55 protein-coding genes (1 of these 55 cut by a window edge) are annotated in these 55,206 nt (G+C 69.3%); 30 read left to right on the top strand and 25 right to left on the bottom strand.

The window, feature by feature from the left end; genetic code table 11:
- A protein-coding gene (locus AC5WJ1_RS23015) for a polyhydroxyalkanoate granule-associated phasin (protein WP_240745844.1) crosses the window boundary here: on the top strand, positions 1 to 388 show its 3' portion. It extends 65 nt beyond the left edge of the window; only the last 388 of its 453 coding nucleotides appear in the window; the start codon falls outside the window, past its left edge; it ends in the stop codon at positions 386 to 388.
- A gap of 192 nt (positions 389 to 580) precedes the next feature.
- On the top strand, positions 581 to 2,194 hold the full coding sequence (locus AC5WJ1_RS23010) for a histidine kinase N-terminal 7TM domain-containing protein (protein WP_135703243.1): 1,614 nt from the start codon (positions 581 to 583) through the stop codon (positions 2,192 to 2,194).
- A 27-nt stretch (positions 2,195 to 2,221) separates the two neighbouring features.
- Here AC5WJ1_RS23010 and ubiT read toward each other — a convergent pair whose 3' ends face one another.
- The 3 genes from ubiT to ubiU all read right to left on the bottom strand — a co-directional run bounded on the left by ubiT (position 2,222) and on the right by ubiU (position 4,760).
- Complete coding sequence (gene ubiT, locus AC5WJ1_RS23005) at positions 2,222 to 2,692, bottom strand: ubiquinone anaerobic biosynthesis accessory factor UbiT (protein WP_135703244.1); 471 nt, start codon at positions 2,690 to 2,692, stop codon at positions 2,222 to 2,224.
- On the bottom strand, positions 2,689 to 3,630 hold the full coding sequence (locus AC5WJ1_RS23000) for a U32 family peptidase (RefSeq protein ID WP_135703245.1): 942 nt from the start codon (positions 3,628 to 3,630) through the stop codon (positions 2,689 to 2,691). Before AC5WJ1_RS23000 ends, ubiT begins: the two co-directional genes overlap by 4 nt.
- 71 nt (positions 3,631 to 3,701) lie before the next feature.
- The gene (gene ubiU / locus AC5WJ1_RS22995) at positions 3,702 to 4,760 is read right to left on the bottom strand and encodes a ubiquinone anaerobic biosynthesis protein UbiU (RefSeq protein ID WP_431189871.1); all 1,059 of its coding nucleotides are present in this window, start codon (positions 4,758 to 4,760) and stop codon (positions 3,702 to 3,704) included.
- 272 nt (positions 4,761 to 5,032) lie between these two features.
- On the opposite strand from ubiU, the gene AC5WJ1_RS22990 reads away from it, so the two are divergent.
- Complete coding sequence (locus tag AC5WJ1_RS22990; RefSeq protein ID WP_133095979.1) at positions 5,033 to 6,208, top strand: NAD(P)H-dependent flavin oxidoreductase; 1,176 nt, start codon at positions 5,033 to 5,035, stop codon at positions 6,206 to 6,208.
- 70 nt (positions 6,209 to 6,278) lie between these two features.
- On the opposite strand, the gene AC5WJ1_RS22985 is transcribed toward AC5WJ1_RS22990, so the two are convergent.
- From AC5WJ1_RS22985 to AC5WJ1_RS22975, 3 genes are read right to left on the bottom strand one after another with little or no spacing between them, the layout of a single operon-like run.
- Complete coding sequence (locus AC5WJ1_RS22985; protein ID WP_255519866.1) at positions 6,279 to 6,992, bottom strand: Crp/Fnr family transcriptional regulator; 714 nt, start codon at positions 6,990 to 6,992, stop codon at positions 6,279 to 6,281.
- Positions 6,964 to 8,307, bottom strand: a complete 1,344-nt coding sequence (locus tag AC5WJ1_RS22980; RefSeq protein WP_494476568.1) for a hypothetical protein — start codon at positions 8,305 to 8,307, stop codon at positions 6,964 to 6,966. Before AC5WJ1_RS22980 ends, AC5WJ1_RS22985 begins: the two co-directional genes overlap by 29 nt.
- A gap of 24 nt (positions 8,308 to 8,331) precedes the next feature.
- Complete coding sequence (locus tag AC5WJ1_RS22975) at positions 8,332 to 8,757, bottom strand: hemerythrin domain-containing protein (protein WP_133095982.1); 426 nt, start codon at positions 8,755 to 8,757, stop codon at positions 8,332 to 8,334.
- A gap of 346 nt (positions 8,758 to 9,103) precedes the next feature.
- On the opposite strand from AC5WJ1_RS22975, the gene AC5WJ1_RS22970 reads away from it, so the two are divergent.
- The 4 genes from AC5WJ1_RS22970 to AC5WJ1_RS22955 all read left to right on the top strand — a co-directional run bounded on the left by AC5WJ1_RS22970 (position 9,104) and on the right by AC5WJ1_RS22955 (position 12,463).
- On the top strand, positions 9,104 to 11,116 hold the full coding sequence (locus AC5WJ1_RS22970) for a type IV pili methyl-accepting chemotaxis transducer N-terminal domain-containing protein (RefSeq protein ID WP_135703247.1): 2,013 nt from the start codon (positions 9,104 to 9,106) through the stop codon (positions 11,114 to 11,116).
- Entirely contained in the window at positions 11,113 to 11,769 is a 657-nt protein-coding gene (locus AC5WJ1_RS22965; protein ID WP_133095984.1) for a response regulator, read from the top strand. The genes AC5WJ1_RS22970 and AC5WJ1_RS22965 overlap by 4 nt, the downstream gene beginning before the upstream one ends.
- Positions 11,770 to 11,995: 226 nt before the next feature.
- Entirely contained in the window at positions 11,996 to 12,154 is a 159-nt protein-coding gene (locus tag AC5WJ1_RS22960; RefSeq protein ID WP_133095985.1) for a DUF3309 family protein, read from the top strand.
- 120 nt (positions 12,155 to 12,274) lie between these two features.
- Positions 12,275 to 12,463 carry a DUF3008 family protein gene (locus AC5WJ1_RS22955; RefSeq protein WP_133095986.1) on the top strand — a complete coding sequence of 63 codons (189 nt, stop codon included), beginning with the start codon at positions 12,275 to 12,277 and terminating at the stop codon, positions 12,461 to 12,463.
- Positions 12,464 to 12,547: 84 nt separating this feature from the next.
- Here AC5WJ1_RS22955 and AC5WJ1_RS22950 read toward each other — a convergent pair whose 3' ends face one another.
- The 3 genes from AC5WJ1_RS22950 to AC5WJ1_RS22940 all read right to left on the bottom strand — a co-directional run bounded on the left by AC5WJ1_RS22950 (position 12,548) and on the right by AC5WJ1_RS22940 (position 14,676).
- Positions 12,548 to 13,225, bottom strand: a complete 678-nt coding sequence (locus tag AC5WJ1_RS22950; protein WP_240745845.1) for a ParB/Srx family N-terminal domain-containing protein — start codon at positions 13,223 to 13,225, stop codon at positions 12,548 to 12,550.
- On the bottom strand, positions 13,209 to 13,670 hold the full coding sequence (locus AC5WJ1_RS22945) for a hypothetical protein (protein WP_135703248.1): 462 nt from the start codon (positions 13,668 to 13,670) through the stop codon (positions 13,209 to 13,211). The genes AC5WJ1_RS22950 and AC5WJ1_RS22945 overlap by 17 nt, the downstream gene beginning before the upstream one ends.
- Before the next feature lie 148 nt (positions 13,671 to 13,818).
- Complete coding sequence (locus tag AC5WJ1_RS22940) at positions 13,819 to 14,676, bottom strand: SDR family oxidoreductase (RefSeq protein WP_135703249.1); 858 nt, start codon at positions 14,674 to 14,676, stop codon at positions 13,819 to 13,821.
- Positions 14,677 to 15,005: 329 nt separating this feature from the next.
- On the opposite strand from AC5WJ1_RS22940, the gene AC5WJ1_RS22935 reads away from it, so the two are divergent.
- Both AC5WJ1_RS22935 and AC5WJ1_RS22930 read left to right on the top strand, forming a co-directional pair.
- A complete protein-coding gene (locus tag AC5WJ1_RS22935; RefSeq protein WP_135703250.1) occupies positions 15,006 to 16,121 on the top strand; it encodes a BON domain-containing protein in 1,116 nt (371 codons plus the stop codon).
- Between the two features lie 55 nt (positions 16,122 to 16,176).
- Complete coding sequence (locus tag AC5WJ1_RS22930) at positions 16,177 to 16,812, top strand: ParB-like protein (RefSeq protein WP_135703251.1); 636 nt, start codon at positions 16,177 to 16,179, stop codon at positions 16,810 to 16,812.
- Positions 16,813 to 16,872: 60 nt separating this feature from the next.
- Here the strand turns inward: AC5WJ1_RS22930 and AC5WJ1_RS22925 are convergent, their stop codons facing one another.
- The 4 genes from AC5WJ1_RS22925 to AC5WJ1_RS22910 all read right to left on the bottom strand — a co-directional run bounded on the left by AC5WJ1_RS22925 (position 16,873) and on the right by AC5WJ1_RS22910 (position 20,678).
- Positions 16,873 to 17,931, bottom strand: coding sequence for a DNA topoisomerase IB (locus AC5WJ1_RS22925; RefSeq protein WP_133095991.1), 1,059 nt, complete (start codon positions 17,929 to 17,931; stop codon positions 16,873 to 16,875).
- Positions 17,932 to 17,988: 57 nt separating this feature from the next.
- The gene (locus AC5WJ1_RS22920) at positions 17,989 to 18,849 is read right to left on the bottom strand and encodes an alpha/beta hydrolase family protein (RefSeq protein WP_135703252.1); all 861 of its coding nucleotides are present in this window, start codon (positions 18,847 to 18,849) and stop codon (positions 17,989 to 17,991) included.
- The gene (locus AC5WJ1_RS22915) at positions 18,836 to 20,017 is read right to left on the bottom strand and encodes a DUF3182 family protein (protein WP_133095993.1); all 1,182 of its coding nucleotides are present in this window, start codon (positions 20,015 to 20,017) and stop codon (positions 18,836 to 18,838) included. The genes AC5WJ1_RS22920 and AC5WJ1_RS22915 overlap by 14 nt, the downstream gene beginning before the upstream one ends.
- A 91-nt stretch (positions 20,018 to 20,108) precedes the next feature.
- A complete protein-coding gene (locus AC5WJ1_RS22910) occupies positions 20,109 to 20,678 on the bottom strand; it encodes a low affinity iron permease family protein (RefSeq protein WP_135703253.1) in 570 nt (189 codons plus the stop codon).
- 245 nt (positions 20,679 to 20,923) lie between these two features.
- Between AC5WJ1_RS22910 and AC5WJ1_RS22905 the strand changes: the two genes are divergently transcribed.
- Positions 20,924 to 21,262, top strand: coding sequence for a BON domain-containing protein (locus AC5WJ1_RS22905; protein WP_133095995.1), 339 nt, complete (start codon positions 20,924 to 20,926; stop codon positions 21,260 to 21,262).
- Between the two features lie 81 nt (positions 21,263 to 21,343).
- On the opposite strand, the gene AC5WJ1_RS22900 is transcribed toward AC5WJ1_RS22905, so the two are convergent.
- From AC5WJ1_RS22900 to AC5WJ1_RS22880, 5 genes are all read right to left on the bottom strand, one after another.
- Positions 21,344 to 21,802, bottom strand: a complete 459-nt coding sequence (locus AC5WJ1_RS22900) for a PRC-barrel domain-containing protein (RefSeq protein WP_133095996.1) — start codon at positions 21,800 to 21,802, stop codon at positions 21,344 to 21,346.
- Between the two features lie 46 nt (positions 21,803 to 21,848).
- A complete protein-coding gene (locus AC5WJ1_RS22895) occupies positions 21,849 to 22,454 on the bottom strand; it encodes a hypothetical protein (RefSeq protein ID WP_135703254.1) in 606 nt (201 codons plus the stop codon).
- A gap of 43 nt (positions 22,455 to 22,497) precedes the next feature.
- The gene (locus AC5WJ1_RS22890; protein WP_494476567.1) at positions 22,498 to 23,070 is read right to left on the bottom strand and encodes a hypothetical protein; all 573 of its coding nucleotides are present in this window, start codon (positions 23,068 to 23,070) and stop codon (positions 22,498 to 22,500) included.
- A 202-nt stretch (positions 23,071 to 23,272) separates the two neighbouring features.
- Entirely contained in the window at positions 23,273 to 24,106 is an 834-nt protein-coding gene (locus AC5WJ1_RS22885; protein ID WP_195430216.1) for a sensor histidine kinase, read from the bottom strand.
- Between the two features lie 104 nt (positions 24,107 to 24,210).
- Positions 24,211 to 25,611, bottom strand: a complete 1,401-nt coding sequence (locus AC5WJ1_RS22880; protein ID WP_133096000.1) for a sigma-54-dependent transcriptional regulator — start codon at positions 25,609 to 25,611, stop codon at positions 24,211 to 24,213.
- A 355-nt stretch (positions 25,612 to 25,966) separates the two neighbouring features.
- Here AC5WJ1_RS22880 and AC5WJ1_RS22875 point away from each other — a divergent pair, with 355 nt between their 5' ends.
- Positions 25,967 to 27,019, top strand: a complete 1,053-nt coding sequence (locus AC5WJ1_RS22875; protein ID WP_133096001.1) for a sigma-54 interaction domain-containing protein — start codon at positions 25,967 to 25,969, stop codon at positions 27,017 to 27,019.
- Here AC5WJ1_RS22875 and AC5WJ1_RS22870 read toward each other — a convergent pair.
- Positions 27,004 to 28,950: a hybrid sensor histidine kinase/response regulator gene (locus AC5WJ1_RS22870; RefSeq protein WP_494476566.1), complete on the bottom strand. Its 1,947-nt coding sequence runs from the start codon at positions 28,948 to 28,950 to the stop codon at positions 27,004 to 27,006. The two genes, AC5WJ1_RS22875 and AC5WJ1_RS22870, sit on opposite strands and share 16 nt — an antisense overlap.
- Before the next feature lie 238 nt (positions 28,951 to 29,188).
- Complete coding sequence (locus AC5WJ1_RS22865) at positions 29,189 to 30,196, bottom strand: SDR family oxidoreductase (RefSeq protein ID WP_133096003.1); 1,008 nt, start codon at positions 30,194 to 30,196, stop codon at positions 29,189 to 29,191.
- 305 nt (positions 30,197 to 30,501) lie between these two features.
- On the opposite strand from AC5WJ1_RS22865, the gene ligD reads away from it, so the two are divergent.
- The 4 genes from ligD (at position 30,502) to ku (ending at position 37,568) form a co-directional block, all read left to right on the top strand.
- Entirely contained in the window at positions 30,502 to 33,348 is a 2,847-nt protein-coding gene (gene ligD / locus AC5WJ1_RS22860) for a DNA ligase D (protein ID WP_494476565.1), read from the top strand.
- 118 nt (positions 33,349 to 33,466) lie between these two features.
- Positions 33,467 to 33,883 carry a hypothetical protein gene (locus AC5WJ1_RS22855; protein WP_240745745.1) on the top strand — a complete coding sequence of 139 codons (417 nt, stop codon included), beginning with the start codon at positions 33,467 to 33,469 and terminating at the stop codon, positions 33,881 to 33,883.
- Between the two features lie 296 nt (positions 33,884 to 34,179).
- On the top strand, positions 34,180 to 36,273 hold the full coding sequence (locus AC5WJ1_RS22850; protein WP_135703259.1) for a hybrid sensor histidine kinase/response regulator: 2,094 nt from the start codon (positions 34,180 to 34,182) through the stop codon (positions 36,271 to 36,273).
- Between the two features lie 209 nt (positions 36,274 to 36,482).
- A complete protein-coding gene (gene ku / locus AC5WJ1_RS22845; RefSeq protein ID WP_135703260.1) occupies positions 36,483 to 37,568 on the top strand; it encodes a non-homologous end joining protein Ku in 1,086 nt (361 codons plus the stop codon).
- A gap of 89 nt (positions 37,569 to 37,657) precedes the next feature.
- On the opposite strand, the gene AC5WJ1_RS22840 is transcribed toward ku, so the two are convergent.
- Together AC5WJ1_RS22840 and AC5WJ1_RS22835 are read right to left on the bottom strand one after the other, a co-directional pair.
- Positions 37,658 to 38,101 carry a BON domain-containing protein gene (locus tag AC5WJ1_RS22840; RefSeq protein ID WP_133096007.1) on the bottom strand — a complete coding sequence of 148 codons (444 nt, stop codon included), beginning with the start codon at positions 38,099 to 38,101 and terminating at the stop codon, positions 37,658 to 37,660.
- 392 nt (positions 38,102 to 38,493) lie between these two features.
- Positions 38,494 to 38,688, bottom strand: coding sequence for a hypothetical protein (locus AC5WJ1_RS22835; protein WP_205751603.1), 195 nt, complete (start codon positions 38,686 to 38,688; stop codon positions 38,494 to 38,496).
- 248 nt (positions 38,689 to 38,936) lie between these two features.
- On the opposite strand from AC5WJ1_RS22835, the gene AC5WJ1_RS22830 reads away from it, so the two are divergent.
- Positions 38,937 to 39,914: an oxygenase MpaB family protein gene (locus AC5WJ1_RS22830; protein ID WP_431189849.1), complete on the top strand. Its 978-nt coding sequence runs from the start codon at positions 38,937 to 38,939 to the stop codon at positions 39,912 to 39,914.
- A 27-nt stretch (positions 39,915 to 39,941) separates the two neighbouring features.
- Here AC5WJ1_RS22830 and AC5WJ1_RS22825 read toward each other — a convergent pair whose 3' ends face one another.
- The gene (locus tag AC5WJ1_RS22825; RefSeq protein WP_135703261.1) at positions 39,942 to 40,217 is read right to left on the bottom strand and encodes a hypothetical protein; all 276 of its coding nucleotides are present in this window, start codon (positions 40,215 to 40,217) and stop codon (positions 39,942 to 39,944) included.
- Positions 40,218 to 41,214: 997 nt separating this feature from the next.
- Between AC5WJ1_RS22825 and AC5WJ1_RS22820 the strand changes: the two genes are divergently transcribed.
- The 8 genes from AC5WJ1_RS22820 to AC5WJ1_RS22785 all read left to right on the top strand — a co-directional run bounded on the left by AC5WJ1_RS22820 (position 41,215) and on the right by AC5WJ1_RS22785 (position 47,423).
- Entirely contained in the window at positions 41,215 to 41,532 is a 318-nt protein-coding gene (locus AC5WJ1_RS22820; RefSeq protein ID WP_434034374.1) for an RNA chaperone Hfq, read from the top strand.
- Positions 41,533 to 41,756: 224 nt separating this feature from the next.
- A complete protein-coding gene (locus AC5WJ1_RS22815; protein WP_434034373.1) occupies positions 41,757 to 42,995 on the top strand; it encodes a FliC/FljB family flagellin in 1,239 nt (412 codons plus the stop codon).
- Positions 42,996 to 43,137: 142 nt separating this feature from the next.
- On the top strand, positions 43,138 to 43,512 hold the full coding sequence (locus AC5WJ1_RS22810) for a flagellar protein FlaG (RefSeq protein WP_135703264.1): 375 nt from the start codon (positions 43,138 to 43,140) through the stop codon (positions 43,510 to 43,512).
- 61 nt (positions 43,513 to 43,573) lie between these two features.
- Positions 43,574 to 44,980 carry a flagellar filament capping protein FliD gene (gene fliD, locus AC5WJ1_RS22805; RefSeq protein ID WP_135703265.1) on the top strand — a complete coding sequence of 469 codons (1,407 nt, stop codon included), beginning with the start codon at positions 43,574 to 43,576 and terminating at the stop codon, positions 44,978 to 44,980.
- Between the two features lie 18 nt (positions 44,981 to 44,998).
- The gene (gene fliS / locus AC5WJ1_RS22800; protein WP_135703266.1) at positions 44,999 to 45,406 is read left to right on the top strand and encodes a flagellar export chaperone FliS; all 408 of its coding nucleotides are present in this window, start codon (positions 44,999 to 45,001) and stop codon (positions 45,404 to 45,406) included.
- 1 nt (position 45,407) lies between these two features.
- Positions 45,408 to 45,740: a flagellar protein FliT gene (locus AC5WJ1_RS22795; RefSeq protein ID WP_135703267.1), complete on the top strand. Its 333-nt coding sequence runs from the start codon at positions 45,408 to 45,410 to the stop codon at positions 45,738 to 45,740.
- 106 nt (positions 45,741 to 45,846) lie between these two features.
- Positions 45,847 to 47,136: a flagellar hook-length control protein FliK gene (fliK, locus tag AC5WJ1_RS22790; protein ID WP_494476564.1), complete on the top strand. Its 1,290-nt coding sequence runs from the start codon at positions 45,847 to 45,849 to the stop codon at positions 47,134 to 47,136.
- Positions 47,133 to 47,423 carry an EscU/YscU/HrcU family type III secretion system export apparatus switch protein gene (locus AC5WJ1_RS22785; protein ID WP_135703269.1) on the top strand — a complete coding sequence of 97 codons (291 nt, stop codon included), beginning with the start codon at positions 47,133 to 47,135 and terminating at the stop codon, positions 47,421 to 47,423. The genes fliK and AC5WJ1_RS22785 overlap by 4 nt, the downstream gene beginning before the upstream one ends.
- 117 nt (positions 47,424 to 47,540) lie before the next feature.
- On the opposite strand, the gene fliE is transcribed toward AC5WJ1_RS22785, so the two are convergent.
- Positions 47,541 to 47,864: a flagellar hook-basal body complex protein FliE gene (gene fliE, locus AC5WJ1_RS22780; protein WP_133096018.1), complete on the bottom strand. Its 324-nt coding sequence runs from the start codon at positions 47,862 to 47,864 to the stop codon at positions 47,541 to 47,543.
- A 182-nt stretch (positions 47,865 to 48,046) separates the two neighbouring features.
- Positions 48,047 to 48,235: a hypothetical protein gene (locus tag AC5WJ1_RS22775; protein WP_135703270.1), complete on the bottom strand. Its 189-nt coding sequence runs from the start codon at positions 48,233 to 48,235 to the stop codon at positions 48,047 to 48,049.
- Positions 48,236 to 48,261: 26 nt separating this feature from the next.
- Here AC5WJ1_RS22775 and fliF point away from each other — a divergent pair, with 26 nt between their 5' ends.
- The 6 genes from fliF to AC5WJ1_RS22745 are packed head-to-tail and all read left to right on the top strand — an operon-like array spanning position 48,262 to position 55,192.
- On the top strand, positions 48,262 to 49,989 hold the full coding sequence (gene fliF, locus AC5WJ1_RS22770) for a flagellar basal-body MS-ring/collar protein FliF (protein ID WP_135703271.1): 1,728 nt from the start codon (positions 48,262 to 48,264) through the stop codon (positions 49,987 to 49,989).
- Positions 49,976 to 50,998: a flagellar motor switch protein FliG gene (gene fliG / locus AC5WJ1_RS22765; protein WP_133095669.1), complete on the top strand. Its 1,023-nt coding sequence runs from the start codon at positions 49,976 to 49,978 to the stop codon at positions 50,996 to 50,998. Before fliF ends, fliG begins: the two co-directional genes overlap by 14 nt.
- Positions 50,985 to 51,815 (top strand): flagellar assembly protein FliH, encoded by an 831-nt coding sequence (gene fliH / locus AC5WJ1_RS22760; protein WP_494476563.1) that lies wholly within the window; start codon positions 50,985 to 50,987, stop codon positions 51,813 to 51,815. Before fliG ends, fliH begins: the two co-directional genes overlap by 14 nt.
- Positions 51,808 to 53,289 (top strand): flagellar protein export ATPase FliI, encoded by a 1,482-nt coding sequence (gene fliI, locus AC5WJ1_RS22755; protein WP_195430248.1) that lies wholly within the window; start codon positions 51,808 to 51,810, stop codon positions 53,287 to 53,289. The genes fliH and fliI overlap by 8 nt, the downstream gene beginning before the upstream one ends.
- Positions 53,267 to 53,719, top strand: a complete 453-nt coding sequence (gene fliJ, locus AC5WJ1_RS22750) for a flagellar export protein FliJ (protein WP_494476562.1) — start codon at positions 53,267 to 53,269, stop codon at positions 53,717 to 53,719. The genes fliI and fliJ overlap by 23 nt, the downstream gene beginning before the upstream one ends.
- 36 nt (positions 53,720 to 53,755) lie before the next feature.
- On the top strand, positions 53,756 to 55,192 hold the full coding sequence (locus AC5WJ1_RS22745) for a flagellar hook-length control protein FliK (RefSeq protein ID WP_494476561.1): 1,437 nt from the start codon (positions 53,756 to 53,758) through the stop codon (positions 55,190 to 55,192).
- The last annotated feature ends 14 nt before the right edge of the window (positions 55,193 to 55,206 follow it).

Genomic DNA, 55,206 nt, shown 5'->3' with positions numbered 1-55,206 from the left:
CACGGCAGGCTTTGCCAGCCTGCAGCAGTTCCAGTCCATCCAGGCAGACCTGGCCGAGAACTGGCGCCGCATGGCCGAGCTGAACCTGGAATTTGCCAGCAACATGGCCGAGGAACTGCGCTTCGACGCCGTGGGCATGCTGGTGGAACAGGACCCCGAGACCCTGTACGCGCGCGAGATCGCCTGCGAGCTGCCGCTGCTGGGCGGGCCGCTGCACTATGCCTCGGCCATGCTGGAACTGTTGGCCCGCGCCCAGCAGAAGTGGATCGATGGCTGGGGCCACCTGTTCATGCAGGGCCCGCTGACTGACTGGACCGCGGGCGCGAAGGCCGTCACCGACATTCCCTCCTGGCTGATCCGCGAGACACCGCGTCCGAGCGCGAGCTGAACCGGCACGAGCGCCGTGGCGTTGCGCGCCGGGTGGCTCGCGCCTGGCCGCGGCCAATTTTTTTCCTGCGCGGCTTGCCATGACAACGCGCGCGCACCGGTATCATGCAGATCATGACACCCCGATTCGCCATCCCCGCCGTCCCGGCTGGCGGATCTCCACACAGGACTGGTTCAGGACGCGCCCCGGTTCATGCCCTCATATCCACTGGTCCTGCTGCTCACCGTCGCCGTCGTCTGCTGCATCGGCATGGCCATAGCCACCTGGCCCCGGCGCGACGACCCCACCGTCCAGGCGTTCCTGGTGCTGGCCTTCGGCGCGGTGGTCTGGAGCGGCGGACGCCTGCTTGAGATCAGTTCGACCGACCTGCCCGGGCGCATCCTGTGGGCCAAGATCCAGTACATCGGCATCGTCGCGGTGCCGATCGGCTGGCTGGTGGCGATGGTGCACCTGAGCCGCCCGCGCTACGTGGTGCCATGGTCGCGGCTGTGGCTGCCGGTGATGGCGGCAGTGGTGACAGTAGTGCTGGTCTTCACCAATGAGCGGCACCACCTGGTCTGGACGCGCATTACGCTGATGCCGCCCGGGGTCGCGCCCGGCGCGGTGTTCGAGCATGGCGCGGGCTACGCCGTGGCGGCCTTCTGGTCTTACTCGCTGCTGGCGCTGAGCTGGTTTTTCCTGATCACGGCCGAAGTGCCCAACGACGCCCTGTCGCGCCGCGGCCGCGTCATCCTGGCCGGCGGCCTGGCGCTGCCGCTGATTGCCCATGTGGCTTACCTGAACCGCTGGACCGGCCCGCTGGGCGGCGACCTGACCCCGGCCACGTTTTCGCTGATGGCGGTACTGGTGTGGTTCTGCGCGCTGCGCACGCACCTCGACGATATCGGCCACTACGCCCGGCTGCGCGTGTTCGACGCGTTGCGCGAGGGCTGTGTGATCGTCGACGCCAAGGGCGCGGTGGTGGAATTCAACCCCGCCGCGGCCCAGCTGTGGCCGCAGCTGCACCGCGGCAGCGCGGTGCCGGCAGGATGGGAGACGGCACTGGAATCGGCGCCGGGATCGGCTCAGGGACCGGCTCAGGGATCGGCTCAGGCTGCGCCCGGCCTTGCGCCCGCCACGCCGTTCGTGCCGCCGGGTGCCCCGTTCGAGCTGGCTGTCGAACGCGTCGAGCGCCTGGACGGCAGGCAGATCGGCAGCCTGGTGTTCATGCGCGACATCAGCCGCTTCCAGTCGCGCGAGCTGGCGCTGACCGCGCGCCTCGGCCAGACCGAGGAGCAGCTGTGGCAGGTGCAGGCCGACCTCGACGTCGACGCGCTCACCGGCATCCCCAACCGGCGCTACTTCCAGCGCGAGTCGCTCGCCGCCGTGACCCGCGCGCATGAGCGCGGCCAGCCGCTGGGGCTGCTGATCCTGGATGTCGACCTGTTCAAGCAGTACAACGACCTGCACGGCCACCTGGCGGGCGACGACTGCCTGCGCCAGATCGCCTGCGCGCTGGCCGGCACGGTAACGGGCGAGCAGTTCTGCGCGCGGCTGGGCGGCGAGGAATTCGCGGCGGTGCTGCCCGGCGCATCGCGCGAAGAGACTCGCGACGTGGCGCGCCGCATGGTCGCCGCGGTGCGCGAGCTTGGCATCGCGCACCGCGGCACGCCGGTGCAGCCCGTGGTGACGATCAGCGTGGGCGCGGTCTGCGCCGTGCCCGAGTCGCCGCGGCTGGAGCCGCTGCTGCACCGCGCCGACAGCGCGATGTACCGCGCCAAGCGCGCGGGCCGCAACCGGTACATGGTGGATGGCGAAGCGGCCTGACCAGCCGTGGCCAGAACATGGCGCCGGCTAACCCGCGCGTACCGTCAGCGCGCCCTGCAGCGCCACCAGCCGCGCCGCCGCCTGGCTGACCCACGCCGGCCGCGGCGCCGCATCGAGCCAGTACTTGACCTCGAGCCCGAGCGCGGTGTCGCCGCTGATCACCAGCTTGCGCTGGAAGAACAGCGTGTCGGTGTCGGCCTCGCCGCCGAGCAGCCGCAGGTAGTCGACCGCGGCGGCGCGCAGCGTCAGCGCGGGTTCGCCGCTGCCGGCACCGGCGGTGCGGAAGCACCCGCCTTCGCAGCGGAACGGCACTTCCAGCCCCAGGTCCTGCACCGTCAGCAGGAATACATGGCCTTCCAGCGCGGCCGGCGGCTCCAGCCAGCCGGCGCGCCGCGCCAGTTCCAGCGCTGCCACCAGCGGCAGCGCGCGCGCCCGCGCCGGCATGCGCCGGTGCACGCCGGCCATCAGCTTGTGCAATGGGCTTGTGTTCGCATTCATGCCCGTGCCTCCCACGCAATGCCGGCGCCGCCGTGCCAGTAGCCGTTGCAGGGCTGCGCCCCCGCCGGGGCGATGCCGCTGGGCGCCGGCGCGCGCTCGCCCGCGCGGATCGCCGCCAGTTGTTGCACCACCTCCAGCGTGCCGGTCGAGTGCGGGCTGACGCGCAGCATGTCCACGCCCATCGCGGCCATGGCGAGCGCCTCGGCGCACAGGTCGAGGCAGGTCGCGCTCTGGGTCTGCACGCCGTTGAGCGTGAAGAACGCCTGGCCTTCGCCGGTGGCGGCGACCAGGCCGTCGGGGTAGTCCATGCAGCGGAATTCGCAGCTGTCCTTGCGCAGCCGATGGTGGCGCGCAGTGAAGCAGCGCGCCGAGAACGCCAGCGGCATGCGGCCCCAGACAAAGGTTTCGACGCCAACGCCACCCGGCCGCGCCGCGGCCAGCGCGGCCAGCGTGCGGCCGTCCATTTCCACCGGCACGACGCAGCCGGCCGCGCCCAGCCCGGACAGCCACGCCAGCGTGTCGGCGTGGTAGACGTTCAGGTGCGGGCCGGCGATGAAAGGCCGCCCGCCCATGCAGCGCACCGCGCCAAGGTCATTGGCCTCGACCAGGTAGTCGTGCTGCTCGCAGGCGCGGCGCATCCAGGCGATGTCGGTATCGGACTCCACCAGCACCGGGGTGGACAACACCACCTCCTTGCCGGCATCGCGCAGCATCTGCGCAATCTCCAGCCACTGCGCGTGGCGCAGTTCGTGGCGCCGCGTGCAGACGGTCTCGCCGAGGTAGACGCGGTCCACCGGGGCATCGGCGACGGCGGCGTAGAACTGCAGCACGCGCTCGCGCGGCCAGTAGTACAGCAGCGGGCCGAGGGCGATGCCGAATTGCGGTGCAGTATGTTGCGAGACAGCTCGAGGCGCGGTCGCCGTGGCGGTATCGGGCATGGCAGGTTCCATCGTGGCAAGGGTGGCGGGGAGATCGACGGGGCGATTTAGGCTGGTCGCGTCCATCCGCGTCACCGCCATGGCCGGTCGTAGGCGCCCTGGGTCACCTGGTCGCCCTCGGCATGGCGGCCCAGCGTGGCCTGCCACTCCTGGCGCGGCGCAAAGCGTGCGGGATCGCCACAGGCGTCGTCGATGGCGGCGCGCAGCACGCCGACCACATCGGCGACGTAGCGCGGGCTGCGCTGCCGGCCTTCGATCTTGATCGCAGCGATGCCCATGCCGACCAGCGCCGGCAGCAGGGACAGCGCATTGAGGCTGGTGGGCTCTTCCAGCACGTAGCCGCGCTCGCCCTCCACCTCGAAGCGGCCCTTGCACAAGGTCGGATAGCCGGCCGGCTCGCCGGGCGCGTAGCTGTCGATCAGGATGCCTGACAGGCGCGCCTGCATGGTGCCGTCCTGCTCGGTCCAGCGCACCGCGTGCGCGGGCGAGCAGACCCCCTTGTTGTTGGGCGAATCCCCGGTCGCGTACGACGACAGCAGGCAGCGCCCTTCGGCCATCACGCACAGGCTGCCGAAGCCGAATACTTCCAGCTCGACGCTGGTCTGCCGCGCCAGCTTGCCGATCTGCGCCAGCGACAGCACGCGCGGCAGCACCACGCGGCGGATATTGAAGCGCTCGCGCATCAGCTCGATGGCATCGGCATGCGTGGCCGAGCCCTGCACCGACAGGTGCAGGCGCAGCCGCGGATGGCGCTCGCAGGCGTAGCCCATCAGGCCGGCGTCGGCCATGATGACCGCGTCGGCACCCAGTTCCGCCGCGGCGTCGACGGCGCGGTGCCACTGCGGCACCGCACCCATCTGCGCGAAGGTGTTGATCGCGAACAGCACTTCGGCGCCGCGGGCGTGGGCTTCGGCGACGCCGGTGCGGATGTCGGCCTCGGTAAAGTTCAGGCCGCCGAAGTTGCGCGCATTGGTGGCATCGCGCAGGCCCAGGTAGACCGCGTCGGCGCCGTGCTGCAGCGCCATGCGCAGCGCCGCCAGCGAGCCGGCGGGCGCAACCAGCTGGGGCCGGCGTGGCGCGCAGGCAGGCGCGACGGTGGCCGCATCCGGGCCAGTAGAGGCAGTTGTCATGGTGTGGGAAAACAGGACAAAAAACAGGACAAAGACAGCGGCCGATGCTAGCCACGCGCTGGCGCAAGGGGCTTGATCGCGCGCAAACCCGCACCAACGGCACATGGCTGGCGCCGGCGTATGCCGGTCGGCGTAGGCCGATGGCAGGCAGCGCCCGTGGGCTTGACCTGCGGCAAACGCAGGGGCTTTCCGCTGTGCCACGCTTCGCCAGTCACCCCCCGCGCCAGGCCGGCTGCCGGCCACACGCGATTCACCTTCCGGAGATCCCTTTTATGAACGAACACTGGCTGAAGCTGGCCGGCCGCCGCCTGTTGCCCATCGTGCAGGGCGGCATGGGCATCGGCATCTCGGCGCACCGGCTTGCCGGCGCAGTGGCACGCGAGAACGGCGTGGGCACCATCGCCAGCATCGACCTGCGCCACCACCATCCCGACCTGATGGCGCGCACCCGCGGCGTGCGCGACAAGGCGGGCATCGAAGCCGCCAACCTCGAGGCGCTCGACCGCGAGATCCGCGCCGCGCGCACGCTGTCGGAAGGCCGCGGGCTGATCGCGGTCAACGTGATGAAGGCGGTGGGCTCGCATGCCTCGCTGGTGCGCCAGGCGTGCGAAAGCGGCGCCGATGCCATCGTGATGGGCGCAGGGCTGCCGCTGGACCTGCCCGAGCTGGCCGCCGGCCACCCCGGGGTGGCGCTGATCCCGATCCTGTCGGAATCCCGCGGCATCGGCCTGGTGCTGCGCCGCTGGATGAAGAAGGGCCGCCTGCCCGATGCCATCGTGGTCGAGCACCCGGCCCATGCCGGCGGCCACCTTGGCGCCGCCACCATCCAGGACCTGTCCGAGCCGCGCTTTTCGTTCTCGCGCGTGCTGGCCGAGTGCCGCGACCTGTTCCAGTCGCTGGGGCTGGCATGGGACAGCATCCCGCTGATTCTCGCCGGCGGCATCGACAGCCATGCCAAGGTGCGCCACTGGCTCAACGAGGGCGCCGCCGCGGTGCAGCTCGGCACCGCCTTTGCCGTCACCGAGGAATGCGATGCGCATCCGGCCTTCAAGCAGGTGCTGGCCACGGCGCGGCCCGAGACGCTGCGCGAGTTCACCAGCGTGGCCGGCCTGCCGGCGCGCGCGGTGCTGACGCCGTGGCTGTCGCGCTACCTGTCGAGCGAAGCCAGGCTGCAGCGCCGCGCCAAGGTACGAGAGTGCCTGGAAGGGTTCGATTGCCTGCAATCGTGCGGCCTGCGCGACGGCATTGCGCGCATCGGCCAGTTCTGCATCGACCTCAAGCTCGCGCAGGCGGTACGTGGCGACGTGGAACGCGGGCTGTTCTTCCGCGGCAGGGGCGCGCTGCCGTTCGGCGAGGCGATCCGCCCGGTGGCCGAGCTGATCCACTACCTGATGACAGGGGAAAAGCCAGCGGCGCTGGCTTCTGCCAAGGTGGCCGCTACGGCCTGAGCCTGCGTGCCGCGTCCGGATCCCCGGCACGCGGCACCGGACGTGCCTGACGTGCCTGACGTGCCGACATTCAGGCCACCGCCGGCTCCTCCACGCCGGCCTGGCGCGCCAACCCATCCGGATCGATCAGGTAGATCTTGCCGCGCTCGATCCGCACCAGCCGCTCGGCGCAGAACCTGTGCATCACGCGCGACAGGGTCTCGGGCGTAATCCCCAGCTTTGACGCAATCACGCGCTGCGTGCAGGCCAGCCAGGTGCGCCGCGTGGCAAACGCCTGCTCGCGCAGGAAGCCAGCCACGCGCTGCAGCGCGGTCTGCAGGCTGATCGCCTCGATGTCGCGCATCAGCCCATGCAGCCGGCCCGACAGGTTGCGCAACAGCTGCGCGGCCAGCAGCGGCTCCTGCATGACGGCCTGCCACAGCGCCGCCTTGCCGATCTGCAGCACCAGCGTGCGCGTCTGCGCCTGGCAGGCCATGCGCCCCGGCACGTCCAGGCAGAGCAGGTCTTCGCCGAAGGCCGCGCCCGGGCCGAATACTTCGATGGCGCGCTCGCAGGCGGCCTCGTCGCCGGCGGGCGGCTGCAGCGCCAGCTTGAGCAGGCCCTCCGCCACGATATAGAGGCCGGCGCACGGCTCGCCGCCACGGAACAGGTATTCGCCCTTGCGCAGGCAGCGCAGCGTGGCCGCGGCGCGCAACTGCGCCACCACGGCCGCATCGACGCCGCGGAACAACGGCAGCGCTTCCAGGTTGATGGCTTCACCCATGGTGATGACCTCCTTCGGCATGACTGCGTTCAGCATTCCAGGCCGCATGGCGCGGCGGCAGGCCGCCACTGCGGCGCATCTGCCGCATGCAGCGCAACGCGGACAACAATTGCCAGCCGAGCCAGGCATTGGCCGCGGCAAGCAGCAGGCCGCCGGCGCGGGCCAGCGGCACCGGCGCCAGCGGCAGCACCAGTAGCAGCAGGTAGGCCGCCAGCAGCAGCCACGCCTGGCGGCGCTGCCGGGCGGGCACGATGATGGCCTGCATGGCCGGCACGCGCGCGCGCGGCGGCAGCAGCCGGCGCAAGTGCAGCCAGACCAGGAACGGCACGATCTTGCCGAGCATCGCGGTGACCGGCAGCACGCCGGTGCCGATGAGCGCCATGGTGCCGGCCCACCACGCCAGCGGTGCAGCCGATGCGGGCCACACGATCGCCGCCGCGCCCAGCACCGCCGCGCCCAGCATGCTGGCGCAGGCCACCGGCCACAGCAGCCACAGCGGGTCCTGGCGGCGCCGCGCGCGCAGGGTGCCGGCCAGCCCGAACGCGGCCACCACGGCGACGAACGCCAGCCACGCCAGCAGCACCGCCTGGCCCAGGGCAGGCTGGCCGGGCCATAGCAGGGTTGCGCCGCTGAACAGCGCCAGCGGCACCCAGTGCGCCATCGGCAGGCCACGCGCCAGCGCTGCCGGCAGGCGCCGCGTCTGCCAGAACATCGGCAACACGGTGGTGGCCACGCCGGCCACCAGTGCCGCCAGCCATCCGCCCAGCGCCCAGGCCATATGCATGTCGAGCACCGGCGCCACCGGCACCTGCCACCAGCCGCCGAAGGTGCCGGCAAGCGCGATGCCGCACAGCACCGCGGCCAGCAGCGGCGCGCCGATGCCGGCCAGCGTGCGCGTGGTGGCGTCGACCGCGGCCACGCGCCGTCCGGCAATGAGCAGCAGCGCGCCGGCAAGCAACAGCAGCAGGCCGGCCACGGCGGCGGCCTGCATGCCTTGCGGCATGCCGCCAAGCAGCCCGAAGCCCAGCCCGGCGGCCACGCCGGCACCGGCCACGGCGACAAACGGTGCCAGCACGCCGGCACCCGGCACGGCCACGCCCGCCACCACCGGCATCATCTGGAACAACGCGCCCACCATCACCGGCATCAGCATGCCCAGCGCGAGCACATGGACCGCCACCAGCGCCAGCGGCGCAAAGCGGTCCGGCAAGCCGCCGGCGGGCCCCGCCGCGAGCAGCAACCCTGCCGCGGCGCCCAGCCACGGCGCCGGCACCAGGCAACCGAACACCACCGCGGGACGCGGCGCGCGCTCGTAATCGAGGTTGGCGGCCTTCATCTGGGTTGCCCTGCGTCGCCAGCGCTAGGCAATGCCGTCGAGCACGGCGTCGAGCCCCGGCACGTGCGCGCGGCACATCGGGAACAGCACATTCTCTTCCTTGATGTTGTGCTGCTGCAGCAGCACCACCAGCGTGTCGGTCTCGGCCGCGAGCGCATTGGCGTCGCGCAGCGACAGCCATTCGCGCACGTTGTCCACCAGCGCGCGCACTTCGTCGTGTTCTTGTCGCATCACGGCGGTCGGGCCGCCGGCCATGCCGGTGGCCTGCTCGAAGGCGGGGAACAGCCGTGCCTCTTCCGCGCCGAAATTGCCGGCCAGCGCGGTCTCCAGCTCGGCGAAGGCCGCGGCGGCCTCTGTCCAGCCGGCTTCGCGCAGCGCGCCTTCCAGGCGTGCCAGCGCGGCGTCGCAACTGCGGTGCTGCTGCACCAGGGTGTCGATGCCATCAGACATGGTGTGGATTCTCCGGACCGGTATTGACCGGATGCTAGGGCGCGGCCCGGCGTGGGGATTTGATCGGGAATAAGTCGGGCGCCAATAGCCGGTGTAAGGGGACTGGCGTGTCGATATATCACAACGTGACATGCTGTAGCGTCGTATTCATCGCCATCACGCTTGACTGCGGACGAGCAATGCGATCCCGGGCGCACATGCGAATTGGCCGACCTCGCGTTTTGTTGATCTGGCGCAGGTAGTGCAGCGCCTGTCACGTGGAGAATTGCCTTCGAGACGCGCGCGCGACTGACGCGACTGACAGTACGCCGGCGTTCCCCTGACAGGTAGCCCCCGATACCGAACCATGCCTTACACCGATCTATCGGCCGATCCCCCGGCCGATCCCCCGGCCGAAGCGCAGGCCGCCACCCCGCTGCGCCACCGCCTTTCCACGCGCATCATCTCGCTGTCGCTGGCCGTTCTGCTGGTCGTCCTCGGCATGATCTCCGGCACGCTGTGGCTGTCCTGGAAGCTCGAAGGCGCCGGCGCCGCCATCAATGACGCCGGCAGCCTGCGCATGCGCGCCAACCGGGTCGCGATCGAGCTGACGCTGGCGCACGCGCAGCGCGGCAATGCGCTGGCGATGCAGGTGCAGGCGCTGGACGGCACGCTGGCGCAGCTGCGCCGCGGCAACCCGTCGCGCCCGCTGTTCCTGCCCGACGAACCCGCCATCCACGCCCAGCTCGCGCGCGTGACGCAGGACTGGCACACCCAGCTGCGCCCGATCGCCATGGCCGGCACCGACAGCACCGCGCCGGCGCGCTATATCGCCGCGCTGCCGGGCTTCGTGGCGCAGGCCGACAAGCTGGTCGGCATGATCGAGCACGACAGCGCGCGCAAGACCGACCTGCTGCGGCTGTCGCAGACGGCGCTGGCGCTGATGGCCTGCGTGGGCACCGTGGCCGTGATCTACCTGCTCTACCTGTGGATCATCCTGCCGGTGCTGCGGCTGCAGGACGGCCTGCGGCGCATGGCCGCGCGCGAGTTCTCGCTGCGCCTGCCGGTGGAGACGCGCGACGAGTTCGGCACCCTCAGCGAAGGCTTCAACCGCATGGCCGGCGAACTGCAAAGCCTGTATCACGACCTGGAGACTCGCGTGGCGCAGAAGACCGCCGAGCTGGAACGCCAGAACCGCGACCTGGAGGAGCTGTACGACATGGCGGCGTTCCTGAACCAGGCCCGCGACGCCGACACCATGGCGCGCGGCTTCCTGGCGCGCGTGATGCGCCAGTTCGACGCCGAGGGCGGCAGCGTGCGCGTGCTCGACCCACGCCACAACCGCATGCACCTGCTGGCCAGCGCGGGCCTGCCCGCGGCGCTGGCCGAGGCCGCGTCGTGCGCCGCCGCCGATGCCTGCCACTGCGGCGACGCGACGCGCGAGGCCGTGATTACCATCACCGACCTGCGCGGCATGCAGGACGGCAGGCAGGGCGCCACGGCCATGGAGGACGGCACGCCGTGCGCGCGCAACGGCTTCCGCGCGCTGGCGGCCTTCCGCATCGAAAGCCAGCGCGGCGCCACCGGCGTGTTCGCGCTGCATTTCCGCGCCCCGCGCGCGCTGCCCGCCTCCGACCGGCAACTGCTCGAAACACTGGGCCAGCACCTGGGCACGGCGCTGGAGCACTTGCGGCTGTCGGCGACGGCGCGCCAGCTGGCGGTGGTGGAAGAACGCAATCTGGTGGCGCAGGGCCTGCACGACAGCATTGCGCAGGGGCTGAACTACCTGAACCTGCAGGTGCAACTGCTTGACGACGCGGTCGCGCGCGACGATCTCGCCGAGACCCGCGAGATCGTGCCGATGCTGCGCCACGGCGTGGAGGAGAGCTACCAGGACGTGCGCGAGCTGCTCAACAATTTCCGCTCGCGCCTGGGCGGCGGCGAACTGCGCCCGGCAGTGGAAGACACCGTGGCGCGCTTCCGCCGCCAGTGCCGCACCGAAGCCACGCTCACCATCGACGAGCATGCCGACGGCAACGGCGCCGGCGGCCGGCCGCTGGCGCCGGAACAGCAGCTGCAGGTGCTCTTCATCCTGCAGGAAGCGCTCTCCAACGTGCGCAAGCATGCGCTGGCCGCGCACGTGACGGTGGCGCTCAGCCACGGCCGCGACTTCCGCCTGGTGGTTGAGGACGACGGCGAAGGCTTCGATCCTGCCGAACCCGCCACGCGCGCCGACGCGCATATCGGCCTGAACATCATGCGCGAGCGCGCCGCGCGCCTGGGCGCCCAGCTGCATGTGCAGGCGGCCCCCGGCCGTGGCGTGCGCATCGAACTGGTGCTGCCGCGCCGCGCCCCACAGAACACAGAGACCCAGCCATGACCATCCGCATCCTGCTGATCGACGACCATACCCTGTTCCGCTCCGGCATCCGCGCGCTGCTGCAGCGACAGACCGACTTCGAGATCGTCGACGAAGCCGCCGACGGCGTGGAGGGCATCAAGCGCGCCAAGCAGCATCGCCCCGACGTGATCCTGCTGGACCTCAACATGCCCGGCCTGTCCGGGCTGGAGGCGCTGCAGCTGCTGGTGGAAGACCTGCCGCAGACCGCGGTGATCGTGCTGACCGTGTCCGAAGAGGCCGAGGAGCTGGCCGCCGCGCTGCGCAGCGGTGCGCGCGGCTACCTGATCAAGAACATCGAGACCGAGGCGCTGATCGCCGGCATCCGCCGCGCCGCCGCGGGCGAGCCGGTGATCTCCGACAGCATGACGGCCAAGCTGGTGGCGCAGTTCCGCACGCCGACTCCCGCCGGCGCGGCGCGCCACGACGACGCGCCGCGCCTGACCGCGCGCGAGCGCGAGATCGTGCAGGGGCTGGCACGCGGCGAAAGCAACAAGGAGATCGCGCGCGATCTCGGCGTGGCCGAAAGCACAGTGAAGATCCACGTGCAGAACATCCTGAAGAAGCTCAACCTCGCCAGCCGCGTGCAGGTGGCAGTCTACGCGGTCGAGCACGGCCTGACCGAAGCGGGCTGAGCGCGCGGCCACAACGGCGCCAATGTGCTGCACGAGCCGTGTGCAGCGCGCCAAAGGCGCATCGCGCACGGCGTCGTCCGATTCCTACACCGTTATCAGTCCCTGCCCGGGGGGACGCAGGCGAGCCTTGACGTAGGCTGAACCTTGAGCAGTGGCCTTTCAGATGCGCGGGCCGCTTCGGTACGGAAGCCCCCGGCTTCCCCGATCCACGAACAAGGAGCACGCCATGGGAATCGGCACTATTCTTCTGATCATTCTTGTCCTGCTGCTGGTCGGCGCCCTGCCGGCCTGGCCGTACAGTTCCGGCTGGGGCTACTGGCCAAGCGGCGGCCTGGGCTTGATCGTCCTGATTGTGCTGCTGCTCGTGGTTCTCGGCCGGATATAGCGTCCCGGCCGTCCAGCGGGCAACGGCGGCAGGCAGGCCCGGCATGAGCGGCATCGCTGCTCACGCCGGGCCTGTCTGCCGCATCGCCCGTTTTTCCTTCACCCTATCCAGGAGACTGACATGCCAGCCAAATCGAAGGCGCAACAGCAGGCCGCTGGAGCGGCGCTCTCCGCCAAGCGCGGGGAAACCAAGGCCGGATCGCTGAAGGGCGCTTCGCGTTCGATGTACAAGTCGATGAGCGAGAAAGAACTCGACAAGATGGCATCGACCAAGACCAAGAAGCTGCCAAAGCACAAATCGGAACGCTGACGCGTTCACGCACCCCGTCGTTCCCGCTCGCGCGGGGACGACGCGCCACGGGCGCGAATCTCAGCGCTCCCTCGCCGCGCCGTTTCAGCCTTTCCCTTTCTTGCTGTTTGCAGGTCCGCCGCAAAATCCTGGCAGCTCCCTGGCCTGGGAACTGCGCGCTAGCCTGATCGATTCGGCCAGCGCCAGTCCGAAGCCGGCGATGCTGTCATGATCCTGCACCACGCGCTCGCGCAGGAAGCCGGCCCAGCGGAAATCCCCATAGGCATTGCCCGGCTTGCGGTAGGCGCCCGCCATGCGCGCAAATGCCGCCAGGCTGCGGTACGGGTCGTCGAGCATCCCCATCACCGTGGGCGGCAGCGCCCTGGGGCCGTGTAGCTCGCCGTGCTCGTCATATGGATGGACGTGGTTGAGCTGGCGCATGCGCTTCCAGAACGCGGACGGACTCAGTGCGCTCAGGTCGCGCAGGATGCGCACCGGCCCCCATTGGTATCCCAGCTCCAGCCAGGCGCGCGCCCAGTGATGATGATCGACGATATAGAGGCTGCCGCCGGGGCCCGCAATGGTCTTGATGCGGTGCCTGCGCATGAAGCGCCGCAGCGCCTCGCCGTCGTTGCGATCCGCGTGGCGCTGTGTGACTTCTTTTTTTTGGCTGACGTGGGCATAGCCCAGCGTGAGTTGCGTAGGGCGCAGGCGCGCGAGTTCGGCAATGGCGTTGCCGTTCCGGGGAATGGCGCGGTCGCGCCGCTCAGTCGTGTTCGGCACGCTTCTGGTTGACGAAATGCTCCAGCTCGCTGCCCGGGTCTTCGTTGCCGGTGGACTGCTCGGCGACCGACTCCCGTGCCAGCGGCCGTGGCCAGTATTCGCCTTCAACGTCCTGCACCGGCTCGCCGTGCACGTTCGGGTCGAAGTCGGTCCACTGCCCGCATTCCCAGCAGCCCTGCGCACGCTCGAGGTGGCTCGCGCCGGCTTCGCGCAGCACGTCCACCGCAACCGACGACAGCCCATTGCCGACGCAGGCGGCCAGCATCACGTTGCCGGCGCTATTGTCGGTGTGGGTCTCGGCTTGCGTCCCGGCCTGCACCTCGCCTTGCGGCCGTACCGACATGATGGAAACGTCCCATACCGAAAAACCCCGCGCGAACAGGATCCGCGCCGCCTCTTCGGCGCTGGCGATGGAGTCGAAGCGACCCGCTACGATCGGTGACATGGTGGCTCCCTGTATCGATGAATGGATGCGGTAGTTTCGCCGCTTGCAAGAGCCACGCCCGCGCCGGACCTGCACGCTGGCGGCCGAGGCGGCGCGCGGCACGTGCAATTTTTGCAAGCGCAGCGCCCGAACTACATGCGCGGCTGGTTCAGCCGTTGACGACCTCGCCGCCGTTGATGTGCAGGATCTGCCCCGTGATATAGCTGGCCGCATCCGAGGCCAGGAACACGAAGCCCGCCGCCACTTCGAATGGCTGCCCCGGCCGGCCCATCGGCGTCTTCTTGCCGAACTCGGCGACTTCCTCCGCTGTAAAGGTGGACGGGATCAGCGGGGTCCAGATCGGGCCCGGCGCAACACCATTGACGCGGATGCCGCGTTCAACCACCTGCAGCGCGAGCGAGCGCGTGAACGACACGATCGCGCCCTTGGTCGCGGAGTAGTCGAGCAGATGCTTGCTGCCGCGATACGCAGTCACCGACGTGGTGTTCAGGATCGACGCGCCCGCCTTCATGTGCGGCAGCACCGCGCGCGTCAGGTGAAACATCGCAAAGACATTGGTGCGGAAGGTGGCCTCGACCTGGCTTTCTTCGACGTCTTCCAGGGACTTCTCGGGATGCTGCTCGGCGGCGTTGTTGACCAGGATATCGAGCTTGCCGAATTGCTGCAGCGTCTGGCGCGCAACCCCCTCGGCATGGCTGCGGTCGGCAAGATCGCCCGCGACGGCGAGGCACTTGCGTCCGGAGGCTTCGACCAGTTCGACGGCTTCGCGGGCGTCGGCATGCTCGTCGAGGTAGGCAATGACAATGTCAGCGCCTTCGCGCGCAAAAGCCACCGCTATGGCGCGGCCGATGCCGCTGTCGCCGCCGGTGATCAGCGCCACGCGCCCTTGCAGGCGGCCGCTGCCGACGTAGTCGTCCGCGCCGCTGTCCGGCTGCGGCCGCATGGGCGCTTCCAGCCCGGGTTGGCGGTCCTGGTGCTGGGGTGGGACGCTCTTCGGTGTGGACATGGCTGACTCCTGTCTGTGGAGGGCGCGCTGGCCCTTGCGCGTGCCGCGCAAGTTCCATGCCGCTGGGAGGCACCCGGCATGCTGCCCCCGCAGCGCGCCGCGCCAACTGCGGTGACGTCGCAGCCGCCCGTAACCGTTACATCGCCCGGCAATCCTTACAGCGGTGCCACGCCCGCGGCGGCGTGCGGGCGCGGCAGCGAAGGGGCACGGATTTTGCGGCTTTCCCCTGCGGAAACCCTGCGGAAACCACCGCACTTCAACGGCCCGGCGCCGCAGCCAGCTTTGCGCAGGCAACGGCCCAGCCGGACCATTCAGCCAGGAGGCAAGCAATGTTCAACTTCCGCAACGACCGCGGCAGCCGCGGCGGAAATCAGGGCCAGCGCCAGCAAGCGGGCCGGCGCGACGAGAGCCGGGGCAGCGGCTCGGAAGACTGGGGCCAGGAATGGGGCGAAGACTGGCGCGGTGACGAGCGCAGTGACGAGCGCGAGGGCCGCGGCGAGTGGCGCGGCGAAAGCCGCGGCCGCTCGGGTGGCCAGTACGGCAACGAACGTGGCGATGAACGCCGCGGCAGCGAATCCGCGCGCCACGGCGGTCCGTGGTACCAGCAGGACACGCCCTCCGGCCAGGGCCGCGGCAGCTGGGGCCAGCCGGGCTATGGCGCATCGGATGCCGGCGGCACCGGCCATCCTTACAGCAGCGGCTACGGCGGCTACCGTCCGTCGGCGCAAGACAGCGGCTATCACGCCCAGGAGCGCGAATCGGGCTATGGTTACCGCGACGAAGACCGCTTCGGGCCGCGCGGCCGTGGCGGCGAGCGCGATGAGCGCGATGAGCGCGATGAGCGGGGCCAACGTGGCGAGCGCGGCGGCCGCGCCATGCACTGGCGCGAAGGCATGGAGCGCGACCGCGGCCAGCGCGGCGGCGAGCCGAGCTATGGCAGCGGCTACTATGGCGATTCCGCCAGCGGCGGCCAGTCATTCAGCGGCGGGCAGCGGGTCTACCCGGACGACTACGGCTATCGCCGCAGCCGGGCCTTTGGCCAGCAGGCGGCCGCGCAGGGATGGAGCCAGCGCAGCCAGCAAGCCGGCAGGCGCATGACCGGCCCCAAGGGCTACCGCCGCTCGGATGAGCGGGTGCGCGAGGACGTCTGCGAGCGCCTCGCCATGAATCCCTACATCGATGTCGGCGAAGTCAGCGTGGAAGTCGCCAACGGCGTGGTCACGCTGGACGGCACCGTGCGCGAGCGCCGCGAGAAGTATGTCATCGAGGAAATCGCCGATGCGGTGTTCGGCGTGACCGAGGTCGACAACCGGCTGCGCGTGGAACGCGGGCAAGGCGGCCAGGGCTCGGCATGGGCCGCGGGCTCCGAGGTTGGTGGCGAAGACACTGCCGGCAGCGCGGCGGATACCGGCACGTCGCCGGAGCGCACGCTGAACAAGAGCTGAGCGCCAGTCATCCGGCGCGGCGCGTCTAAGAAGCGCCTGGCCGCGCCGCGCCGATATGCCACGCCATCCCCGCAAACTTCGTCGTGGTGCCAAGCTGATGGTGCCCCTGGACGCGCTGCACCCGACCCAGATCACTGTCGGCGGCTACCACGTCGCGCAAAAGGTCCACGCAACGCGCCGCGTGCCGCCCGAGCACCGCGCAGCGTTCCTGGACCGGCACCGCGTCCACCTGATAATCGGGCCGGAACAGGGCCTCTACGTGGTCGACCATCACCACTGGGTGCGCGCCTGGCACGACCTCGGCCTGAGCCACGTGCCCGGCATTGTCCGCGCCGATGTCAGCGACCTCGATGTGCCGGCGTTCTGGCGCTACATGGTCACCAACCACCTGGTCCACCCCTATGACGAGCACGGCCGCCGCCGGCCGCTGACCGAGCTGCCCGTGGCCGTCCACGACATGCGCGACGACCCCTACCGCAGTCTTGAAGCATTCGTGCAGCTCGCCGGGGGCTATCGCAAGGTCAAGACCGCCTACCCGGATTTCCGCTGGGCCGATTATTTCCGCCGCAATGTGCCGGGTCCGTTCGACACGGCGCATCACTTCGCCGACGCCCTGACGCGCGCGTTCCGCCTGGCGCATGCCGCGGGTGCGCGCGAACTGCCCGGCTATATCGGTCCGCTGCGGTGCTGAAGCCCGGTGGCGGCTGACGCCCCGGCCCGACGGCCGGCCCGATGCCCGGCAATTGGCCGCTCAGTCATCGCGCCGCACCGCTTGCAGCAAATGCAGCAAGCGGGCTTCGTCAGCGCGCAGCCTGGCCACCGTCGGCGCCTTTCCGCCGGCTTCGAGCACACCGCACAGGTAAGCCTCGATGACGCCGGGATGCACATAGCACTTGCGGCAAACCGCCATGGTATTGCGCAGCTGTCGCGCCACCTCCCGGATCGCGTCGGCCACGGCCTTCTTGCGCGCGGTTTCGCTGGCGGCTTCCGGCAGCTTGCGCAGGATTGCCAGCGCATGCACGCTGCCGGCCCAGGTGCGGAAATCCTTGGCGGTGAATTCGCCGCCCGTCGCCTCCTTCAGGTAGGCATTCACGTCGGCCGAGCCGATCTCGCGGATCTCGCCGTCGCTGTCGCGGTACTTGAACAGCCGCTGGCCCGGCAGGTCGGCGCAGTTGCGCACGACGCGCGCCAGGCGCGGGTCGTTGACCGAGACGTCGTGGGTGATGCCGCTCTTGCCGGTGAACTGGAAGCGCAGCCGGCTGCCGCGCACGGTCACATGCCGGCGCCGCAGCGTGGTCAGGCCATAAGTGCGGTTCTGCTGCGCGTAGCGCGGCGAGCCCACCCGCACCAGCGTGGCATCGAGCAGCACCACCACCGCCGCCACGACCTTTTCACGCGGCATGCCGTTGCGGCCCAGGTCGCGCGCGGCACGGGCGCGCAGCCGTGGCAGCACCGCGCCGAAGGCTGGCAGGCGCGCGTACTTGTCTGAATCGCGCAGTGCCGCCCATTCGGGGTGGTAGACGTACTGCTTGCGCCCGCGCGCGTCTCGCCCCGTGGCCTGCAGGTGGCCGCGCGCATCCGGGCAGATCCACACCGACTCGTACGCCGGAGGGATGGCCAGCGCGGCAATGCGGGCCAGCGTGGTTGCGTCGCGCACGCGTTCGCCATCGGGATCGATATAGCTGAAGCCGCTGCCCTGGCGGCACCGGGTAATGCCAGGGCTGCTGTCGTCGACATAGCGCAGGCCGGCATCGCGCAGCACGGCGTCAAGCGTCGCGGCGGGCTCGGTGGCGGTGAGGATGCTGTCCATGCGCGTTGCGTTCCGGGGCCGGCACTATCCGGGCATTATCCGGGCACTATCCGGGCACTATCCGGCACTGGCCGGGGCTGACGAGGGCAGCTCCCCGCCCATGCCGGCAGCATCGCCGTCGGGCTCCGGCGCCGCGCGTGGCGGCTTGGGCTGCAAGGCACTGTCGGCGCTGACCGGGCCGGCGCGCGCCACGGTGATCATCTCGCGCAGCCAGTTGACCAGCAGGCTGCTGTACGCGCGCTGGCTCTCCTCCTCGGTCAGCCCATGGTCGGCGCCCTTGATCACGCGGTAGGTCATCGAGTTGGCATGCACGCAGGCGTCGACATAGCTCATCACCGCGGCGTGCGGAACCACCTGGTCGTGCTCGGATTCGATCACCAGCACGTCGCCGCCGAATTCCGCGCAGGCGCGCACGGCGCGGTTGTCTTCGGGCGCGACCACGCTGCGCCGGTACGCCACCAGATCCTGTTCGCGGTGCAGCTGGCGCTTGGGCAGTTCCCAGCCGGAATCCATGTACAGCGCCGGCGCGCGGAAACCCATCCAGCGCACCGGGCGCATCGCGCTCAGCAGCGCCGCCAGGTAGCCGCCGTAGCTGCTGCCCACCACCGCGATGGCGTTGCGATCGACTTCCGGCTGCCGTACCAGCGTGTCGTACGCGGCGACCACATCGGCCAGGTTGCGCATGCGGGTGACGGTCTCGTATTGCGACCTGGTGCCGGCGTGGCCGGTCAGGTCGAAGGTCAGGCAGACGCAGCCCAGCCCCGCAACCTTGCGCGCGCGCGCCAGGTATTGCTGCTGGCTGCCGCCCCAGCCGTGCACGAACAGCACGCCCGGCAACTTCGTCTCCGGACTGATGAGGGTGCCGGCAATGGTGCCGCCCTCGCTCTGGATCTGCAGCAGTTCTTCATGGGTTGCCATGGGAATCGGGCTCCAGCCTTGCGTACTTGGTCAGGGGGCCGACGTGGCGGTCCTCTCCCTGGAAATAGATCACGGCGCCGGCGGGCACCCGCACGTTGGCGCCATACACCTCGCGCGTGGATGCGACCACGCGGGCGCGGTCCGGATCGTTGCGCAGCGCCTCCAGTGCCGCCAGCTCGGCACCGGTGGCACCGCCTACGCGCCACGACTGCTCGAGCACGCCGCCGAGCACCTGCTCGCGGTCGGCGTCGGGACCAGCGGCCGGGCCGAAGGCCACGTCGTAGTTGCAGCGGGTCAGCACCATGCCGCCATAGCAGGACAGCGCGGCATCGTGGTACACCATCGCCGCGCGCACCGCGGCCAGCGTCCGTGCGTCGAACGGCTGCTCCAGCAGCGTGTCGAAACCGCCGCGCACCACCGTCAGCGTCGAGCCGCCGTAGACCTTCTGGCCACGGTTGTTCTGCGTCAGACCCTGCGTGCCGCAATAGCTGGCGCGCAGCCCGGCCAATTCCACCTGGCCGACGCTATAGGTCTGCGGCGCGTCGAGGTCGCGTTCCACCACGATGCCGTGGGCCTCCACCACCGCAGCGGGCATGGCGGCAAGCGCTTCGTCCAGCGCGCGCGCGCTGTCGACCACGCACTGGCCCAGCCCGCCGATGCCGCATGGCTCCTTCAGCCGCACCGGACCCAGTGCCAGCAGGCGCGTGCCGGCGGTGCGCGCATCGGCAAGGGTGAACGCAGTAAAGCCCGGCAGGGTGGCGCCGACCACACGCTGCACGAAAGCGTCGCTCCATCCTTCGGGCGCAGCCGCGCCCGGCTCGACCAGGCCGTGCGTGATCGCCTTGGTGGCGACGAACGCGTACGGCACCACGCCGCCGAACAGGTCGCCCTTTCCCTGCACGCCAAGGCGCGCGGCAAGGTCCTGCCCGACCAGCGTCTGCGCCGGCACCAGGTAGGGCCGCGGCTGGCCGGGCGCGGTTTCATCATAGGTGCCGGCGTAGCCGATCCCCGCGATCTCGGCCACCTTGCGCGCGATATTGGCCATGGTGGTGCCAAGGTGGCTGTCCGGCTGCCCCAGCGAGTCGCAGCCGTACACCATGACCGTGCGGGACGCAGCGCCGGCCGCTTCCATCTGCTTGCGCTTGCTTGCCTTGTTCGGATCGGACACGGGGTGGCTCCTTGCTCGATGACCTGGTTGGCGCGACAAGTTGACGACTACCGCGGCAAACGGCATGCGTGCCGCTGCCCGGTAGAGCGGCTTATGGACTGGCGTCGGCAATGGCATGCGCATCGGCGCCGCCGCCGCCGTCCTTCGGGCGGTACTGCCGCGAGGCGCGGGCCTGCTGCTTGGCCGCGTGGTTCTCGCGCGCCTCGTCCAGCGAATGGCTCATCTTGAGCCCGTTTTCCTTATCGGCCAGCTCGGCCAGGTGGCGGTAGAAGTTCACCAGCTGCCGCAACTCTTCCTCGTCGAGGTCTTCGATCGAGACCAGCATGTTGCTGGCTTCGCGGTGCGAGGCCAGCAGCTCGTTGAGCTTGAGGTGGACCGCGACGGCGTCCTTGTTCTGGCTCTGCTGGATCAGGAACACCATCAGGAAGGTGACGATGGTGGTGCCGGTGTTGATGACCAGCTGCCAGGTCTCGGAGAACCCGAACATGGGCCCGGTGATGGCCCAGGCGGCCACCACGCCGAGCGCGAGCACAAATGCAGTGGGAGAGCCGGCTCGGCGCGTGGCACCACCCGCGAAGCGGTCAAACGCGTGCAATACGCTGTCACGCCTAGACGCTGGCTGATGATTGACGCGCGGCAGGTTCGGGCTGGACTTGCTCATCGTTGCGCTCCTCTGTTGCGCCTTGCTCGTTCGCGCGGTGCGCCGGCGCCGCGGCATGCTGATTTCATTGTATGGAGGGCATGGGGCCGATGTGCAGCGGGCGCAGTCCTACAACGCGCGCAGCACTTGCCTGGCAATCCGCGGCACACGGCTTGCGTTTCCGCCGCGCGCGGCGCGCATGCCGCTGGCAGCTTGCGCGGGAATGGTTCTTGCGCCGGACAGGGTTTATCTGTCGAGGAGCCGAAATGAACGAGAACGCCCCTTCCCCATCCGCCGCCGACGACGAAGCGCTGCGCGTGGCGGTGCGCGCCGAGATCGCCGCGGCATGCGACGGCCGCTTTCCCGACGGCGTGACGCTCGAAGTCTCGGATCGCCGGGTCACCGTGCGGGGCTGCGTGGAGGACGCCGACACCGCGCAGCGCATCGAAAAAGCCGCGGCCGTCAGCGCCGGGGTGCTCGGCGTGCACAACGCGCTGTCGCTGCGTCATGAACCGCCACCGGAGGCGCCGGCGCAGCCCGAAGACAGCGGCATGCAAGCCGACCCATCGCAGCGCCCGTATGGGCAGATCAACCACAAGGTCTGACTCCCCAAAAAATAGAAGCGCCGGATCGGATCCGGCGCCTCGTTCATCGCTCACACTGGCTCACAGCGCTGTCTCCCTTGCTCAGCCCCACGGATCGTAGCGGTCCGCTTCCCAATACGGCGAAATACCGTAGTACTGGTGGATGCTGGTGGCCCACTGCGAATCGGCCATGCTCGGCCAGTGGTCCTTGTCAAACCCGGGTGCGGCCTTGAGACGATCTTTCTCGACGCCGAGCACGAAGCACTTGCGGCGCGTGTCCAGCGTCAGCGCGGACCACGGCAAGGCAAAGAGCTTTTCGCCGATGCCGAGAAAGCCGCCCATGGCCAGCACCGCATACGCGACCCGGCCGCCAAGGACATCGATCATGATGTGATCGATGGTTCCGATGTCGTCGCCCGCCGGGTCGACCACCTTGTTGCCCTCGAGCGTATCGGCGGCCATCACGAACGGGCCCGGGCCCGGGGAATTGCGGTCGATGCCGCCGACGATCGATGCGCCGCGCGGCTGTTCGCCAGGGGATTCAGGTTGGACTTGGGTCATGGACACCTCCGTTTCGGGTTGGCTGCAACAAGTCGCTGCAAAAAAATCATTCCGCGCGGGGCCGGCTGCCCGGTGCCTGGCGTCGCCCGTCTGCCGGCACCGGCGGCACCAGCGGGTCGAAATCCACCCAGCGGCCATCGACCCATTGCCCGTCCGCACGCTCCACGTCCTTGGCGCCTTCCCGGCGCAGCAGGTCCGCGACCGCGGCGGTGTCGCCGCTGGAAACGTGCGCGGCCAGCAGCACGCCGGCGTTGCGCACCGGCGGCTGGCCGGTCACCGGATTGCGGCGCCCGTCGCGCGCCAGCGCCAGCGCGCCCGCGAGCGAACCGAGGTACGCGCCCAGGCCCACGGCAATTACCAGCACCAGGATCGATACCGGCGGTACAGCGGCCAGCGCCGACACCAGCATCGCACCCACGGCAGCGCCGGCCGCGGCGCCGATCACTACACCGGCAATGGCACCGGCGCCGGACTTGCGCGCGCCGGCATCGGCCGCGTGGTCGCCGCCCACCGCGTAGGCAGCGTGCTGCCCGGGCGGATTGACGTAGAACAGGCTAAGGTCCTGGTCCGCGAAACCGCGTGCCTTGAGGCGGCTGGCGACGGATTCGGCGGTACTGAAGCTGTCGAATCGACCTGCGACGATAGCGGTCATGCTGGCTCCATGTCTTGTTGATCGGAATCGCGCATTGGCTACGCTAGCGGCCGCGCATGCTGCCCTTGCGCTGACCCGCGGGCTTGGCCCCGACGGGCTGCTGCGCGCTGCCGCGCTTGAGCTTCCAGTCGACGTCGTCGCGCGCGGTCTGCGTCTTCCTTTCGGCGTGCATGGCGGCGCTCGGCGAGATCGGGTCGCTGGCCGGGAAGGTCATCTCCAGGGAGTCGTCGACGGCGGCCTGGTACGTCCTGGCCTCCTTGCCGCGCTGGGGCTTGTCGAAAGCGGCGCTGGCGCGCATCGCCTGCGGCTTGTCAGCCTTCGCGGCGGCCTTGGCTGCAGGGCGGACCGCGGTCTTGGTAGCGGTCTTGGTAGCGGTCTTGGCAGCGGTCTTGGCAGCGGTCTTTGCAGCAGGCTTGGCGGCTGGCTTGGCCGGCTTGGCTGCCGGCTTGGCCGCTGGTTTTGCCGCGGCCCTGGTCGCAGTCTTTGCAGCAGGCTTGGCGGCCGATCGCGCGCCAGGCTTGGCCGAGGATCTTGCGGTGGATGCCGAGGATTTCGCGCCGGACGGCTTGCGGGCAACCTGCGCGGCCTTGTCGGACTTGCGGCTGGCGTTAGGCATGGTTGTTCCCTCCTTGGTTGGGTGACTGACCCATGCAAAGGCCGGGCCAGACCGCCCGGGCCTGACCGACGCGCGCTACATGCCCGCCAGGCGCCACGCCGGACACGCCACCGGCGCTCGGCCAATGCGCTGCGCGACAGACCTGCCGGTAAAAACTACATCGTCAAGCAAAGGATGGAAGCTGGGCGCGCAGCGCGCGATGTCACGCCGTACGTGGCTGGCGCGGGAACCTGACGGCGATGCAGACGCTGATCTTGTCCGCGTCGCAGCCATCGCCTTCGGCGCTGAGCAGGGCGCCATGCATCTCGACCATGCGCCGCGTGAGCAGCAGCGCAGTGCTTTGCCGCGCCTGGCTGCCACCGTCGGGCGCGGCGCGACGGCCGAAGAAGTCGGTCAGTGCCGCCAGCCGGCTGGCGCTGCGCTGCTGGTCCAGCGGCGGGCTCTCGGCGATGCGCAGCTTCACGTGGGCAGGCTCGCCGAACAGATGCATGGCCACCGAGCCGCCCGCCGGCGCGCGCCAGATGCAATGCACCAGCAGGTGCCGCAGCAACGGGACGAGGCGGTTCGCATCGCCGTCGATGCCATACGCGCCATCCCCCGCGCCGTCGGTGGTGACGGGGGCCAGCAGCACCCCTCGCGCCTCGGCAGCCGGACGGCGGTCGGCAATGGCCTGCGCGGCGGCGTCGAGCAGGTCGATGCGTTGCCAGCTCGGCGGGCGCTCGTCGGCCAGCAGTCGCACCGATTCCTCCATTTCCTCGATCAGCGCCAGCTGCTGCTGGGTGCCGGCGCGAATCCCGTCGAGCGCGCGCTGCGCCGGGGCCGGCGCCGCATCGAAGGCGCGGTCCAGCACGTAGGCCCAGCTCTGGATGGCATTGAGCGATGAACGAAGGTCATGGGCCGACTGCTCGATCAGCGTGCTGACTTCCTGCACCGCGCGCACCGCGGCCGTTTCGGCGGTGTCCGCGCCGGCAGCCACATCCGTGGCTTGATCGTCAGAAACGTCCGGCAGGTTGGACGGCGGCTGCGGTTGCGTCATGGTCGGATTGGCGTCTGGGCGGCCAGGTTGGCTACTTGGCGTAGAAGCAAGAAACGTGCTGCGCGCAGCGCCGGGAGGCCAGCCCACATGGCGTCCCAGGCCAGTCAACCGGTCGCGGACGATCCCGTGTCATTGCGCGAGGCGCGCAGCCACTCGGGCAGCTCCCCGCGGGCGGCATAATCTTCCAGCCGGTTGTACAAAGTCTTCAGGCTGATGCCGAGGATCTCGGCAGCATGCTTCTTGACGCCGGCGCATTGCTCCAGCGTGGCGAAGATCAGCTGGCGGTCGGCGTCGGCCAGCGACATGCCTACCGGCACCGACACCACCGCCGCGCCGGGGGCCTGCGTGGCCGCCACCTGCAGCGGCACCTGCACCTCGGTGATGAGATCCTCGTCGGCCATGATAAAGGCGCGCTGCACGAAATTGCGCAGTTCGCGCACATTGCCCGGCCAGGCATGCAGGCGCAGGCTGTCGAGCACGTTGGGGGCGAAGCGCCGCTGCGTGCCCTGCTCGCCGTTGAGCTGGTCCAGCATCAGGTTGGCGATCTGGATGACGTCGTCGCCGCGCGCGCGCAGCGGCGGCAGCTCCACCGGGAACACGTTGAGGCGGTGGAACAGGTCGGCGCGCAGCTTGCCGTCGGCCACGGCCTCTTCCGGGTTGCGGTTGGTGGCGGCCAGCACGCGCACGTCGGCATGGCATTCGCGGTTGGTGCCCACTCGCATGAAGGTGCCGGTCTCCAGCACGCGCAGCAGCTTGACCTGCAGCTCGGCCGGCATCTCGGTGATTTCGTCGAGAAACAGCGTGCCGCCGTCGGCGCGCTCGAAGTAGCCCTTGTGCTGGCGGTCGGCGCCGGTAAAACTGCCGCGCTCGTGGCCAAACATTTCGCTCTCGATCAGCGTGGGCGAGATCGCGCCGCAATTGACCGCGAGGAAGGGCTGGCGCCGCCGCGACGACAGCTCATGCACGGTCTGCGCGGCCAGCTCCTTGCCGGTGCCGCTTTCGCCGATCAGCAGCACCGTGGCCTCGGTGGGCGCCACGCGCGCGAGCTGGTCATAGACCGTCTGCATCACCTCCGAGCTGCCCATCAGCCGGCCGAAGCGGCCGTAGCGGCGCAGTTCGCCGCGCAGCGAATGGATTTCGGCGCGCAGCTCGCCGGTGGTGGCCAGGCGCTTGAGCACGGTCTGCAGCCGCGCCACGTTGATCGGCTTGACCAGGTAGTCGGTAGCGCCGGCGCGCAGGGCCTCGACCGCGCTTTCGACGCTGGCATAGCCGGTGGTCAGGATCACTTCGACGCCGGAGGCGCCGACCTCGTCGAACAGCTCCATGCCGTTGCCGTCGGGCAGGCGCAGGTCGGCGACGATCGCGTCAGGCATGTGCCAGCCGAACTGCAGCCGGGCTTCGCGCAGGCTGCCGGCGGTGGCGGAAGTGAAACCTTCCATGGCCACGATCTCCGCCAGCGCGGCACATGCGTTTTCATCGTCATCGACAATCAGGATGTGGGGCATACGATCCGTCAGTGAGACTTAATGGAAACTTCTGCGGAACCAGCAAGAACGCCTGTCCGGATTCCGGCCCGGCGCCAGGTACCGCAGCCGCCGCCGCGCGCCATGCGAAGCGCGGCAAGGCAGGCATTCCGGGCAATTCAGGACAGGTGCGGCACGGTTCCGACTGCATACTGCCAGTCCACTGCGTAATAAAAGTCTAAGCCCGGCCTGGGGCCAAGGTTGCCAGTGTCTGTCTGACACCGCTGTCGGACCTTTCCGCGCGGGACCGCGCGGCTATGGCAAGGCCCTCTGGCAAAGGCTAGCATAGGAACTTCCCACCCTCACACGACAAGCTCGCCAAGCCCTGCCTTCGATCGTGCCAGTGACCACCACGCCTCCTCGGCGCAGCGCCGCCGCCCCTGCCTCAGCCCGCCAGGCCCCCCTCTCCCCCGCGGCCGGGGAAGCCGCGCCGCGCCGGGCCGTGCCCTCGCAGGTCTCGCTGCTGTGGGAAAGCACCGCGCCGGCCATGCAGCGCCTGATGGCCCAGGTGGAGCGGGTGGCGCCGACCGATGTCACCATGCTCGCGGTGGGGGAAAGCGGCTCGGGCAAGGAAGTGGTGGCGCGCGCCGTGCATGAGCGCAGCGCGCGGCGCAACGGCCCCTTTATCGCCGTCAACTGCGGCGCGATCCAGCCGACGCTGATCGAGTCGGAGCTGTTCGGGCACGAGAAGGGCGGTTTTACCGGCGCGATCGAGCAGAAGGCGGGGTACTTCGAGCAGGCGCAGGGCGGCACCCTGTTCCTGGACGAAGTCACCGAAATGCCGCTCGAGATGCAGATCAAATTGTTGCGGGTTCTGGAAAGCCGCACCTTCCACCGCGTCGGCGGCGATACGCCGATCGTCACCGACGTGCGCATCCTGGCCGCAACCAACCGCGATCCGGTCGATGCCGTGCGCACCGGCCAGCTGCGCGAAGACCTGCTGTACCGGCTGGCAGTGTTTCCGCTGCATATCCCGCCGCTGCGCGAGCGCCCGGACGATATCGTGCCGCTGGCGCGGCACTTCCTCGCCGAATACAACGCGATGGAACACAGCGACAAGGCCTTCTCGGCCGCTTCGCTTGACCGGCTGGTGCGCTATGACTGGCCGGGCAACGTGCGCGAGCTGAAGAACGCGGTCTACCGGGCCTTTATCCTCGCCGACAAGGTGGTCGAGATCGGCAATCCCAACCTGGCCACGCAGCCGCCGCGGCCCACCACCGTGGACGGCGTGGTCAACGTGCGCGTGGGCACCACGCTGGCCGATACCCAGCGCGAGATCATCATGGCCACGCTGGCGCGCTTCGACGGCGACAAGCGCCAGGCGGCGCGCGCGCTCGGCATCAGCCTCAAGACGCTGTACAACCGGCTGGACGCCTACCGCTCGCTCTGAGACGGCGAAGCGCCGGTGGCCGGATCGGCCAGCGCGCGCAACAGCGCGTCGATCGCCAGCGGCTTGGTCAGGTGCGCATGGAAGCCGGCCAGCTTGCTGCGCCGATGGTCATCCGGGGTGCCGCGCCCCGTCAGCGCCAGGAAGCGCACCTGCGCGCCGCAGGTCTGGCGCAACGCCTGCAGGACTTTATAGCCCGACATGTCGGGCATCTCCAGGTCCAGCAGCACGCAGTCGGGGCGGAAGCTGCCGGCCAGCGCCAGCGCCTGGTAGCCGCCATGGGCCGCGCGCGCATCGTGGCCGAGCATAATCAGCAGTTCGGCCATGCTGTCGGCGGAATCGGCATTGTCGTCGACCACCAGCACGCGCCGCCGCGGCGGCGTTCCCGGCGCCGGTGCGGCCGCTTCGCGGCGTGGCGCACCGGCACGCGGCAGGATCACGGTGAAGGTGCTGCCCTTGCCCGGCCCGGCGCTGTCGGCCTGGATCGCGCCGCCGTGCGCTTCGACCACGGCCTTGGCCAGCGCCAGCCCGACGCCGAGCCCGCTGCGGCTGCCGGCCTCGCTTTCCTGCGAGAACAGGTTGAAGATCCGGTCCAGCGCCGCCCGCTGCAGGCCACGGCCGGTATCCGAGACGGTCGTCACCACGCGCGCCGGCTCCACGTGGACCCGCACGCTCACGGTGCCGCCGCGCGGGGTGTACTTGGTGGCGTTGCTGAGCAGGTTGAACAGCACCTGTCCCAGCCGGTTGGCATCGGCGCGCACGTGCGGCGAGACGGCGGGCAGCTCCGCTACCAGCTGCTGGCCGGCGGCATCGAGCACCGGCCGGATCGCCTCGAGGCTGTTGCCGACCACTTCGTTGTAAGACGTAGGCGTCAGCTCCATCTTCATCTTGCCCGCGGTCACGCGGCCGACATCCAGCAGGTCATTGACCAGCCGCTCGAGCTGGCGCAACTGCCGGTCGATGATCGCGGCGCAATGGCGGATGCGGGTATCGGCATCCGGCGTCAGCGCGATCACCTCGACCGCATTGCGCACCGGCGCCAGCGGGTTGCGCAGTTCGTGCCCGAGGATGGCAAGGAAGGATTGCAGGCGCCGGTTGCCGGATTCGAGCAGCTCCAGGCGCAGCGCGTCGCTGATGTCGCGCGCGGTCCAGAGCAGCCCGGCCGGGCAACCCGCGGCATCGCGCACCAGCACCATGCGGGTCTGGCAGCGCACGATCGCGCCATCCTGGCGTGCCAGGCGCTCGTCGCCGGCCCACTGGCCGCAGGCGCGCGCGGCTTCCAGCGCCGCGCGGTCGCGCCCGGCCGCGGCATCCGGCCCGGTGTACAACAGCGCCAGCGGCTTGCCGACCGCCTCAGCCGCCGTGTATCCGGTCACGGCCTGCGCGCCGACGTTCCAGCTGCGGATGGTGCCATCCAGGTCCAGCTCGCAGACCGCGGTGCCGGGCAGGTTGTCGGCCAGCAGCTGCAGGCGCGACTCGGCCAGGCGGGCGTGATCGGACGCGGCTTCCTGCACGGTGATATCGCGGCAAGCCACCACGAAGCCGCCGGCGCTCGCATGCATGACACAGGCGGCCTGCAACTGGCTGCCGTCCCGGCGCACGCGCCAGCCCCGGTCGCGGGCACTGCCGGCCTGCGCCGCGGCCTGCTGCCACTGCAGCGGCAAACCGGCGGCGACATCATCGGCGCGGTGCAGGCAGGAGAAGTGCCGGCCGGCGATGTCTTCGGCGCGGTAGCCGAATACGCGGAGCGCGGAGTCGGGCCACGCCACGATGAGGCCCTCTGCATCCGTTTCGAACACCGCCACGTCCTCGACCGCATCCAGCAGGCGCCGGTATTGCTCAACGGTTGGCTGGCCGACACGCCCGGGGGGAACGGCTCCCGCCTCTGCCAGATGTGGCGCGCAGGCACCTTTTGTCGCTTGCGGCTCCGACATGGACAAACCCTACGTGGTAATGGACGATCATGGCAGGCCATTCAATACGTAGTACGCGCAGTACGGCGGATGCGGGCGCCCGGCGTGCCACCATGGCCGGCAGGCGGTACGCCTGCGGCACGGCCAAATGCCCGCCAGCCGGCGGGCATTCAGCTCCATGATAGGTGTTCGTGGCACCGACCGCGACCACGGCGCACACCACGCGGCGCGCTGGTTGCCGGTGTGGCTGGGCGGAAGGCTAGCGCCCCCGGCGCGCCTGCACCACCGCCGCCAGCGCGGCGGACGCGCCGACGATCAGCGCGGTGGCCAGCACCGGATGCCGCGCCGTGGTCGTATAGGGGCACGACTGCAGCGCGGTGCGCGTGCCGCTGCGCTCCTGCAGCCCGCTGCCGCTGCCGTACAGTGTGTTGTCCTCGAGCGGGCCGGCCGGGTGGCGCGTCTGCTGGGCACGGCCCATGAAGCGGCGCATGAAGCGGTCGAAGGTATGCGGCGTGTGGTACGCCGCCGCGGAGAAAGCCTTGGCCGCCCCGCCGACGAACAGGTCGCGGCGCGGGTTCTCGGCGGCGAACAGGATCGCATCGGCGGCCAGCGCCGGATCGTACAGCGGTGGCGGCAGGCGCGGCTCGACGTCAAGGAAGTTCTTGGCGTGCATGGCCAGCGGCGTTTCCAGGCCGGCGGGCTTGATCAGCGTGATGCTGACCGGCGCCTGTTCCTGTTCCAGCTCCAGCCGCAGCGAATCGGTAAAGCCCTTGATCGCATGCTGCGAGGCCGCGTACGCGCTCTGCAGCGGCAGCGGCCCATCGGAGGCCTCGCTGCCCATGTTGATGATGGCGCCGCCGCATTCGCGCAAGTGCGCGGCCGCCGCCAGCGAGCCATGGACGGTGCCCCAGTAGTTGGTGTCGAACAGCCGCCGCTGGTCTTCCAGCGGCACGTCGCCGTGGCGGCCGAAGATCGTCACGCCGGCATTGTTGATCCATGTGTCGAAGCCACCGAAGCGCTCGATCGCGGCCTGCGCGACCTTGCCGACCTCTTCGTGCCGGCCCACATCGGCAGCGACAGTGATGACTTCGGCGCCCTGCTGGCGCAGCTCTTCGGCCAGCTTGTGCAGCGAATCCTCGCTGCGCGCCACCAGCACCAGCCGCGCACCCCGCGCGGCGGCCTTGCGCGCGGTGACCAGGCCCACTCCACTGGTGGCGCCGGTCAGCACGATCACCTGCGAGCCGATTTTCTTCAGGGTGGGTTTCATCTGCCGCTTCTCCTCGGGATGATCCCGGCACGGCGCCGGGCGTGGCAATGGTTGATCACCGACAGTGCATTGCAGACAAGCATCGCAAATTGCGTTCCCATCCGCGCCGGCCTGCGGGCGCGCGGAGGGGGGAGCGGACGCGCGGCAGAATTACAACGTCCGGTAAGAACCACATGCCGGCCGGCACGCGCTGCCGTGCGCGTGCCGTCGCGGCGCCATCCTGTGCCGCTGTAGGACTGGCGCCGATTTCGCCGGCGCCATGTGCTGCCTAAGCTGGATGCATCTTTCCGCAACCGGCGACAGCCATGGCCAAGACGACGCGACAGGACTCCGGCGACAGCCGCACTGCGGCAAAACGCACGACGGCGCGCAGCGGCAAGCCTGCCCGCAAGGGCTCGCCGCCGGCGGCGCGCAAGGCCGGCGCGGCGGCCCGCAAGCGCAGCACGGCCAGCGCCGCGCTGGACAAATACCGCCGCATGCGCGACTTCGGCGCCACGCCCGAGCCCAGCGGTGCCGCCGCCCGCACACGCGGCGCACCGCGCAAGCGCGCCGGCGAGCTGTCGTTCGTGATCCAGAAGCACGCGGCGCGGCGGCTGCACTACGACTTCCGGCTCGAACTCGGCGGCACGCTGAAAAGCTGGGCCGTGCCCAAGGGCCCGAGCCTGGACCCGCACGACAAGCGCATGGCAGTCCACGTCGAAGACCATCCGATGGACTACGCGGGCTTCGAGGGCGTCATCCCAGCCGGGCACTACGGCGCGGGCACGGTGATCGTATGGGACCGTGGCACCTGGGTGCCGGTCGGCGACGCCGAGGCCGGCTACCGCGCCGGCAAGCTCAAGTTCGAGCTGCGCGGCGAAAAGCTGCATGGCCACTGGACGCTGGTGCGGATGCACGGCAGCCGGCAGAAGGAGCAGGACGCGTGGCTGCTGATCAAGGAGCGCGACGACGCCGCGGTGCCGGCGGCCGAGTTCGACGTGGTCGAGGCGCTGCCCGACAGCGTGCTGGGCGGCACGGCGCGCAAGACGCAAGCTGCCAGCGGCTCCGCCAGGCCGGCGGCAAAGCGTGCCGGCAAGGCCGACGCCGGCGGGACAACCCACGCCGCCCCCCGCGCCAGGGCACTGAAGCCGCCGCCCGGCGCGCCGCGCGCGGCGTTGCCGCTGGCGCTGGCGCCGCAGCTGGCCACGCTGGTCGACAAGCCTCCGGCCGACGCCGCGGCCTGGCGCTATGAGATCAAGTTCGACGGCTACCGGGTGCTGGCGCGCATCGACGGCAAGGACGTGCGGCTGTTCACGCGCCAGGGCCATGACTGGACCGCGAAGCTGCGCGCGCTGGCGCGTGATGTCGGCACGCTGGGGCTGCCCGACGGCTGGCTCGACGGCGAGATCGTGGTGCTCGGCAAGCATGGCGAGACCGACTTCCAGGCCTTGCAGAACGCCTTCGATACCGCGCGCGTCGAGGCCATCCAGTACTTCGTGTTCGACCTGCCCTTCTATGCCGGCCATGACCTGCGCAAGGTGCCGCTGGCCGAGCGCCGCGCGCTGCTGCGGCATATCTTTGCCGGCAACACCGCGCCGCGGCTGCAGTTCAGCGAGGACTTCGAGGCCGCCCCCGACGAAATGCTCGACGCCGCCTGCCGCATGAAGCTCGAAGGCGTGATCGGCAAGCGCGCCGATTCCAGCTATGTCAGCACGCGCAGCAACACCTGGATCAAGCTCAAATGCACCCTGCGCCAGGAATTCGTGGTGGCGGGCTTTACCGATCCCAGCGGCAGCCGCACCGGCATCGGCTCGCTGCTGCTGGGCGTGCACGACAGCGGCGGACGGCTGCGCTATGCCGGCAACGTCGGCACCGGCTTCGACACGCGCACGCTCGGCGAACTGCGCGCGCAGCTCGACGCGCTGCGCGCCGATACGTCGCCGTTCGCGACCGTGCCGGCGGGCGTGAAGGGACACTGGGTGCGGCCGAAGCTGGTGGCCGAGGTGTCGTTCGGCAGCTGGACCCGCGAAGGCCGCGTGCGCCATGCCGTGTTCCACGGGCTGCGCACCGACAAGCCCGCCGGCGCGGTGTCGGTCGAGATGCCGGCGGCACCGGCCGGCAAGGGGACCAAGGCCGCAGCGAAAGCAGCAAAGACGGCGGCAAAGACGGCGCCAGAGAAGGCCCCCGCAAAGCGCGCAGCCAGGACTGCATCGAAGACAGCCGAGAAGGCTCCGGCAAAAACCGCGGAAAGAACCGGCTCCCACGGCAAGCAGCCTGCCGCGCTGGGTGGCAAGGTCAGGATCAGCCATGCCGAACGCGTGATCGACACCGCCTCCGGCCTGACCAAGGGCGACCTGGTGCGCTACTACGAGCAGGCCGCGCCGCTGATGCTGCCGCACCTGCGCGGCCGCCCGATCGCGATGGTGCGCGCCCCTGCCGGCGTGGGCGGCGAACAGTTCTTCCAGCGCCATGGCGACACGCTGCGCGTCGATGGCATCAACATCCTGGACCCGTCGCTGTGGCCGGGGCATCCCGCGCTGCTGGAGATCGTGTCGGCCGAGGCGCTGGTCTCGGCGGCCCAGCTTAACGTGGTCGAGTTCCACACCTGGAATGCCAGCAAGCGCAGCCTCGACCGGCCCAATCGCATCATCTTCGACCTGGACCCCGGCGAAGGCGTGCCCTGGGACCAGATGCAGGAGGCCGCCGCGCTGATGAAGGCACTGCTCGACGAGCTTGGCCTGGCCAGCTTCCTGAAGACCAGCGGCGGCAAAGGCCTGCACGTGGTGGTGCCGGTCGCGCCGCGCGCCGGCTGGGACGAGGTCAAGGACTTCGCGCAAGACGTAGTGCGCCATGTCGCCGCCACCATCCCGCAGCGCTTCGTCGCCAAGAGCGGTGCGCGCAATCGCGTAGGGAAGATTTTCATTGATTACCTGCGCAATGGTGTCGGCGCGACCACCGTCGCGGCGTTCTCGGCACGCGCGCGGCCAGGGCTGGGCGTATCGATCCCGGTCTCATGGGAAGAGCTCGGGACGCTGGAGAGCGCGGCGCAATGGACCGTCGCCAACGTGGGCCCGCGGCTGGAGGCCTTGCAGGCCGACGATCCGTGGGCCGGCTATGCCGGCGTGCGGCAGGCCATCACCCGTGCCGCGGCGCGGCTGGGGCGGGCCGGCTGAACCACCTCGCCGCACACCTGCGGCACATTTCTTGCCCCGCTTTCCATAAGGACAAACGGCGGGACAAACGGCGGGACACCCGGCGTGAGCCCAGGCCGCAACCTACGGAGAGAGCGCAATGACCCACCTCAGCATTCCCGGTACGATCCGCGCCGTCGGCGGCGGCAGCGCTGGCTCCGGCACCCGCGCGCCGCACAACCGGCGCGCGCTGCGCCGTCTGCTGATTTCATGCGCGATGCTGTCGTTCGCCGCCGCGCCGGTGCAGGCGCGCTTGCCGGCACCCACGCCCGAGCAGCAGCAGGCGGCCGAAGCCAAGAAGGCCAAGGAAGCGGAAACGGCCAAGCAGCAGGCCGAAGCCCTGACTCGCGTGCAGGACAAGCTGGCAGCGCGTTTTGGCAAGGGCGCTGCCGCAGGGGGCGCCACCGAGCCCGGCAAGATCCCGCAAAAGGCGGCCGAAGCCCCTGGCTCGACCGGCCCGCACGGCGGCACCTCGCCAAGTGCCGAAGCGCATAGCGGCGAGGCCGCGCGCCGCTAAAGGCACGTCGCGTCCTGCCGCCGGCGCATGGCCCCGGCATGCCTCTTGCCACTGCGAAGCGGAACGGCCTCGTCGAGGGCCCGTGGATAAGCCGCCACAAAGGGGGAACGCAATGGATCACTTCTGCACGCATGTAGTTATTACAACCGGCATGCCGCCCAGCCTTGCAGGATTTGCACACGAGGACACGGAGCCGGCACGCTTTTACCTGCTCCGAAACCGGCCGCACCGGCCGCGCGCCTGCGCGCCGGTGGTCGCCTGCGGACGCGCGCGAAAGCGCGCGTCAGCGTGACGCCATGCGCCCGCAAGCCAACCGCGCTCCGTTGATCCTCAACGTCGAGGACCGCGAGGGACCGCGCTACGTCAAGAGCCGCATCCTGCATCGCGGCGAGTTTTCCGTGATCGAGGCGGCCACCGGCCAGTCGGCGCTGGCGCTGGTGCGCCAGCATGCGCCGGCGCTGGTGCTGCTGTCGTCGCGCCTGCCCGATATCAGTGGGCTGGAGGTGTGCCGGCTGATCAAGGACGACCCGGAGATCGCCCGCACCCTGGTGCTGCTGACCTCGCCCGGCGTGGCCCAGGCGCGCCAGCGGGTCGAGGCGCTGAACTGCGGCGCCGACGGCTACCTGGTCGAGCCTGCCGAGCCCGAGGAAGTCCTGTCGAGCATCCAGGCGCTGCTGCGGCTGCGCGGGGCGGAAGATGCCTACCACCGCACCACGCAGGCCCTGCACGACAACGAGGACCTGTTCCGCCAGCTGGCGGAGTCGCTGGCCGACGTGGTCTGGATCCTTGATCCCGCCGCCCGGCGCCTGCTGTTCGTCAGCCCTTCGTTCGAGGCGCTGTGGGGCCATTCGGCCGCAGAGGTGATGGAGAACCCGCGCCGCTGCCTGGACCGCCTGGTCCCGGCCGACCGACCACGCGTCGAGGCCGCTCTCGCCAGCATGCTGTCCGACGGCCGCATGGATATCGAATTCCAGATGACGCGGCCCGACGGCCAGCTGCGCGAGATCCGCGCGCGCGCCTTCCCCGTGCACGGCGCCGGTCAGGCGGCCGCGCGCGCCGATGCCGGCCATGCCGGCGATGGCGGCGATGCCTGCGATACCGGCCATGCCCGGCCGCTGCGCATTGCCGGCATCTGCCAGGACGTGACGCTGCAGAACCGCGCCGGACGCACGCTGCGCGACGAGGAGCGGCGCAAGGACCAGTTCCTGGCCATGCTCGCCCACGAGTTGCGCAACCCGCTCGCGCCGCTGCGCAGCGCTGCCGACATGCTGCAGCAGCTGTCGCCTTCGCGCGAGGACATGTTCCGCGCGCGCGACATCATCGGCCGCCAGCTGCACCACCTGACCCGGCTGGTCGACGAGCTGCTCGATATCTCGCGCTTCAACCAGGGCCGCATCACGCTGCGCCAGGACCTGGTAGAGCTGCGCGCCGCGCTCAGTACCGCGGTCGAAGCGGTGCGGCCGGAGATCGACGTCTACGGCCACACGCTGCGCCTGTCGCTGCCCGAGCAGCCGCTGCCGGTGCGGGGCGACCTGGTGCGGCTGACGCAGATCTTCAGCAACCTGCTGCACAATGCCGCCGCCTACACGCCCGCGGGCGGCCAGATCACGGTCGACGCCACGCTCGACGAGAATGCGGCCAGCGGTTCCGCCGGCGGCCATGTCACGGTGCGCGTGCGCGACAACGGCACCGGACTGTCCGAGGCGCTGCAGCGGCTGTTGTTCGACCCCCTGGCCCCGCACGATCCCGCCGATGGCAACGCCGGCAAAGGCAGCAGCATCGACAGCAGCGTCGGCAACCGCAACATCAACGACGGCACGGCGCCGGCCAACGCCTTCCCGCACGACGGGCCCGGCATCGGCCTGACGCTGGTGCAGAAGCTGGTCTTGCTGCATGGCGGCACGATCCGCGCCGACAGCCCCGGCCCTGGCCAGGGCAGCACCTTCAGCGTCACGCTGCCGGTCGAGCCGTGGCACAAGTGGCACCCCGGCACCGGCAAGTCCGCGGCGCACAGCGGCGTGTCGCGGCGGATCATGGTGGTGGACGACAACGCCGACGCCCTCGAAGCCATGACCATGACGCTCCAGACCATGGGCCACACCGTGGTGACGGCGCCGGACGGGCCCACGGCTGTCGCGCTCGCCACCGCCGCGCGCCCGGAAGTGGTGCTGCTGGATCTCGGCATGCCGGCCATGGACGGCTTCGAGACCGCGCGCCGGCTGCGCGCGCTGCCCGAGATGCGCGGCGCCACGCTGGTCGCATTGACCGGCTTCGGCCAGCCCGAGGACCGCCGGCGCGCGATGGAAGCGGGCTTCGACCAGCACCTGGTAAAGCCGGCCGACCTGGACGCGCTGACGCACCTGCTCGATACGCTCAAGGACCGCGTTTAGCCAACGGCCATGCCGGTCCGCCATCAACCCTGACAAGGAGCCTACGTGCATACCACGCCCGACCCCGACATTCCCCCGCGAGAGCCGGAAGTCCCGCCGCCCGAGCCGCCGCCGGGGCCTCCCGAACCCGTCTCCGACCCGCCACCGGGCGACCAGCCGCCACCGCCGCCGCAACGCGCGCGCGATCAATGCGATAAAGGAGCCGTCAAGTGTCCCGCATCATCTGGAAAGGCGCCATTACCTTTGGCCTCGTCAATATCCCGGTCGTCCTGCGGCCAGCGTCGCGCAGCCAGACACTCGACCTCGACCTGCTAGACGTGCGCGACATGGCCCCGGTGGGCTACCAGCGCATCAACAAGAGCACCGGCAAGCCGGTCGACAAGGAGCACATCGTCAAGGGCTACCAGTACGCCAAGGACGAGTACGTGCTGCTGAACGACGAGGATTTCCGCCAGGCCAATGTCGAAGCCACGCAGACGGTCGACATCGTCAGCTTTGTCGAGGCGCAGAGCATTCCGCCCTATTTCTTCGACACCCCCTACTACCTCGAGCCGGACAAGCGCGGCGACCGCGGCTACGCGCTGCTGCATGCGACGATGCGGCGCACCGGCCGCGCCGCGCTGGCGCTTGTGGTGCTGCGCAATCGCCAGCACCTGGCGGCAGTGCTGGTCCACGACAACGCGCTGGTACTCAACACCATGCGCTTCGCCGACGAAGTGCTGCCGATCTCGGAGCTGCGCCTGCCGAAGGCGTCGAGCACCAAGGGCAGCGGCGCCCATGCGCGCGAGATCGAGATGGCAACCAAGCTGGTCGAGGACATGACCGAAGACTGGAAGCCAGAACAGTATCGCGACACCTATCGCGACGACATGATGGCGCGCATCGACGCCAAGATCGAATCCGGCAAGACGCACCAGCTGACCCAGCCCACCGAGGACGAAGAAGCGCCGCGGCGCAGCGCCAAGGTCATCGACATGGTGGCGCTGCTGCGCAAGAGCCTGGGCGAGCGCGGCAAGGGCGACGACGGCAAGGGCCGGCGCCGCGCGAAGCCGGCGGAGGAATCGCAAGCGGCGAAGGAAGCCGAAGCCGATGACGACCGCGCCCGCGCAAGCCGCAGCCGCCGCAAGACGCCCGCGCGCCATGCAGCGGCGACGAAATCACCCGCAAAGCGGACGACGGCCAAGCGCACGACCGCGGCCAAGCATGCGCCGGCCCAGTCGCACGCCAAGTCGCATGCCAAGTCTCATGCCGCGGCTCGCAAGAGCACGGGCACGACACGCCGCAAAGCCGCCTAGCTGGAATCCGGAAAACCGGAGATGGTGCGTTGTGTTTCGCACATCGGCGGACGGCGGGCACTGGCGTGCCCGGCATTGCGCTTCAGCGGTCAGCGCGAAGTGACCTTGAGGTTATCGTTCACCGACGTCACGCCTTCGACACTGCGGATCGTGTCCAGTGCCAGGTTATGCTGTTGCTGGCTTGGCACTGTGCCGCCCACTTCAACCGTGCCATTCTTCGTCTTCACGTGGATGCCGGTCGACTTGAGATCCTTGGCGGTCAGCAGCTTGGTCTTGATCTTGGTGGTGATGGCGCCATCCTCGACCGCCTGCTTGGCCTTGTCGGCGCTCATGTCGGCGCTCGCGCCACGATCCGGGTCGGCCCGGCCCGGCATGCCTGGCGCGGAGTTGACCGGTGCCGCCGGCGCGTTGTCGGCCGCGATGAATATCAGGCCACTTTTGTCCAGCGCCTGCGCGGCGCCGGCAGCCGCCGCCAACGCTGCGGCCACGCAAGCCAGCCTGATGCCGCGCGCGGAAAATCGGGTAATTCGCATGGCTGTGTCTCCTGTACAGGTTCCCAGCGCCTCCGCCGCGTTCGCTGCCTGGCACGCGGGACTGCTGGCACGTTGTCAGTCCGCAAAGTCCATACCAAGTGTTCTCCCAACGCCACGCGGGAGCCGCGGCGACAGGGGTGTGTAAATCGGTCCACCTGTTGTAAAAGCGGGCAGCCGCGCCGGGTGCAGCATGCGGCGCCGCCCGCCACGGCAAGCCCGCTGCCGGCATGCTTCCGCTTGGCATGGCGATTGCAAAACCGGGAATGCGGCAGTCCGCCGCGTCAAGGAGACTAGCAATGGGACAGCAGCAACAGCCGGGTCAATCGCAGTCGGGCCAAAAGCAAGATCAAAAGCAACAAGAACAGCAATCTGGCCAACGCGGCAGCCAGCAATCAGGCGGCATGGGACAACAACAGGGCGGCGGTCAAATGGGTAATCAAGATCGTGGCCAAGGCCAACAGCAACAGCAGGATCGCGGCAGCTCGCAACCGGGCCAGCAGAGCGGTCAACGCAGTGGTCAGCAAGGCGGTCAGGGCGGCCAACAGGGCGGTCAAGGCGGCCAGGGCGGCCAGGGCGGACAACGCCAACAGTAACCTCAGCAGTCAGGCTTGCCGCTGACATAGAGGCAGCTATCCGGGTATGTGCGGCAGCAACATGCGGTGCGGCCGCAGGGGCATACGCCGGAACTTGATCGGCCGGGTCTCCCGAACGGGAGATCCGGCCCTTTTTGCTGAGGTTGCCGCTCTCCTTTCCAAATTGCCGCGGCACCCCGTCGCGCGCGTCCGCGGCTTACCGTGTATGCTGGCCGTGACGTCTTCTTGCTTGCCACACGGTCTTGTCCAGCCACACCGATCCCGCCCATTCCGCTGATTCCGCGGTCTCCCGCGACGCCCGGCGCGAACGCAGCGCGCCTGGACCGGTGGCCAGGGTGCGTGCGCACGCCGGCGCGCAGGTACGCGCGCTGACGCGCAGCAATTCCGGCCTCACGCTCGACTATGACAACCCGCCCGGCGACCCCGGGCTGTTCGGCCCCGACGCGGTCTGCTGGCGCGTGCACGCAGACTTCCCGGCAATGCTGGCCGGCGGCGTCAGCGCGCTGCTGCTGCAGACGCTGCATCCGCTGGCGCTGGCCGGCGTGTGGGACCACTCCAGCTTTCGCACCGACATGCAGGGCCGGCTCGGCCGCACCGCCCAGTTTATTGCCGGCACCACTTACGGCAGCCGCGACGATGCCATGGCGCTGATCGGGCGCGTACGGCGCATCCATGCCGGCGTCACCGGCGTGGCGCCGGACGGACGGCCTTATGCGGCGACCGATCCGGCGCTGCTGACATGGGTGCATGTGGCCGAGGTGTCGAGCTTCATGGCGGGCTACCTGCGCTATGTCGGGCCGCTGGGCGAGGCCGAGCAGGACCGCTATTACGACGAGGTCGCGCGCGTTGCGCTGCTGCTCGGCGCAGCCGACGTGCCGCGCTCGCGCGCGGCGGTGGCGGCCTACCTGGAAGCGATGCGGCCCCAGCTGCAGGCCAGCGAGCGCACCCGTGAAGTGGTGCGGCTGGTGCGCAGGATGCCGGTGGCCAACCCGCTGCTGCAACCGGCGGTGCGGATCATGGCCGATGCCGGCATTGCCTTGCTGCCGCCGTGGGCGCGGCAGCAGCTCGACCTCGACGGACCGTCGCTGCGGCGCTCGGCCACGCGGGCCGGCATGCGCGTGCTTGCGCCGGCGCTGCGCTGGGCACTGGGCGCGGGGCTGGCCGCACGGGCACGGCGGCGCGTGGCGCGCGGCGGCAATGTGGGCGGGGCCGCGGGCTAGGACATCCCGGCGCGGCCTTCGGAATATTCACTCCGCAGCCGCTGCCGCGCTGCCGACGCTGCCGCGCAGCACTGTCTCCGGCAGCCGCGCCACCAGCAGCGGCGCCACCAGCGCGCCGGCCATCCGCAGCGGCTTGTCGCGCCCGCTCCACGACATCAGCCGGTCCGCCGCAAACGCGCCGAACGGGATCGCCAGCATCAGCCCGAAGATCACCTGCATGACCGGCACCGGCGGCACGGGAGCGCCGGTGTTGCGCTGGCTGGCGGACTTGGAAGCAGTGCCGCCCGAGGAAGCGGAACCCAACGGGCGGCCGCTTGCAAGGGCGGCGGGGAGGAGGCGGTCATGTGCACCTGCGGACGGCAGGATCGCGGAAAGCCGCGCATCGAGGCGGCGCGGTGACCGGTCCTGCTCTTGTTGCGGAGTCAAGGAGAGCGGCTATGGTAGGCGCTTCCCGCCGCCGGTGCTTGCCGTGCCCCGGCGCGCTAGGGCATACGGCAGCGGTGGCGCGCTATCGGCGGTCAGCGCACAATTCTTGAAGGGAAATGAGAATTAGAGGCAAAAACACCCGCAGTTCGTTGAATTGCCTGTCCGGAAGGTGGCTTTTAATCACGCTGGGCATTCCGAACGGTCGGTTTATTCCCGGCTACAGCGCCACAGAGCGCGACTCAAACGACGTAGGCACCAAAAAAGAAGCCCACGCGCGGGGTGCTCGTAGGCTTTCCAGGACTGCAAGAGCTTGAAACCAAGCTCTCGCCAAGAATATAAACTCGCTTACATGAGGTGTAAATCCCGTTTCTATCAGGGGAATCCCTGTTATGCGACAATTGGTGCACTTTTAGCAATTTGGGTCCTGATATTACTTCAGGACGAATTTTGACTTTCCTTCAGTTTTTCACTGCGTGCCCCGACCGCGTCAGGGCTGGGTGGACACGGCAGGCGGAGATCATTGTGCAGTCGCACAAAACCGGTACAATACCACGGCTCCGAGCGCAACAAATTTTGTAGAGCTAACACTCTAGGCCTGGCGAAGCACTCTGCCCGTCGACGCTTGTAAAACTTTGTTACTCTCGGCGCTGAAGTACTCCCCTTCTCTTCTGGCAGCGCCCCTCGCCGGCATGTGCCCGACACTCCCGCGGCCCACACAAGAGGCCCGCAGGCGTCGCGGCGCCGACGTCCCGACCCGAGGCCGGTTCCGAGAGCGGACCTTTCCCCTGCCGCCCTGGCCGCGCCGCCCACCCGGTCGCCGGCCAACGGACCGTCATCAGCCGCCAGAACCCTTGCGGGCTCTTCCGGAGTCGTTGTGAAGAAGAAGGAAATCCGGCCCAAGCGCTCCACCCGAAAGGAACTGCAGTACCAGCACCTCGCCGCCCAGTCGGCCAACCGCGCGCCGGTGGTCGTCTATTTGTCCAACGGCACGCGCCTGCAGGGGATCGTGCTGGCGACGGACAACTATATGGTGCTGCTCGGCCGGCGGCTGGACGATCCGCAGCCCACCATTGTCTACAAGCAGGCGATTTGTTTGGTGACACCGCTGGACACGCCGGTGGTCGGTATCGATCCGGCGATTGCGGCGGAATTCGTGCCTATCTATATACCGCGGACGCGCAAGGGGCGCTGAAGCAGCCATCGCAACACCACACTCCTGCGGCCTGTTGGCAGGCCGACGCACGCCCGGGCGCCCCCGGCGATACCCCCTGAAACTCTTGCAGAGATCACTCTAAACCTTTGCCGGGGGCGGTCGATAACCCTTGCAACGGAGGCACTCTACGCCCTGCAAAGCAGGCAGCCAACGTTACGGCTAGCAGCCGGAATGCCAAAAAACTTTGCAAATAGGAGTCGTAAATGGCGCAAGTCATTAACACCAATTCGTTGTCTCTGATGACTCAGAACAACATGAACGCTTCGCAATCGTCGCTGAACACGGCGATCCAGCGCCTGTCGTCGGGCCTGCGCATCAACAGCGCCAAGGACGATGCAGCTGGTCAGGCGATTGCGAACCGGTTCACTGCGAACATCAAGGGCCTGACCCAGGCACAGCGCAACGCCAACGACGGCATCTCGCTGGCGCAAACGACCGAAGGCGCGCTGACCGAAGTCAACAACAACCTGCAGCGTATCCGCGAACTGAGCGTGCAGGCCGCCAACGGCTCGAACTCGGCTTCGGACCTGAAGTCGATCCAGGACGAAATCTCGCAGCGCCTGTCGGAAATCGACCGGACTTCGCAACAGACCGACTTCAACGGCGTGAAGGTGCTGTCCTCCAGCGCCAAGCCCCTTACCATCCAAGTTGGCGCTAACGACGGCGAGACGATCACCATCGATTTGGCCGAAATCAGTTCGAAAACTCTGGGGATGCAAGGCTTCAACGTAGCCGGTCCGGCCGCCACCGCTACTTTCGCCTTCGATGGCGCAACTGGCTCGGCAGCTGGCGATGCTCCCACGGCCGCTCAGCTGCAAGCCCTCTACGGCTCGACTACTGCCATTACGACCACTACTGTCGCAGAAGCGAACACGGACGACTTGTCGTCCAAGCTCGGCTTGGCAGCTGGCGGCGCAGTCTTCACCGGCAACGCCGTGGCGGATAAGAACGGTAATCTGTATGCCGAGGTTGCGATCACTCCTAACGGCGCCGGCGAAACCACCTCGCTGATCAACCAAGGCTTCACCGGCGCAGTCGACGGCACTGCAATGTACCGCTATATCGCCTTGGATCCGCAATCGGCCGATACCACGACGACTGCAGGCACGGCCGCCTTCACCGTTGACACGTCGAAAGTTTCAGTTGCTAGCCTGCAGACCGGTACGACCGCGAGCCCGCTGGAGGCGATCGACGCGGCGCTGAAGAAGGTCGACGATCTGCGCAGTTCCCTTGGTGCCGTGCAAAACCGCTTTGACTCGGTGATCGCCAATCTGGGCACTGCAGTAACCAACCTGTCGGCCTCGCGCTCGCGTATTCAAGACGCTGACTACGCCACGGAAGTGTCCAACATGACCCGTGCGCAGATTCTGCAGCAAGCAGGTACCTCTGTGCTGGCGCAAGCCAACCAGACCACGCAAGGCGTGCTCTCGCTGCTGCGTTGATCGCATCCGCGCAAGGCATCAAAGGCTGGGCCGCGAGGCCCAGCCTTTTTTCCCGATCAGTTGGATCGCTTCGCTGGCAGACCGCTGCGAGCCAAGCGTTTCAACCTAACCCCGAATTCTCCCGCCGTGTAAGGAACAGATCATGCCGCCATTCTTGATCTTGAACCCTGGCAAAGTCGGCCTGCCGCCCGAAATGCTCTCCACCAATGACACCGCGGCGCAGCGCACCCCGAAACCAACCGTAGCACCCCAAGCGCTAAGCGAGGCGGCAAGGATGAGCAACGATAGCGCCGACTCCGCGGAAGCACTGGCAGCGCTCGGCGAACTTGCCGACGTGTTGGAGACCACCTCGATCGGCCTGCGTTTCGAGATCGATGAAGACACGAACCGCATCATCACCAAGGTGATCGACAAGGAAACAGGTGACCTGATCCGCCAGATGCCCACCGAAGAGGTGCTGCGCATCGCCCGGGCCATGAACAAGTTGCAGGGGTTGCTCGTCACCCAGAAGGCCTGAGGCACGGAATACCCCACCATCGCCGCGGAAACGAACAAAGTTGAAGAAAGGCACGACACGCATGGCAACGATCTCCTCCATCGGCATCGGCTCCAACCTGGACCTGAGTTCCCTGCTGGACCAGCTCAAGACGGCTGAGCAAGCGCCGCTCACCGCCATCAACAACCAGGCCAGGAGTTACCAGACCAAGCTGTCAGCCTTCAGCCAGCTGCAAAGCGTGCTGTCGGCATACCAGGCCGCGGCCAAGAAGCTGTCCAACGCCGATACATTCGGCGCGGTCAAGGCCACCGTCGGCTCCACCGACGTGATGTCGGTGACCACCGCAGCCAATGCCGTACCGGGCAACTACAGCATCACCGTCAACACGCTGGCCACCGCCCAGTCGCTCGTGAGCGGCAACGTCGCCGACCAGAAGGCGGCGATCGGCGGGGGCGAGATCACCTTTGACTTTGGCGAAGCGCTGGCCACCGGTGGCGCCGCCACCAGCACCAAGAAGGTCACGATCCCGGCCAACGCATCGCTGGAAGGCGTGCGCGACGCCATCAACAAGGCTGGCGTCGGCGTGACCGCGAGCATCGTCAACGATGGCAGCGCCACGCCTTACCGCCTGGTGCTGACTTCCGACAAGACCGGCACGCAAGCCACGATGCGCGTGTCGTCGGGCGATGCCGCATTGAACAACCTCGTTGCCTTTGACCCTGCCGCCGCGCCCGCCGCGAACAAGATGGAGCAGAAGGTCCCGCCGGCCAATGCCACGCTGAAGATCAACGGCATCGACGTGGTCAGCCAGAGCAACTCGGTGGTGGACGCGGCGCAGGGCGTGACCATGAACCTGAGCAAGACCGGCACCACCTCGCTGGTGGTGACGCGCGACAACGATTCGATCAAGTCGTCGGTCCAGGCCTTCGTCACCGCGTATAACAATATCCAGAGCGCGGCGAAGTCCCTGACGGCCTTCGACACCGACGCCGGCACTTCGGCGGCGCTGACCGGCGACACCACGCTGCGTTCTATCCAGTCGCGCCTGCGCGGCATGCTCGGCGGCGCGTTGGACAACGGCAATGGTGGCACGATGACGTTGATCGACGTCGGCATCTCGTTCAATAAGGACGGCACGATGGCGCTCGACGACACCAAGCTGACCAAGGCTCTGAACAATGACCTTGCCGGTGTCACGGCAATGTTTTCCAGCACCAGCGGCAGCGGCGGCATCGGCAAGCAGGTCACCGACTACGTCGACGGCCTGACCAAGACCGATGGCGCACTCAAATCGGCCCAGGATGGCATCACCAAGACGCTGAAGGACCTGGAAGACGACTATGACCGCGTCGAAGAGCGGGTCAACGCTACCATCGACCGCTACAAGGCCCAGTTCACGCAACTGGACCTGGTCGTCGCGCAGATGAACCGCACCAGCAGCTACCTGACGCAGCAGTTCAACGCGCTCACCAACAGCAGCTCCAAGTAACGTACGGGGATAACGCACATGTTCGCCCGCCAAGCCGCTAACGCCTACGCCCAGGTCGGTGTTCACACCGGCGCGATGAGCGCCAGCCCGCACAAACTCATCACGATGCTGTATGACGGCGCCCGCGCCGCCATCGCGCGGGCAAAGTTCCACCTGGAAGGCGGCAACATTGCCGAACGCGGCAACGCCATCTCCAAAGCCATCGACATCATCGACAACGGCCTGCGCGCCGTGCTGGACCACAACGCGGGCGGCGAAATCTCCGCCAACCTCGAGTCCCTGTACGAATACATGGTGCGCCGGCTGATGCTGGCCAACCTGCGTAGCGACGCGGCCCTGCTGGCCGAGGTCGATACCCTACTGGAAAGCCTGGCTTCGGCCTGGGCGCAGATCGGCGAGCCGCAACCTGCCTTACAGGACAACTGACATGGCACCCTTCTCCCCCATCGTCACCTGCTACGAAGCCATCCTGGCCCTGTCGTCCCGCATGCATGACGCCGCCCAGGCCGGCGACTGGGACACCGTCACCGAGCTGCAGCGCACTTACCTGGAACAGGTCGAGCACCTGCGCCAGCTCGACCACGAAACCCCCTTCTCCGATGCCGAGCGCATGCGCCGCTACCAGTTGCTGGACCGCATCCTCACATACGATGCCAGCATCCGCGACCTGGCCATGCCGCGGCTCACGAAGCTCGGCGACATGCTGACCAGTTCGCGCCGGCAGGTGGAGCTTGCGTCGACGTACGGCGCCATGGCCTGAGCGGCAGCCAGACAGATACCGCGCGCCGCCAGCGGCGCGCCCACTCGCCTGAACACACACACGCACGTCCGTGCGCCGCGCCGCCTTTTCCACTGATTCCTGAAAAATGACCGGCATCCACCTGCCACCAGGCCTGGCTCCCGGTCAGGCCCCGGACCCGCAATCGCTGCGCCCCGCGCTGGCGATCGACAGGCTGGCCGCGCTGCAGCCCGTGCCCGAGACCACGGAATCAAGCGTCCAGAATTCCACCGGCCAGGCAATCCGCCACAGCCAGCAGGCAGCAGGTCCCAATGGCATGCCGGCGCAGGCCGCGCTGCTGCCGGGCACGTCCACGCGCGAATCGCTGAGCAGTGCCGCGCGCGCGATCCTGGCGGTGATGGAGGGCGCCGGGCCGCAGCCGGTCAAGGCCGGCATGCCGTTGTTGCCCGCCCCGCCGGCAGCCGGTTCGATGCAGGCTGCCGCAGCGGCGCTGGCGAATGCCGTCGGACAAAGTGGCTTGTTCTACGAGTCGCACCTGGCGCAGTGGGTCGGCGGTGCGCGCCCTTTGTCGACCATCCTGCAGGAGCCGCAGGCAGGCGTACCACGCACGTCACCACAGGCGGCACCCAAGCCGCAGGCTTCCACCTCGGCCATGTTGACCTATGCCGGACCGGCCAGCGGTGACGTGCCTCGCATTAGCACACCGCCGCTGCTGCCGGCCTCGCAGGTGCTGGCCGAAGCGCTGGCCTCGCCGCGCAATCCGCGCGTGGCGCACAGCCACGCGCCGTCCGAGCAGGGTGTGCGCCAGGGCACCGGCTCCGCAGCCGTGTATAGCCGCGATGCCGACACGCCACCGCCACGGCCATCCACCGGCATGCTGGCGACGCAGGCCTACCAGGCCACCGCGGACGCCGCGCGTCCGGCGGCAGCCGAGCCGATGGCAGCCCATGCAGCGCGCACCGGCGATACCGACAGCATCGCCAGCGAAGCCTCCCGGCAAGCAGCACCCGCCGGACCGGCGATTCATCCCGCGACCGAGGGCGTGGTTCGCCAGCAGCTCGAACTGCTCGCGACGCAGCAGTTCCGCTTTGCCGGCGAAGCATGGCCTGGCGCAGCCATGGAGTGGGACATCCGGCGTACGGATCCCGAGGCGAATGGCCAGGGCCCCGACGACGCGAGCAGGCCGTGGTCGAGCCGGATCCGGCTGCAGTTGCCCAGCCTTGGCACTGTGGAAGTCCTGCTGACGCTGGGCCCGTCCGGACTGGAGGCGCGTGTCGCCACCGGCGAGACCGATATCGCCGCGCGCCTGATCGCCGCGCGGCCGCTGCTGCGCAACCGTCTGGAAGCCCAGGGCATCCCGCTGCAGCGGCTCAATATCCAGACCCAGGACGACCTCGCCGCAGGAGCCACGTCATGAGCGAAGGCGCAGCAGACCGCGGCGCGGCCATCGCGCTCAGCTACCAGCACAACAACCAGGCACCACGCGTGGTTGCCAAGGGCTATGGCGTGGTGGCCGAGGCCATCATCGCCCGCGCCAAAGAAGCGGGTGTCTATATCCACGACTCGCCCACGCTGGTCAACCTGCTGATGCAGGTGGACCTGGACAGCCAGATTCCGCCGCAGCTGTATGTAGCGGTGGCCGAACTGCTGGCGTGGATCTACCACCTGGAATCGGGCATGGACATCGCGGAGCCGCGGACCTGAACTTCTGCTGGTCTGGCCCAGCCATGCCCTGACGCATCCCTGAAAGGCAAAGAGCCCATGGCATGCGCACGCGGCCAGGGGCTCTTTGCTCTGTGCGCGGCAATCCTGCCGCGCCAATCAGATCGGCATGCTCATCATCTCCTGATACGCCTGCACCAGCCGGTTCCGCACCTGCACCCCGGTCTGGAACGAGATATTCGCCTTCTGCAGGTCGATCATCACGTCATTGAGCGCCACCCCCGGCTTGCCCAGCTCGAAGGCCTCGGCCTGGCCATAGGCGCGCTCCTGCGCCGCATTGATCTTGCCCAGCGAGCGTTGCAGCTCGCCGGCGAAGCCGCCGCCGGCAACCGGTGCCGACTGGGTGGCGCTGTTGCCCGAGGCAACCTGTGACAGGCCGCGCAACTGCTGCAGCATGGACTCGATGGAAGAGATAGTGGTCATGGCGTCGTCATGGGCCGGCTGGTAGCCGGGTCAGTCGATGGCGCGTCTCGTCGAGCACATTCATGCCGGCAAGGCAGACGGGGCGCACCGATTTTCAGCGGTTTGCAGAGTACCCGCCGCCACGCACCCGCCATGGCCCGAAATCGGGCGGAAAACCGGGTCTGTTTGCGGCATTGTCCCACTCAAGTCTGGCCGATCATTGCCACCGTGCCGGACAAGCGCGGGCAGCCGCCGAGCGCCGCCTTCCGGCACTTGCCAGACCAACCATTGATCCGGGAGTACGCGTGTTTTCTCTGCAGCGTAATGTGTGCCGCGCCATGAGCCGTGCCGACGACCATGGCCGCCATCACCGCCCGAGCCGTCGCGAGCATCGCGGCGCCGGCGCAGGAGCACGCGCGTGACCGCGGCGGTTGCCATGCCGGGCCGGCCGGCCGAGGTGCTTGAGCGCCTGAAGGCCAACCCCAGGCTGCCGCTGATGCTGGGCGGCGCGGCGCTTGCCGCCGCCATCGCCGTGGGCGTGCTGTGGTCGCGCGCGCCGGACTACAAGGTGCTGTACAGCAACCTGTCCGAGCGCGACGGCGGTGCGGTGCTGCAGTCGCTGCAGCAGATGAACGTGCCGTACAAGTTTGCCGAAGGCGGCGGCGCGGTGATGGTGCCGGCCGGGAAAGTCCACGAGACGCGGCTGCGGCTCGCCTCGCAGGGCCTGCCCAAGAGCGGCACCGCGGGCATGGAGCTGATGGACAACCAGAAGTTCGGCATCAGCCAGTTTGCCGAGCAGGTCAATTACCAGCGCGGGCTGGAAGGCGAGCTGGCGCGCTCGATCGAATCGATCGCCGCCGTGCAGTCGGCCCGCGTGCACCTGGCGATCCCCAAGCCGACGCTGTTCGTGCGCGAGCGCCAGAAGCCTACCGCCTCGATCGTGCTGCAGCTTTACCCGGGCCGCGCCATCGACGAGGGCCAGGTCGCGGCGATCAGCCACCTGGTGTCGTCGAGCGTGCCGGAGCTGACGCCCAAGTCGATCTCGATCGTCGACCAGCACGGCAACCTGCTGTCGAACAGCGGCAACGAGCGCATGCTCGACGCCACCCAGCTCAAGTACGTGCAGGCGCTGGAACAGAACTACCTCAAGCGCATCGAGGCGATCCTGGCGCCGATCGTCGGCAAGGACAACGTGCGTGCGCAGGTGACGGCCGACGTGGACTTCTCCATCGTCGAGCACACCGACGAGAGCTACAAGCCCAACCAGGATCCCACCCGCTCGGCCATCCGCAGCCAGCAGACCAGCGAGTCGAGCCAGCAGGGCGCGACGCCGCCGGGCGGCGTGCCGGGCGCGCTGTCCAACCAGCCGCCCGCTGCCGCGGTCGCGCCGGTGACCACGCCGCAGACGCCGCGCGCGGGCCAGGCGCCTGGACAGGCCGGCGCCCCCGCCGCCGGCCAGCCGGGCCAGGCAGGGCAAGCGGGCCAGCAAGGCCAGGCCGCGCAAGGCGCGCAGGCCGGCACGGCCAGCGGCCCGAGCAGTAACCGCCGCGATTCCACCGTCAACTACGAGCTGGACCGCACCGTGCGCCATGTGCAGCAGGCACCGGGCGGCGTGCGCCGGCTGTCGGTGGCGGTGGTGGTGAACTACCGCCAGGCGGCCGATGCCAAGGGCAAGATGGTGGCGCAGCCGCTGCCGCCGGCGCTGCTGGCGCAGATCGAGAACCTGACCAAGGAGGCAATGGGCTTCTCGTCCGATCGGGGCGACTCGATCAACGTGGTCAACAGCCCGTTCACCGTGGACCGCGAGGTCACGCCGGAAGTCCCGCTGTGGAAGCAACCTGAAATGATCGATCTCGGCAAGACCGGCGCGGGCTACCTGCTGCTGGCACTGCTGGCGCTGTTCGCGTGGTTCAAGGTGGCGCGCCCGATCCTGCGCCGCTACACCACGCCGCCGCTGCCGGCACCGGAAGCCAGGGAAGAGACCGAGGCCGTGCTGCTGCCGCCAGAAGAGCCCGCCAATCCGGAAGTCCTGCGGCTTGCCGCCAAGTATGAAAGCGACCTCGCGCTGGTGCGTGACGCCGCACAGCGCGACCCGCGCCTGGTCGCCAGCGTGATCAAGAACTGGATTGCCAATGACAACCGCTAAGGCCATCTCCAAGGAAGTCTCCGCCAGCGGCCTGCAGAAGAGCGCCGTGCTGATGATGGCGATCGGCGAGGATGCCGCGGCCGAGGTGTTCAAGCACCTGTCGCAGCGCGAGGTGCAGGAACTGGGCGCTGCCATGGCCTCGCTCAGTTCAGTCACGCGCGAGGAAATGGCCGGCGTGCTGGGCGAGTTCCGCTCCGAGACCGAGCAGTACCTGGCACTGAACGTCGATTCCAGCGCCTTTATCCGCAGCGTTCTGAACAAGGCGCTGGGCGAGGAGCGCGCGCAGTCGGTGATCGAGGACATCCTGGAGTCGCGCGACCCGGGCAGCGGCATCGACTCGCTCAACTGGATGGACGCGACCTCGATCGCCGAGCTGATCCGCGACGAGCACCCGCAGATCATCGCCACCATCCTGATCCACCTGGACCGCCAGAAGTCGTCGGAGGTGCTGGGCCTGTTCACCGACCGCCTGCGCAACGACGTGATCCTGCGTATCGCCACCTTCGGCGGCGTGCAGCCGGGCGCGCTGCAGGAGCTGACCGACGTGCTGACCAAGCTGCTGGCGGGCCAGAGCCTGAAGCGCAGCCGCATGGGCGGCGTGCGCACCGCGGCGGAGATCATCAACCTGATGAGCACCGCGCACGAAGAGGCGGTCATCGACGGCGTGCGCCTGCACGACGGCGACCTGGCGCAGAAGATCATCGACGAGATGTTCCTGTTCGAGAACCTGCTGGAGGTCGACGACCGCGGCATCCAGCGCGTGCTCAAGGAAATCGCCACCGAGTCGCTCATCGTCGCGCTCAAGGGCGCGCCGTCGGAATTGCGCGACAAGTTCATCCGCAACATGTCCACGCGCGCCGGCGAGATGCTGCGCGAGGACCTGGATGCGCTCGGCCCGGTGCGCGTGTCGCAGGTCGAAGCCGAGCAGAAGGCCATCCTGCAGGTGGTGAGACGCCTGGCGGATGCGGGCGAAGTCCAGATCGGCGGAGGCGACGATGCCTATGTCTGATGCATTACCCGAGCGCGGCCTGAATGCACAGCACGCGCCGAACGCACCGAGCGCACGCCGCGCGGTACGGGGCGATCCCCCTGACAGCGCGCACGGCGGCTTCGCGCCGTTCGAGCCGCCGCGCCGCGCGCGCGGTGGCGGCGCCGGCTGGCAGCGCTGGCAGATGGGCTCGCTCGACCCGCGCGATGCGCGCAACAACGCGCCCGAGACGCCTGCCGACCTCTTGCCGGCCGAGCCCGCGCCACCGCCGATCGATTTCGCGGCGCTGGATGCGATGCGCGAGGGCGCGCGCAAGGAAGGCTATGCGCAGGGCTACACGCAGGGACAGACTCAGGGCTATGGCGACGGCCACCGCGAAGGCTATTCGCGCGGGCTGGAAGCGGCGCGCAACGAGGCCGCGCAGCTGCAGGCGCTGGCCACCAATTTCCGCAGCGCGCTGGCGGGCGTCGACGATCAGGTCGCGCGCGCGCTGGTGACGCTGGCGCTGGATGTGGCGCGCCAGCTGGTGCGCACCACGGTTGCCGGGGATCCCTCGGTGCTGCTGCCCGCGGTGCGCGAGCTGCTGGCCAGCGAGCCCGCGCTGCAGGGCTCGCCCAGCGTGCTGCTGCATCCTGACGACGTTGCGCTGGTCGAGGCGCACCTGCAGGGCGAACTCGAAGCCGCGGGCTGGACCGTACGACCGGATCCGACGGTGGCGCGCGGCGGCTGCATTGCCAGCGCCGCCAGCGGCGAGCGCGACGCGACGCTGGCCACGCGCTGGACGCGCGTGGCCAAGGCGCTGGGGCGCGACGATCCGTGGGAGCCGCCGCATGACTGAGGCCGCCGCACCAGTCGCACAAGCCGCGCCGGATGGCGCATCGAGCCGGCATACGCAACGCTGGATCGGCGCGCTCGAAACCGCATCGGCCGGCATTGCCGGCCTCGACAGCAAGCGCAGCTGCGGCCGCCTGACGCGTGCCGCGGGGCTGGTGCTCGAGGCCGTGGGCCTGCGCCTGCCGGTGGGCAGCGACTGCCTGATCGAACTGCCCGCCGGTCAGTTCATCGCCGACAGCAACGCACCCCGCACCGCCGAAGCGGAAGTGGTGGGCTTCGGTGCCGACCGCCTTTACCTGATGCCGCAATCCGACGTGGTCGGCCTGCTGCCGGGCGCCCGCGTCTATCCGCTGGAGCCGTCGCCGCAGCCGGCCGGCACCGCCGCGCCGCGCGAGCCGGGCTCCAAGCGCCTGCCCGTCGGCGCGGGCCTGCTCGGCCGCGTGCTCGATGCCGCTGGCCGCCCGCTCGATGGCCTGGGCCCGCTGGCCGCGGCAATGGAAGTGCCGCTGGCCGGCGAGCAGATCAACCCGCTGATGCGCGCACCTATCGAAACCGTGCTCGATACCGGCGTGCGTGCCATCAACGGCATGCTGACGGTGGGGCGCGGCCAGCGCATGGGCCTGTTCGCGGGCTCGGGCGTGGGCAAGAGCGTGCTGCTGGGCATGATGGCGCGCTACACCAGCGCCGACGTGATCGTGGTCGGCCTGATCGGCGAGCGCGGCCGCGAGGTCAAAGAATTCATCGAGAACATCCTGGGGCCGGAGGGCCGCCGCCGCTCCGTGGTGGTGGCGGCGCCGGCCGATTGCTCGCCGCTGCTGCGCATGCAGGGCGCCGCCTATGCAACCCGGCTCGCCGAGTATTTCCGCGACCAGGGCCAGCACGTGCTGCTGATCATGGATTCGCTGACGCGCTACGCCATGGCGCAGCGCGAGATCGCGCTGGCGATCGGCGAGCCGCCCGCGACCAAGGGCTATCCGCCGTCGGTCTTCGCCAAGCTGCCGACGCTGGTCGAGCGCACCGGCAATGGCCCCGAGGGCGGCGGCTCGATCACCGCGTTCTACACCGTGCTGACCGAAGGCGATGACCAGCAGGACCCGATCGCCGATTCGGCGCGAGCGATCCTGGACGGCCATATCGTGCTGTCGCGCAGCCTGGCCGAGTCGGGGCACTACCCCGCCATCGATGTCGAGGCCTCCATCAGCCGCGCCATGACCGCGCTGATCCCGCATGAGCAGTTCGCCTCGGTGCGCCGCTTCAAGCAGTTGATGTCGCGCTATCAGCGCAACCGCGACCTGATCAGCGTGGGCGCCTACGTGCCGGGCAACGATCCCGAGCTGGACCTTGCAATCCGGCTGCATCCGCGCATGGAAGCCTTCCTGCAACAGGATATCCACCAGCGCGCCGGCTACGACGACGCCATCGCCCAGCTGCACAGCCTCTTCGACAGGAGTGATCATGGCCAAGCCTTCACCGCTTAATACCCTGGCGGACCTTGCCCAGAACGATACCGACGCCGCCGCGCGCGAACTCGGCCGGCTGCAGGGCTCGCGCACGCAGGCGGAGCAGCAGCTGAACCAGCTGACGCAATACCGCCACGAGTACCGCGCGCGCATGCAGGCCGTGGCCGCGGAGGGCATGACCTCGAGCCGCTGGCAGGACTTTTCGCGCTTCCTCGACTCGCTCGACCAGGCCATCCGCCAGCAGACCGCGGCGCTGGCCAAGGCCGAAGCCGACCTCGTGGCCGGGCGCACCCGCTGGCAGCACCAGAAGCGCCGGCTGAATTCCTTCGACACGCTGATCGCGCGGGCCGAGGCCAGGGAAGAACAGGTCGCCGCGCGCCGCGAGCAGCGCGCCAATGACGAATACGCGGCCCGGCTGGCACGCGCCGCCGCCACCCGGCTTGGCTAAGCCGCGACCGCTACCGGAATTCCGCAGCAGAACGACATGATCGATATCAGCCAGATTGTCAGCAACACCGCCAATGCCGCCAAGGCGGCTGCCAGTGCAACCGAAAGCACCAGGCGCGCCAGCAGCGACACCAGCGGCTTCGGCGACGCACTGGCGCGTGCCCGCGAAAGCAGCCCGCAGCAAGCCCCGGCAACAAAGGCCCGGGACGCAGACGCCGGGCAGGAAAGGTCCGCGAGCCAAAAACAGCCAGCGCCGGAGCCGGCACGCGCCGACACCGGCAAGCCGCTGGCGGCGCCGGCGGACAAGCCGGCGGCCGCCGACAAGGCCAAGGAAGACGATGACAGCGCTGTTGCCGCCGATGCGGCGGCCGCAGCAGCCGCCGCGGCGCTGGCATTGCTGCTGCCGGCAACGGCCACGGCAGCGTCCGCAGCGGCCGGCGCAGCGGTCGGCTCGGCCGCCGACGCAGGCGGCAACGCCGCCCTGCAAGCCGCGCTGGCCGGCGCCGCGCAGCCGGCGGCTGCCGGCGCATCCGACGTTGCCAGCGCCCAGGCGACGGCGTTGCGGGGCGACGCCGCCGCATTGTCCGACACGCTGCAGGTCGTGACCGCCGAGGCCGCGCCGGCCCAGCCTTCAGTCGCCGACACGCTCGCCACCATCGCCTCGCAACGCGCCGCGATGCAGGGCAGCACGCCGGCCGCCACGGACGCCAGGTCGGGCTCTGCCCTCACGCAATCCGTGCCAGCCGCCAGCATTCCGGCGCAGCAGGACAACGCCGGCCAGCAGCCCGACAGCGGCATCGGCCAGCACCGCGCCGATCCGCTTGCCGCTGCCAATGGCGCCGGCGAAGCGCGTCCGGCCGCCAGCTCGTTCGCCGCCGCGCAAGCCGCGGCGCGCGCCACCGAGGCCGCCACGGTGTCGACCAGCGCCGACAACGCGCCCGCCCTGGCCGCCACGCTCGCCGGCCAGCACACGGCCCAGGCCCCGGCGGCTGCCGCGGCCGCAACCGCTCGCCCGATGGTCGCCCCGGCGCTGTACGACAGCCAGTGGCCGCAGGCCCTGGGCCAGCAGATGCTCCGCCTCAGCACCCAGGGCACGCAGAGCGCAGAGCTGCAACTGAACCCGCCCGACCTTGGCCCGCTGAAGGTCGTGCTCAACGTGGTCAACGACCAGGCCCAGGCGCAGTTCGTCTCGCCGCACCAGGCGGTACGGGCCGCAGTGGAAGCGGCGCTGCCGCACCTGCGCACCGCGCTGTCCGAAAACGGCATCCAGCTGGGACAGACGTCGGTCGGCGCCGACGGCTTTGCCAACCAGGCCGGCAACGGGCAGCAACAGCAGCAGGCGCCGGGCAACGGGCGCGGGCAGCCGGCCTTCGGCACGAGCACGCTGGCTGGCGCCGAGCCCGCCGCATCAGCGGAACCGGTGGCCCGGTCTGCACGGGTGCCGGCGCGCGGCGAGATTGATACGTTCGCCTGATTTTGTTGGGGACG

Source organism: Cupriavidus sp. MEYA8 (genome assembly GCF_059278825.1).
This window is presented reverse-complemented; position numbering and strand designations above follow the sequence as displayed.

Coding starts and splice junctions, on each gene's coding strand:
- AC5WJ1_RS22970 (WP_135703247.1), top strand. CDS start 9,104: ATGCCTTACACCGATCTATCGGCCGATCCCCCGGCCGATCCCCCGGCC.
- fliE (WP_133096018.1), bottom strand. CDS start 47,864: ATGACCACTATCTCTTCCATCGAGTCCATGCTGCAGCAGTTGCGCGGC.
- AC5WJ1_RS23000 (WP_135703245.1), bottom strand. CDS start 3,630: ATGCCCGATACCGCCACGGCGACCGCGCCTCGAGCTGTCTCGCAACAT.
- AC5WJ1_RS22985 (WP_255519866.1), bottom strand. CDS start 6,992: ATGCCGAAGGAGGTCATCACCATGGGTGAAGCCATCAACCTGGAAGCG.
- AC5WJ1_RS22905 (WP_133095995.1), top strand. CDS start 20,924: ATGAACGAGAACGCCCCTTCCCCATCCGCCGCCGACGACGAAGCGCTG.
- AC5WJ1_RS22920 (WP_135703252.1), bottom strand. CDS start 18,849: ATGGCAACCCATGAAGAACTGCTGCAGATCCAGAGCGAGGGCGGCACC.
- AC5WJ1_RS22900 (WP_133095996.1), bottom strand. CDS start 21,802: ATGACCCAAGTCCAACCTGAATCCCCTGGCGAACAGCCGCGCGGCGCA.
- ubiT (WP_135703244.1), bottom strand. CDS start 2,692: ATGAATGCGAACACAAGCCCATTGCACAAGCTGATGGCCGGCGTGCAC.
- ligD (WP_494476565.1), top strand. CDS start 30,502: ATGGCCAAGACGACGCGACAGGACTCCGGCGACAGCCGCACTGCGGCA.
- AC5WJ1_RS22960 (WP_133095985.1), top strand. CDS start 11,996: ATGGGAATCGGCACTATTCTTCTGATCATTCTTGTCCTGCTGCTGGTC.
- ubiU (WP_431189871.1), bottom strand. CDS start 4,760: ATGACAACTGCCTCTACTGGCCCGGATGCGGCCACCGTCGCGCCTGCC.
- AC5WJ1_RS22980 (WP_494476568.1), bottom strand. CDS start 8,307: ATGAAGGCCGCCAACCTCGATTACGAGCGCGCGCCGCGTCCCGCGGTG.
- AC5WJ1_RS22815 (WP_434034373.1), top strand. CDS start 41,757: ATGGCGCAAGTCATTAACACCAATTCGTTGTCTCTGATGACTCAGAAC.
- AC5WJ1_RS22840 (WP_133096007.1), bottom strand. CDS start 38,101: ATGCGAATTACCCGATTTTCCGCGCGCGGCATCAGGCTGGCTTGCGTG.
- AC5WJ1_RS22850 (WP_135703259.1), top strand. CDS start 34,180: ATGCGCCCGCAAGCCAACCGCGCTCCGTTGATCCTCAACGTCGAGGAC.
- AC5WJ1_RS23010 (WP_135703243.1), top strand. CDS start 581: ATGCCCTCATATCCACTGGTCCTGCTGCTCACCGTCGCCGTCGTCTGC.
- fliJ (WP_494476562.1), top strand. CDS start 53,267: ATGGCCAAGCCTTCACCGCTTAATACCCTGGCGGACCTTGCCCAGAAC.
- AC5WJ1_RS22930 (WP_135703251.1), top strand. CDS start 16,177: ATGCCACGCCATCCCCGCAAACTTCGTCGTGGTGCCAAGCTGATGGTG.
- AC5WJ1_RS22955 (WP_133095986.1), top strand. CDS start 12,275: ATGCCAGCCAAATCGAAGGCGCAACAGCAGGCCGCTGGAGCGGCGCTC.
- AC5WJ1_RS22870 (WP_494476566.1), bottom strand. CDS start 28,950: ATGTCGGAGCCGCAAGCGACAAAAGGTGCCTGCGCGCCACATCTGGCA.
- AC5WJ1_RS22910 (WP_135703253.1), bottom strand. CDS start 20,678: ATGAGCAAGTCCAGCCCGAACCTGCCGCGCGTCAATCATCAGCCAGCG.
- AC5WJ1_RS22925 (WP_133095991.1), bottom strand. CDS start 17,931: ATGGACAGCATCCTCACCGCCACCGAGCCCGCCGCGACGCTTGACGCC.
- AC5WJ1_RS22810 (WP_135703264.1), top strand. CDS start 43,138: ATGCCGCCATTCTTGATCTTGAACCCTGGCAAAGTCGGCCTGCCGCCC.
- AC5WJ1_RS22935 (WP_135703250.1), top strand. CDS start 15,006: ATGTTCAACTTCCGCAACGACCGCGGCAGCCGCGGCGGAAATCAGGGC.
- AC5WJ1_RS22990 (WP_133095979.1), top strand. CDS start 5,033: ATGAACGAACACTGGCTGAAGCTGGCCGGCCGCCGCCTGTTGCCCATC.
- AC5WJ1_RS22745 (WP_494476561.1), top strand. CDS start 53,756: ATGATCGATATCAGCCAGATTGTCAGCAACACCGCCAATGCCGCCAAG.
- fliD (WP_135703265.1), top strand. CDS start 43,574: ATGGCAACGATCTCCTCCATCGGCATCGGCTCCAACCTGGACCTGAGT.
- fliG (WP_133095669.1), top strand. CDS start 49,976: ATGACAACCGCTAAGGCCATCTCCAAGGAAGTCTCCGCCAGCGGCCTG.
- AC5WJ1_RS22945 (WP_135703248.1), bottom strand. CDS start 13,670: ATGTCACCGATCGTAGCGGGTCGCTTCGACTCCATCGCCAGCGCCGAA.
- AC5WJ1_RS22865 (WP_133096003.1), bottom strand. CDS start 30,196: ATGAAACCCACCCTGAAGAAAATCGGCTCGCAGGTGATCGTGCTGACC.
- AC5WJ1_RS22880 (WP_133096000.1), bottom strand. CDS start 25,611: ATGCCCCACATCCTGATTGTCGATGACGATGAAAACGCATGTGCCGCG.
- fliK (WP_494476564.1), top strand. CDS start 45,847: ATGACCGGCATCCACCTGCCACCAGGCCTGGCTCCCGGTCAGGCCCCG.
- AC5WJ1_RS22795 (WP_135703267.1), top strand. CDS start 45,408: ATGGCACCCTTCTCCCCCATCGTCACCTGCTACGAAGCCATCCTGGCC.
- AC5WJ1_RS22890 (WP_494476567.1), bottom strand. CDS start 23,070: ATGCCTAACGCCAGCCGCAAGTCCGACAAGGCCGCGCAGGTTGCCCGC.
- fliS (WP_135703266.1), top strand. CDS start 44,999: ATGTTCGCCCGCCAAGCCGCTAACGCCTACGCCCAGGTCGGTGTTCAC.
- AC5WJ1_RS22885 (WP_195430216.1), bottom strand. CDS start 24,106: ATGACGCAACCGCAGCCGCCGTCCAACCTGCCGGACGTTTCTGACGAT.
- AC5WJ1_RS22965 (WP_133095984.1), top strand. CDS start 11,113: ATGACCATCCGCATCCTGCTGATCGACGACCATACCCTGTTCCGCTCC.
- fliI (WP_195430248.1), top strand. CDS start 51,808: ATGACTGAGGCCGCCGCACCAGTCGCACAAGCCGCGCCGGATGGCGCA.
- AC5WJ1_RS22855 (WP_240745745.1), top strand. CDS start 33,467: ATGACCCACCTCAGCATTCCCGGTACGATCCGCGCCGTCGGCGGCGGC.
- AC5WJ1_RS22940 (WP_135703249.1), bottom strand. CDS start 14,676: ATGTCCACACCGAAGAGCGTCCCACCCCAGCACCAGGACCGCCAACCC.
- AC5WJ1_RS22975 (WP_133095982.1), bottom strand. CDS start 8,757: ATGTCTGATGGCATCGACACCCTGGTGCAGCAGCACCGCAGTTGCGAC.
- AC5WJ1_RS22775 (WP_135703270.1), bottom strand. CDS start 48,235: ATGCTCGCGACGGCTCGGGCGGTGATGGCGGCCATGGTCGTCGGCACG.
- AC5WJ1_RS22895 (WP_135703254.1), bottom strand. CDS start 22,454: ATGACCGCTATCGTCGCAGGTCGATTCGACAGCTTCAGTACCGCCGAA.
- fliH (WP_494476563.1), top strand. CDS start 50,985: ATGCCTATGTCTGATGCATTACCCGAGCGCGGCCTGAATGCACAGCAC.
- AC5WJ1_RS22785 (WP_135703269.1), top strand. CDS start 47,133: ATGAGCGAAGGCGCAGCAGACCGCGGCGCGGCCATCGCGCTCAGCTAC.